Consider the following 57035-nt stretch of genomic DNA (forward strand, 5'->3'; position numbering starts at 1 on the left):
GCACCGAACCGCACCAACAGGCCCCTACAGGGCACCGTCAGCCAGCTAGATGCCCCCGTGGGCCAATCTATCGCCCCGCCTCACCCACCACCCTGCGCCAGTAAATACAGCCGCCGCATCGCTGGGGTGCCCCCTTTCCGGGGAGACCAGCACCCGTTCATTACGATGAGATCGGCCAGCTGTTGCCGGTCGAGCCAAAGCAGAACTTGCGTTCCGAACGGCTCAGGGATGCGCCGGTAACCGTGAACCCGCTTTGGGACGCCATCAATCAGGACCACTGGCTTTCCGGGCCAGAATGCTTTCGCGAGGTAGGTGAACTGGCGGATACGATTGCGGACCGGCGAGCGACGGACCGGGCAAGCCCCGGTGGCCGTTTTCGTGTAGCCCTTCACAAACTTCGGCAGACGCAGCAGAGCCGCGGCCTTCGATTTGGTCGTAATGATGTGGAAGTGCAGCTGGAAGACACCGCTGGATGCCTCAAACTCACCATGGAGCATCGCGAACAGCGGCCCCGGCATCTTCGTTACCCCGGCTCGGTTCAGGTGCTGGATAAACTGCGCCTTGATCTGGGATGCCGTAACCCCGTCGAGGGTCGCGGGCGTGTAGGCCCAACCCGAGTAGATCACGGTCACAGTCCGAAGATCGTTATCGTGGTACTCGGCAAAGGCATCGAGCTTGGCACGGCCCAGTGCCATTCGGATCGTTCGCATCCGAAGTGCCGACGCAAGGGTCAGGGCCGGCTGGCCGGTTTCAACCCCGGCTTCCAACTTGGTGATCAGGGCCTCGATGGCGCCGCCATTCAGCTCAGTCGCGAGCACCCCTTGGGATTGCTGCTTCGCCAGCCACAGCCGGTCATTGAGGTTCACCCAGTTCGTCGGCCCCGGGTGATTCATGACGCGACGCGCTTGTCGAGCACGCAGCCGATCCTCTTGGACCATTGCCGCTTCCGTTTCGAAGCTGTCCGGCAGGGCAGCGTCAGAGCCCTTTGCCGGGTCGCCGGTGGCGCACCCCAGTGGTTGCGGCTGAGCAGGCTCCGCAGCCACCCGTGAGGGGGCGTGAGGGGCTGCCATGATCTTCGCCGCCAGTACCGCCGGCGAAATGTTGATCGTTGCCATGTGAGGCCTCCTTCCTGTCCTGTGACGACTTCAGCAGCGGCTCGCGTTGCGGGCAGCCACCAGCAGCGCGGTACCGTTCGGGACACAGCTGAATCGGAGCTCGGCCTGCTGGCCGTTCGCCATGAAGTTTACGGTGGCGCTTTCGCAGTGGAGCGGCACTTCGAGGTTGAGGTGGAGCCCCGCTCCGGCTGCCTGAGGGTCGGCGTCGGCATAGGCCTCATGACCCGAGACCTGAACGCGGTCAGGCTTCACGGCGAGCGGCTCGGCCCGTGCGCGGGATCGCTGAACCGGCCGCTTCTCCCGGTCCTCCTCGTCGGGCGCCTGCGTGCCCGTTGCCTCCGCCCACCACGCGTCCGTTGCCACCGCCACGGCATCGGGAAGGTCGAACCGCCAGCCTCGTTGGATCAGCCGCTGCAGGCCGGTAACCGCCCGGTACAGGACCCCCGGCATCTCTGTCGCCCTGATGCGCGGGAACAGGCCATAATCGACCTCGTCCTTGCCGAACTGCCGGTCGAACGGGAGAACCACAAGGCGACGCCGAAAGCCGGCCGAACGGTCGCGGAGGATCGGAACGTTGTTGCCGAGCAGCAGCGGGACTGCGGTCATTGCGAACGTCACCGGGTCGCGGAACTTCCGCTCAGCCGTCACCGTCGTGCCTTCGCTCATCTTCTTGAGCATGCCGTCGGGCAAGCGCGCGCTTGACGCCATGTCGTCGTCAACGAACAAGTGCTTGCCGGCGAGGTCGCCCATAACGAACCGGCTGCCCTGAAGGTCTTCGACCGGCATCGACGCGCTACGGCCGGCACCAAGCAGATGCACAAGAGTTTCCGCCAGGGCACTTTTGCCGTCACGGCCTTTACCCCGGCCGACAACGATCAGCGGCTCACGTCGCTGCGGCTGAAGGATGTACCCGCTGAACTCGTCCCAAAAGGCGATGAGCAGGTCGGCATCGTCCGAGGCCGAGAAGATGTTGGCGATGGCCGCATCGAACTGTGGGCACGTTGCCTGGGGATCATAGGCGACGTCGAGGCAGTGACGGTGACCTGAACCCGGATCATGAGGGCGCAGGCAGACGGCACCATCCGCTTCGAACCAGAGCTCGCCGTTCGCAACGTTGATGATGGGGGCTGCCGCTTCAGCACACCTGTGGCCGCAAGGAGCGGCCGTTGCATGGCGCAAGCCGGTGATCACGTCGCGGATCAAGCTCGGGGTGCGCTGACGACCAGTGGCTTCGGCTACTGCCCCGTGCGACCAGACAATGCGGCCGAGTTCGTCCTCCGAGAGTTCGGCCCAATGCGTCCCGGTGAAGCGATGGAACGCACCGTCGGAGTAGCTGAGATGGGCGCCATGGTGGAAGCTATCTTCAAGGATCGCATGCACAACCTTACGAAGGTCGGAGCTGTGTGAGCCGGGGATGATGTCCGTGGTCATCACGCCGCCTCCGACTCGTTCTGGGGCGTGCCGGCCGGCGCTTCATCCGTGACAGCGACCTCGGTCGAAGCGGCGGCGGGCGCACCGTTCATCTGTGCGTGCTCCTTCAACCCCTTAAGGGCCTGATACGCGAACAGTTCAGCGGAACCGGCCTCATCGGCAAGCTCAATCAGCTTGTGAAGATTGGTTCCCATGCAAGCCACGAGGAGATCCAGCGCGGCACCCCGAGCCTTCTCCCGCTGCTCTCGTTCAACGCACTGCTGTTCATCTTCGCGCGCATCGCGCCTCGCCTTAGCTGCTTCGCGCTTCTCCAGCTTGGCAGTTGCCTCGGGACCGCGCTTGGCCAGCGCCTTGGCCCGCTTCACCGTCTCGCGGTGCTTCTTAATGACCGCCTGGAGTTCGCGCCGAACGTTTTCGCCTGCGACCACGCGGTGGGCGAAGGTTTTGAAGATCTCCGCCGGCACCGACTTTGCCGAGAGAAGGTACACCAGGCTCAGGCACGGCAAATGCGAACCGGGTTCGTTTTTGATCAACGGACCGAACAACTCAGCTGCCCGCATGTACTTCTCGGCCGTACGCTTGCTGTAGCCGAGTTCCTTCTCGCACCACGGACCAAACTCGCCGTGCTCCAAAAGCTTCTTCGCTTTCAGCAAGTCGCGGCCGTTTTCAAGCCACTGGTTCCGGGTGCACACGGAGAGAGCCTTGGCGCTTTCCGTCAACAGCCGATCTCGCGCCTTGATGCGGCCAGCGATGCCTTGCAGTTCATCAGGTGCAAATGGTGCGCTAGGCAACAATACACTACGATTTTGGTGAACTATCATCTTTTGATACTCCTCAACTGAGCACTGGCCCCGGCAAATGATTGCTGAGCAGCCGGAGCGGACGAGGAGCGGTAGCGGGTTATGGGTCCTATATCCGGGGCCGAAATGTACGTTTCCATCTGTCGTTATTCCGGCCGAAGCCGCTCGCGCGTTGGCCCCGGCAGGTGCAGAGTACATGTCGCAGACAACGAAGAATGGGGCGGACTAATGAAGCGCAGGTCATCGGAACTACCAGCGGTTATCCCTGCGATGACCGAGTGGACGGTCAAACCCGGCGACGCACTCCGAGTATTCAGCCCCAAAGGCGACCCCCGCGATCCTAAGACAGACCTTTCCCAAGCTTACATTGTTCCTGATCCATTCACACTACAGCCGTCATATCTCTCCGATTTTATCGCAACGCCCCCATTTTCTGTTACAGAAAGGACAAAACTTGTATCCGTATTAGGCAAGGAGATATCTGATACATTGTATGAGCAGGCTGATCGAGCAATCAATGAGCTTGTATGCACAATAGCTTTAGATAACAGATTAGCCACATGGAAAAGCATTGAAAGTCAATTGCAATTGATCCTGGACACCTGCGCAACTATTCGCAAAAGCGCTCAAGACCTAATTAGTCTGACAAGCCCGAATATCATTGATGCTTCGGTGACGAGAGGTGCCCTATCGGCAGATCAGCTAGTTAAGAAAATGCTGCTGGATCAAGTGGACCCTCAAGAGTACGCTTTAAAGGTGCACCTGAAGGGCATTACTGGCCCCTGCACTAAAGCATTGGCGGACATCAAAAACAAGATAAAAAAAGGACGTAAGCCCGACACAACATTCCGACTCTTTTTATTGCGCCTGATAAATGCTATGAATGCTGAAGGCTTAGAGATTAAAGTACCATCAAATGAAAACGTCTTCGACAATGTGCACCCAACATTTTCATTCATAATTGCGCTTCTGGATATTGGCGTTGAAAAAGGCAAGGCCGCAATAGAGGCATCAGCTCTCGAAGCGAAAGAAAAGCAAAAAGCTATCAAGGCGCTATCCCAATACCGGAAATCAACGCGATCAATAGTTCATTACTTGCGTGACAGCCCTCTCAAATAGCGACCATGAGACCTTGACAAGAGCCTTTGATTCTGAACTCGGAACCACGCCTGCTCGGCGATCAATAAGCCAAAACTTCTGCGTTATTTCGGCCCCGGAAGTGCGTCCGCATTTGCTGCAGCTTAGCCGCCTGTTAGCGAGCGGGCAGGCACGTGAAGGACGATCCTCTAGCCGTAGCACTGGTGCCTCTGAAGGTTGGTCGCGAAAGCGGCCGACCAACTTTGCGCATCAGAGCGTTTCTGTTGCCGTATTGTCCGACGTCACCGTTGAACTTCACGCTGCGGCATCTGTCTTACGCCTTTGGACTTCGGCTGTGAGCCGGCGAGTGCCTCGGCGAGAGGACGTCGCCGATGACACCCCGCTACGCCTCGACGTAGCGGCAGAACTGTCATTCCCAGACGGCTCAATCGGACAGTCCAGTTTGCGCCGGGAGGCTTCCCGCGGACGTCTGCGGGTTTGGCGTATCGCAGGCAAGGACATGACCACGCTTGCCGAGATTAGGAGAATGATCGATCAATGCCTCGTAAGCGACTGCCCGCCCGGCTTTGGCTCAGGCCAGCCGATCACGACCGTGAACAAACCTGGATCATCCTCGACGGAGGCAAGCAGTACCGCACTGGCTGCGGCCCAGATGCGCGTGAGGAAGCTGAAAGACGGCTCGTCGAACACATCGCTGCAAAGCACGAACCCGCGGCACAGCGGGCCCGCCACCCCTCGCAAGTCCTGATAGCAGACGTCCTGTCCGTCTACCTCGACGAGGTTGCACCCAGGCAAGCTTGCCCTGCCAAGGCCGCCTCTCGAATTGGCCGGCTATTAGATTGGTGGGGTACGAAGCTGCTATCCGATGTTACTCCCGGTTCCTGTAGAGATTACACAGCAAGCAGGAAGCGCGGTGGATCACGACGTGACCTCGAAGACCTTCGTGCGGCCATCAACCATCACGCCAAGCGCGACTTGCACAAGGGCTATGTGGGAGTAGAGTTGCCTGCGAAAGGGCAGGCTCGTGCTCACTGGCTGACTCGAGATGAAGTCGCTCGACTCATTTGGGCCTGCTGGCGTCACGGCCGTGCAGTTCGTCTCCCGAAAGGGCGTTCGTCAGGGACTATCATTGAGTCCGAATGGCACGACCTGCGTCACATCGCTCGGTTTATCCTGATGGGGGTGTACACTGGGTCGAGATCTGGAACGATCTTTACGGCCTCCATCCACGCAGGCCCGAACCGTAGCTTCCTCGACCTCGATCACGGCATCTTCTACCGGCTCGCAGAAGGTACGACAGCAACAAATAAGCGTCAGCCCCCAGCCCCGATACCTCCAAGGCTCCTAGCGCATCTACGACGGTGGCGCGACAAGGGCATTATCGCTCAGCACGCGGTAGAGTGGCAGGGGCTTCCGGTGAAGTCGATCAAGGTTGGCTGGAAGCATGCGGTTGAGCTTTCCGGAATCCAAAAGAAAATCGTGCCTCATACCCTACGCCATACGGCGGCTACGTGGTTGATGCAGCAGGGCGTTGGGCTCTGGGAAGCATCGGGGTACCTTGGGATGTCCGAGCAGGTCCTCAAAGACACCTATGGGCATCATCACCCTGACTTTATGCGAAACGCGGCGATCCGAATCGGCCAGAACCGGAACGCTAAGAGAACGCTTTCATTGCCGTAAGCGTTGCCGCTAGCCCATGGGCTTACCATGATTGGCGGCTAAGCCGTTGGGAAAATTGGTGGGCCCGGCAGGACTCGAACCTGCAACCAGACCGTTATGAGCGGTCGGCTCTAACCATTGAGCTACAGGCCCTGCGCCTATTCCCGTAGAAGAAAAGGGGGGCCTTCGTCCAGCGGTTGCGCATTCGAACCTCGCGGATTGTCGCTGATTTCTCCCGCTCCGGTCTCGCGCATGCGAGGCGTCCGGAGTTCGTTCCAGGCGATCCTGCGCCAGGCGATCCTGCGTAGGACGGACGGCTCAGCCAGGGGCGGATAGTGGCGCGGAGCCGGGCCGGTTGTCGTCGACCAGTTACTGAGGCTCCCTGAACCCGCCGTCCCTCGTCCAAGTCCATCCCCCGGCGACGGGCAGGCCGTCCGGCACTTCGACCGCGATGAGGGTCGGGCTGTAAGTTGGGGGGTGAAACGTCTCGTCCTCGAAGACCTCGATGACATCGATAACCAGATTCTGCTCGCCGGACGTCTTGATGACCGCGTGAAATGTGCTTGCCATGGGATCCGGCCTCCTACGGCCGTCGCGCTGCTCCTCGGGACGTACGTGTCTCGCACCGTCACCTGAACCACCCGCGGGGATATCCGAGAAATCGAGGTCGAGGCAGGGTACCCAAGCGTTCTTCGTCCGCTCCGTTCCAATGATGGCACCGGATTGCAGGCCGCACTCGGCGATGCATCGTTGCTCGCAGGCTGGCCGGTCTGCGCGGATCCACGTGCCGTCAGCGGGCGTCACCCGGTTCGTCGGGCGAGCCGCGCACCTTGTCGTTGGGCGAAGGCATTCCTGTGCGGCACGCGGACGCGATGGCGAGACGGATCGGCGGCGCCCAAAAGGCAAGGTCGTCTTCCCGTTAAGGTCATGTTAACCCTGCGCCGACGATCGTTCCGCCGAGGGACCAGGGGTCTGCCGACCCGATTGAGGAGCCGATGGGCCGCACGATCGTCGCTTGCCGGCTCGCCGCATCCTCTCTCGCCTGCGCCCTTGCGGGATCGCCGGTTCTGGCCCAGGAACCGCTCCTGCTGCGAATCAGGCCTGCGGACGCCGCTCCGGCCGAGATCGGCGCGGGCGGCGGAATGCCGTCGGCCGAGGAGGTGGCACGGGCCCGGGCCGCGCGCGAAGCGGTGTGGGAGCGGGCGGACCGCCGCGCCCGCATCGCGATCGCCTCCGTCTGCACCGGCTGTCTGCAGCCGGAGCGTCCGGCGGTGCGGCTCACTTCTCAACCGCGCCCGGAGGACGCCATCGTCCGGGTGCAGACGACACCGTCCGAGCCGCCCGCCGCCGGCGACACGGCTCCGGCCAATATCCTCGCCCAGACCTCAACCCGTCAGACAGGTACTCCATGACCCAGTCGCACCCCACCAGCGGCGCCGAGCCGGATCCGGCCTGCCCGGTCTCCCTCGATCTCCTCGGGGCGGTCTATCGCGCCGAGCCCGAAGACTTGCCCGAGATCCTCGCCGAGATCCCTCCCACCACCCGCGCCAAGCTCGCCGTCTACCTCTACGGCAAGAGCCACATGCATCAGCTCGGCCTTTCGGTGGCGCGTGCCTGCGAGCGGGACGATCTCGTCCGCGTCGCCGGCGAGATCGGCTCCGTAGTCCACGGCCAGGCGCAGATGAAATCCGCGCGGCCCGCCGCCCCGAATCCTGCCGCCGCCCCGCCCCCGCGCAAAATCAGCCTCGGCGGTGGCTCGGCCCCGAAGAAGATTAGCCTCGGCGGATCGTCGGCGAAGTCGCGCTCCTTCGACTGAGCACCCACGGCTGAGCACTCGTTCGCGAGATCGTGAGGCGGCGGCGGCCTTTCGGCCAAGGTTGCCCTTACCGCGAAGACGGGCCGCGTGGCATAAGCGCGGCCGGTGCGCCCGGCGGCGCAGAGAGGACGGACATGTTCGGTGCGTGGTGGAAGCTCGGCATGGATGCGACCCTGCTCGCAATGGAATCGCAGCAGGTGATCGGCCTTCGCCTCGCCAAGCTGTCCCTCGGCGGACCGGCCGCGCAGGTCGAGGCTCAACGCATGGTGAGCGAGAAGATCATGGCTGCCGGCGAGGCGGCCATGCTGATGGCGACCGGAGGCTCGACCCAGAGCATGGTCACCGGATACCGCCGGAAGGTCCGCGCCAATGCGAGGCGGCTCTCGCAGGGCTGACATGGTCTCGCTGCGGCGCAGCATTAACCGAGGATTAACCAACTTCCGCTTCCATCGGGGCGACCACCCACGAGGAGAGCGCGGATGATCCCTTTCGAACAGCAGGTGCGTGAGCGCGCCTATTACATTTGGGAAGGCGAGGGCCGGGTGTTCGGCCGCGCCGATGAGCATTGGCTGATGGCCGAGGCCGAGCTGGTCTCGATGCGTGGTCCGGCACCGGTCTACGTCCAGCCGGCGACCGCAGATCTGAGCTTGTCGCCGAGTCCGGCCAAGGTTCTAAAGCCTCGTGCCTCGCGCAGCGCCGCCGCCAAGGCCGTCTCTGAAAAGGCCGTCGCCGAGAAGACCGAGGCCGCTCCGCGTAAGCCCAGGACAGCGGCGGCGAAGTCGGCAACGACCCAGCCGACTTTCGCCAAGGTGGCCGCCCCCAAGGCGCCTGCCGCGAAGGCGCCCGCGACCAAGACGACAGCGACCAAGCCGGCAGCCAAGGCGACCCCGGCCGCGAAGTCCCGTGCCGTTTCCAAGCCGCGCGCCGCCGCTTCGATGGAATCCGGCGCCACCGTCCACTGACGCAGAACGGCTCCATTCAAGCCCGCTGCCTGTCATGGGCGGCGGGCTTCTTCATGCGCGAGACCCGGTTCCCGGGCGCCGCCCCGCGATCCGCCACAGGCGCATTGCACGACCATGCGTGAGTGAGCAGGACGGCATTGAACCCCGCCACGGCCGGCCAGACCCCCGCCGTCCAGAACCATCCGCCGGCCGAGCCGAGGCAGCTCGAACCGAGGTGGTAAGCAAGGAGGCACAGGGACGCCGCATGGCCCTTGGACCCCGCCGCCATCCGGCCGGCCAAGCCGTTCGCCACCGGATGCGCCACGAGGAACCCGATCGTGACCGCCGCCACTCCGGCGATCATGCCGGGAAGCGAGGGCAGCAGCGTGAGGGCGATGCCCGCCGCCATGCAGAGGATCCCGGCGGCGAGGACAGGGCCGCGGCCGAACCGGTCCGCCATCAAACCCGCCGTCGAGGAAGACATCACCCAGAACAGGAACACGGCGAAGACCAGACTGATCTGGTCTTGGCCGAGGCCGCAGGACGGGGCGCTCAGGCGGAACGTCAGGTCGTTGAAGGTCGCGACGAAGACTCCGAGGTCGAGGAACCCGGTGGCGGAGAGCAGCAGCAGGCCGGGATTGCGCAGGTGCGCGGCCCAGGCTCCCCCATGATGGGCCGCGTCGATGCCCGAACGCCGGATGAAGTTGCGCCAGGGCGGCAGCAGCAGGGTGAAGCCGAAAGCCGCCGGGAGGTCGACGGCTCCGAGGGTGAACAAGGCCGTCCGAGCAGGTTTAGCAAAAGTGGTCGCCGGTTCTGCATCCTAAAACCTGCGACACTACAAAGGCCTAAGCGAGGTGAAGCGTTGGCTAGCCGACGCGAACCTGCTCAAGAGGCGAATTGGGTGAGGGCACCCATGCCGAGCCGGCCCATCATGCCGCCGAAGACCGTGCCGCCGACATAGAAGCCCATCGTCGGCCCGAGGACACGCGGGTCGATCTCCTCGGCGAGGTAGAGCCATGGCCACCGCCGACACGCCGCCCAGCAAGAAGCCCTCGGCGGCCCGCAGCGCCAGGATGGCGTACCAACCCAGCACCAGGGCGCCGGCCATGTGGCGGAGGGCGCCCCCGGCCATGGACGCGAACGCCAGGCCGCGACGGCCCAGAGCCTCGGAGGCCGGGCCGGCACAGAAAATTGAAAAGGCGAGGAAGCCGATGGTGAGCGAGAGCGCCAGGGACGCCTCCGAGGCGGTGATCCCGCATTCCGAAGTGAAATTCGGTAGGAGCGGCTGCACCGCGTCGCGCGGCGAGGGCGGGGAGAAGCCCGCCAAGGCCCATGGCGAGACTGGTGCGCCGGTAGGCGGCGGTCCCACGCGCCACGACAGTGCCGGCGAGGCGATCATGACCGATCGCGTGGAACGCGGAATCTGGGTCGGGGAGATGTTGAGAGGGTAGGGGGAGGCAGCCCACGGGGAACGCCGCGACAACCTTTGCCGTTATACGGTGACAGCACCGATACGGGCCGATTCCCGGCCCGTCCTTCCGAGGCCCGTCATGAAGACCGCCCTGTCCGCCTTGCTCGCCCTGACGATGGTGGCGGCTCCCGTTGCCGCCGAGGCCGGTCCCGGCCCCTATCGGGAGCGTCCGGTGGTGCGGGACATCGATTCCACCGGCGGCATCAGCGTGGGCGGCCGGGCACCGTGGAACCAGGCATGGGAATACGATTCGGGCAGCGACAACGACCGCCGCCCGGAATTGCCCTATTACCAGCAGGGGCGCGGACAGCAGACCGGTGGGCCGGCGCGCAACCTGCTCCCCGATGACGGGCTCCGGATCTTCCCTCGCTGAGGCGTCTGTCTGGAACCGCTCTGCAAGCCACACATGACACAAATGCGTCAGATCCGGTCGTCGGCTATGAATAGTCGACGAAAGGGACTGGCGGAGGCGAACGTCTTCGCGTAGCCAACCGCCCGGGGAAAATGATCCCGAGCGACGGAACGCAGACCATGGCGCAGCAAGCCCAGTCGAGCTTCGATTCTCAGCGTCCTTACGAGCGGATGGCGCTCCAGGACCAGGTCGAGGCCGCCGTCGAGGACGGCACGACCCCGATCAGCCGGCTGCTCCGGCTGATGTTCGCCGTCGATGCGGATTCCACGGCCAACGAGAATCTGCGCCTGCGTCTGCGGGCACGCATTGGTGCCCCGCGCAGCGTCTGATCCCCGCCTAAGCAGGATTTCGCAGAAGTAGCACCCGGTTCTGCGTTGAAAATTTGCGACACAGCAAAGTGGTGAGCAGGATGAAGCGTTGGCTTGCCAACGCGAACCTGCTTAGCGCCGCCGCCGAGCGGTGCGTGGCTGCGAGCGCGCCATACACGCCATGTAGATCTGACGGCCGATGGCGTAGAGCCCGCTCCCACTCGGGTCGGGCGTGACGAACACCTTGGCGCGGGCCTCGTTACGACAGACTGCGTCCTGAGGGCTCTTGATCGGGGCCTCGGCATGGGTCGGCAACGCGATTCCCAATAATCCCACAGCGGCCATGCCGGCGATCCAGCCCCGTCGGCGCGCCGCCGCATTCCCCCTGCACGATCCGGCCGTTCCGCCCATGGTTTCCGCCCCCAGTCGTTACGGCTTAGGTAGAGCGGATCGGCGGAAAAGCGCATCGGTATTATCCACTGAATAGCCGTTCCGGCAGGAAGCACCGCCTACGGCATGATCCAGAGGCAGGAGGCCTCCCCCGTCACCGCCAGACATTCGAACGGGGCTCCGCCGATCATGGCGCGGTGCTCGGGTGAGCCGACGCGATCACGGGCGATTCTGCGGCAACCGGGGTGACCGGTGAGATCGGTGGACGCCGCGGCGGGATCGGATGGTATCCGTGCCATCAGGACACGCAGATGAACCAACGTATCGCAGGCGACGACGTCGCGCGGCGCGGCACCGCCGGCGCCGGCCGTCTTCGTCGCCGCCATGATGAGCAGGATGGCGAGTCCCCAGCGGTTCTGCGGCATCATGGGGTGGCCTCCTTCGGCTTTGCTCGACCGGCGGGGATATAGGGCACCCCCGGGTCCGGCTGCCGCGACCAATGAACCGTCTGCGGCCCGTGGCCGCCGGGATCCGCCGTCAGCGCTTGGCTTTGGCGGGAGGCGCCTTCTTGGCCGCGCGTGCAGGATCGGCCGGGACCACCGTTCCCGCGATGGTCCAGGAACAGATGCTGGTCCCGGTGACGCCGACGCAATCGTACTCGTTGCCGTTGAGCGCCGCGTGGTCGGTGATGGCATTGACCGTGTCGCGGCCGAGGAGGTTGCAGCTCAGATGATCGGCCTTGGGATCGGCCAGGGTCGCCGCCGCAATCTTCGCGTCGCCACCCGATTGCCGCAGGAGAAGGCGCAGATTGGCGAGCGACGGACAGCCGATCGCGGGCGCCGAGGCCGATGCGGAGGCTGGGGGCGCGGAAGTCTTGGCCGGCTGCGCTTCGACGCGCGGGCATCCTGTCGCGACGGCGAGGATCACGGCTGCCGGTAGGTGGCGACGATACCCGTTGCTCATGCCGCCCGCCTCGCTTTGGCATAGCGCTTCACGGCCCGCTCCCGCCGAAGCCGCGACAGGCGCTCGATCCAGAAGATGCCGTCGAGTTGGTCGATCTCGTGCTGGAGGCAGGCTGCCTCGAACCCCTCCGCCTCGATCTCGTGCCCGGCCCCGCCGAGGTCGTCGTAGCACAGCCGCACCGTCACCGCCCGCTCCACGACGTCCGTGACGCCGGGCATGGAGACGCTGCCCTCGGTCTGGGGAGCGGTTTCGTCCGACGTGAACGTGATCTGCGGATTGACGTAGATCGAAGCTGGCGTGCCCGGCTCCAGGCGCAGGGCCACCACGCGGGCGAGCCAGCCCACATGCGGCCCGGCCAGTCCGATGGCGGAGACGCGGGAGAGAGCCTCCACCAGCTCCGCAGCATCCCGCCGCAGCGCGTCGTCGAACACGGTGACCGGCTCGGCCCGCAAGCGCAGCCTTGGATCGGGATAGAGGATCAGCGACTGGACCGGCACGGGGCAGGGCACCTCAGGGAATCGGCCGGGGCGTGGATACGCGATCGACCGGGCGGTGTCCAAGGCAGGGCAGGGGGAGGCCGGCTTGCGGATCGGTCACGACCGGAGTGCCCCCCGATGGTCAGGGCTCGGCAAAGACCTCGCGCGCGACAGCGACGGCGTTGAGAGCCGAGGGAAATCCGGCATAGGGAATCATCTGCAGGATCGTCTCGATCAATTCCGTCTGGCTCACCCCCACACGCATGGCGGCCTTCATATGGACTTTGAGCTGGGGGCGGGCATTGCCCATCGCGGTTAGCGCCGCCACCGTGGCGATCTCGCGGGTCTTCAGATCGAGCCCCGGCCGCGTGAAGACGTCGCCATAGGCGAACTCGACGATGTATCGCCCGAGATCGGGGGCGATGTCGTTCAGGCTTTGAATGACGGCCTCGCCATGCGGGCCGCTGACCTTTTCGAGCTGGGCCAGACCGCGGGCATAGCGATCCTCAGGCGCCCGTGCCGGTCCCTCGGTCGCGAGCGGCAGTACCGCCGCACCCGCCATGATCGTGCGTCGATCCAGGGTCATCGACCATTCCTTCCATGTCGCGATAGTGAGTGATCTTGGCGTCGAGCGTCGTGATCAGCCCGACGATGTCGGCCTGCTTCTTGAGGAGGGTGGCCCGGTGCTCTTCGAGCATCTGTCGGCGCTCGCCCAATGTCACAGCGCCCATGGACCTCAGGCGGCCGTATTCGAGCCTCTTGCGCATCGGCATGTCCATGGCCTGAAGCTTCTGAAGAAACGAAGCCCAGACGAGGTCATCGAAACCGTAGCGTCTTCGCCCACCCCGGTCCCGCAATACTCGCGGCATGAGGCCGATACGCTCGTAATAGCGGATCGTATCGATGCTTAATCCGCTCTCTCTGGCAAAGTCGCTGATCCGCACGGCGCAACCCCCTCGACGACCGGTTCTAGTTGTTGGAGCGCGCTCCAGGTCAACAGGGAATCGCCAACCATTGTCCACGAAGTTTATGGTGGCGGTGCGTACCACCGCGAGATCGGGAACGGCGGCGCGAGGCGGGCCGGCGCCACCCCCGTACCTGCCTCGCCTTCCGCTTCCGCGCTCCATGCCGTAAGGCCGCGGGACACATCTCAGGACACCGACGCGCGCATGATCCGCCTCGAGAAAATCGGCAAGCAGAACGGACGGCAGATCGTCTTCATCGAGGCGTCCGCCGCGCTCCAGAAGGGCGAGAAGGTCGGCCTCGTGGGGCCGAACGGCGCCGGCAAGACCACCCTGTTCCGGATGATCACCGGCGAGGAGGAGCCCGACGAGGGCCAGGTCGCCACCGACCGGGGCATCACCATCGGCTATTTCAGCCAGGATGTCGGCGAGATGGCCGGCTGTTCCGTCGTCTCCGCCGTGATGGACGGGGCCGGCCCGGTGAGCGTGGTCGCCACCGAGCTGAAGCAGATCGAAGCCGGCCTCGCCGATCCCGACCGGATGGACGAGATGGATGCGCTCGTGGAGCGCTACGGCGAGGTCCAGGCCCGGTTCGAGGAACTCGACGGTTACGCCCTCGAAGGCCGGGCCTACGAGGTGCTGGCGGGCCTGAGCTTTTCCCAGGAGATGATGGACGGCGACGTCGGCAAGCTCTCGGGCGGCTGGAAGATGCGCGTGGCACTCGCCCGCATCCTTCTGATGAACCCGGACGTGATGCTCCTCGACGAGCCCTCCAACCATCTCGACCTCGAGAGCCTGATCTGGCTCGAGGCCTTCCTCAAGAATTACGAGGGCGCCCTGCTGATGACCTCGCACGACCGCGAGTTCATGAACCGCATTGTCTCCAAGGTCATCGAGATCGATGGCGGCACCCTCACCACCTATTCGGGTGACTACGGCTTCTACGAGCAGCAGCGGGCCCTCAACGAGACGCACCAGCAGGCGCAGTTCGAGCGCCAGCAGGCGATGCTTGCCAAGGAGATCAAGTTCATCGAGCGGTTCAAGGCGCGCGCCTCCCACGCCGCCCAGGTGCAGAGCCGGGTGAAGAAGCTCGACAAGATCGAGCGAGTGGAGCCCCCGAAGCGCCGGCAATCGGTGGCGTTCGAGTTCCAGCCGGCACCGCGCTCCGGCGACGACGTCGTGATCATCAAGAACGTCCATAAGCGCTACGGCAGCCGCACCATCTACGAGGGACTCGACTTCTCCATCCGCCGCCGGGAGCGCTGGTGCGTGATGGGCATCAACGGAGCCGGCAAGTCGACCCTGCTCAAGCTCGTGACCGGCTCGACCCCGCCCGACGACGGCAGCATCGCGGTGGGGGGAAGCGTCAAGCTCGGCTACTTCGCCCAGCACGCCATGGATCTCCTCGACGGCGACCTCACCGTGTTTCAGGATCTGGAGCGCTCGTTCCCGCAGGCGGGGCAGGGCAGCTTGCGGGCGCTGGCCGGCTGCTTCGGCTTCTCGGGCGACGACGTGGAGAAACGCTGCCGCGTCCTCTCGGGCGGCGAGAAAGCCCGGCTGGTGATGGCGAAGATGCTGTTCGACCCGCCGAACTTCCTCGTCCTCGACGAGCCCACCAACCACCTCGACATGGGCACCAAGGAGATGCTCATCACCGCGCTCGCCAATTACGAAGGCACGATGCTGTTCGTGAGCCACGACCGGCACTTCCTCGCCGCCCTGTCGAACCGCGTCCTCGAACTCACCGCCGGCGGCATCCATCAATATGGTGGCGGCTACACCGAATACGTCGCGCGCACCGGCCAGGAAGCGCCGGGACTGCGGAGCTGAGCGGGGAGAGGCCCCGCATCGTGCCCGATTCTGCGAGTTGCGCCACCGGGGCGCTTTCCCGGCGGCCTGGAGCTCGGACGCTTCGCAACGTGTTGTGCTAGCCCCCCGGATCGGATCCCGCTTCGCTCCACCCGTCCGGGGAAGGAGAGCGCGTAGAGACAGCCCCAGGAGATCGACCATGGATGCCAAGCTCGCGGAGATCGTCAGGGCGGCGGCGGCGCAGGCCCGGCGCCGGGCTCGCGCGTTCGACGCGTCGTCGTCGAAGGACGCGCTGCCCTGGGCGGTGATCGAGGCCTTCGACGACGACGTGCGCGGGCATGTGGAGCGCGACCGCCGCATCGAGGAGGAGCGTGACCGGGTTCTCATCGCCGCGGTCAATGTCGCCGAGACACCGCCCGAGGACGGTGAAGAGGCGGTCGGAGCCGTGCGGGATGCGCTCATCGATGCGATCGACTACCTCGAACAGGCCGTCCTGCGCTTCGGAAGCGTCAACCGTCAGGGAGCCAAGCTCGGCTACGGCGAGGTGGGACAAAGGGTGACTGGCGGCAAAGGGTGACGGCCGGACGGTGAGGGCTTCATCCTCCGGGGGTGAACCCGGACGGTCGACATGAAAACGGGCCAGGCTCCCGCGAGCCTGACCCGTCCCATGGACCGCGTACGGTGGAGGCCGGTCAGGCGGCCCGCACCGTGGCGAGGAAGCGGTGCACTTCTCCGGTGAGATGTTCGGATTGCTGGGAGAGTTCGCCGGCCGCACCGAGCACCTGGCTCGCGGCAGCTCCGGTCTCTTCGGCCGCGCTCGCCACGCCGGCGATGTTGCTCGTCACCTCGTTGGTGCCGGCCGAGGCCTGCGAGACGTTGCGCACGATCTCCTGCGTCGCCGCGCTCTGCTGCTCAACCGCCGCCGCGATCGCAGTCGCCACCGCATTGATGTCCCGAATGCGCGACGTGATCGAACCGATCGCCGTGACCGCCTGGCCAGTGGCACCCTGGATATGGCCGATCTGCTGGGAGATCTCCTCCGTGGCGCGGGCCGTCTGGTTGGCCAACTCTTTCACCTCGGCGGCGACCACCGCGAAGCCCCGGCCCGCTTCACCGGCGCGCGCGGCCTCGATGGTGGCGTTGAGGGCGAGCAGGTTGGTCTGGCTGGCGATGGTCGAGATCAGGCTCACCACGTCGCCGATCCGGCTCACGGCGCCGCTGAGTTCCTGCACGAGCACCGCCGTGGTGTCGGCCTCCGAGACGGCGGATTGCGCGAGCGTGGCGGAACTCGAAACCTGCCGGCCGATCTCCTGCACCGACGTGCCGAGTTCCTCGGCGGCGGCGGCCACCGTGTTCACGTTGACGGCGGCTTCCTCGGCGGCGGCGGCCACGGTGGTGGATTGCGACGCGGTCTGCGTCGCCGTCGCCGTCATGGTCTGCGCCGTGGCCTGAAGTTCGGTGGCCGAGGAGGAGACCATGCCGATGATGCCGCCAACTGCCTGCTCGAAATCATCGGCCATCTTGCGCATGCCGAACTTGCGCTGCTCTTCCGCGCTCGCCCGGGCTAGAACCGTTTCCTCTTCGAGTTCGCGGGTACGGATCAGGTTGGTCCGGAACACCTCCACCGCAGCGGCCATCTCGCCGATCTCGTCGCGACGGCCGATGGAGGGAACGATCGTCGCCGTGTCACCGCCGGAAATGCTCCCCATAGCCCGGGTCATGCGCTCGATCGGGCGGGCGACGCCGACGAAGGAGAAGATCATGGCTGCGATTGCCGTGACGAGACCGATGCCAAGCATGATGACGGAGATCCGGGTCGCCTCGGCCTGCTGACTGCGCGCCGCCTCACCGGCGGCGTTGGCGGCCATCACGTTGATGTCCACGAGACGGGTGGCCGCCTCGGTGACCGCCCGGTAATTCGCATGGTTGCCTTCGCGGAAGAAGTTCAGCGCCTGTTCCTTGTTGATCTCGCTCATGGAACGGAGCTTTCCCCAATCGGCCTTCAGGATCTCCATCTTGGCGGTCAGATCGCCGTAAGCAGCCTTTTCCTCCGCTCCGGTAATCAGGGATTTGTAGTCTTCGACGGATTTGTTGCGCTCCTGCACCAGCTCATTCGCAAGCTTGAGATCAGCCTGTTCGACGGTGCTGTTGGGAGCGGTCAGGTAACGCAGTTGGGTCGTGCGGACCCGGAGCACCAGACGGTTGATCTTGTCGGCCTGGGTCACCGACGGCACGGCATTGTCGAGCAGCACGGAAATCTTCGTCCCGATATCCTGAAGCTTGAGGAGGGCCACCAGCCCCTGCGCAGCCGAAATCGACACCACGATGCTGAACAGACCGATCAGTACGGTCTTTATCGACAAATGCATGACTCACCCCCACAGATACAATGAAACCAATCCAATGAACGATTCTCCTTAATATTCCATGACTACTTGCAAGAAGTATAATTCTTCCTTCTATGATGAATGTTCGTGCCTCCTACAGCCTCGCCATCTCGTTACTAAAAGTAACAATCACAAAGATTATTGACATCTAAACTGATAAACGGCAAATCATATGCAATTTCGCGATTTCACGAAAAAGTTACCGGGACACTTTGTCAAATAATCATGAGCACTGAAACTTGATGTCGACCTCGGCATGGCATCATCCGTGTGAGATGCGCCTGGCCACGCCCTTCGGCGGGCGGCGAGATCGTGCATGGGGGTTCACAGGTCCCGGCAGACCGGGGGAGGTCGCTCGGGCGAGCCAGCCTGTCAGGACGTAGCAGCACGCGGCCATGAGGCGGCGGCGGGCAGGGTCAGCACTCAGGCGACGACGATGGCGTCGGGAATGGTATGCGTAATCGAGACCGGGCCCCGAGCCAGGTAAAGAGTGATGGCGCTCCGGTCTCGGCGCAGCAGCCCTGCAGCGGGTTCAGGCGGGTGATCGTCGAGCCCATCGTGTGGACGATGCGCCAACCGCCGAAGACGGTATCGAGCACCATCGCCGAGTGGCAGGCCAGCACAGCCTGAAGAGGAACATGGAAGCCGCTCCCGCGATGCCCCTGAGGGTAGAGCGGCACCGCGACGATGCCCATGGTCTACCGGGCGTCGTTGCCGCCATGGCCGTGAAAGACCCACCAGCCGACAACGTCCGCGTGGCCGCTCCGTCGCTCCGGCCCGGTCAATACTCCCACTCGGCGCCCACCCCCACGGCAGTACGGCCGTCGCTGCCGGCCTCGCCCTGAATCTTGATGCGGCGGGTCACGTCATAATCCACGGTGGCGGCGGTATCCTGGGGCTTGGCGCCCGCCTTCACGCCGACGCTGAGACGGTCGCTGAGGTAGCGCGAGGCACCCAGCGCCGGGCCGCCGCTGGCGCCGGTGGAAACGTCGAGGCTGTCGAGTCCGAGCCCCTTGCGGGCCTGCTCGAACACGTCGGGGCCGCCGGCCCCGCCGGAGAGCTGCGACACCGCCTGGGCGAGTTGCAGCGCCTGGAACGGCGAGAGGCCGCCGGCCGCCTTCTTGAACAGCAGCCGCGACAGCACCTCGTCCTGCGGCAGGGACGGGTCGGAGGTGAGGACGAAGTCGGGCTGGTTGGCCGGACCGGTCACGGCGACGCGGGCGGTGACCTCGGCGGCCTTGGTCTCGGCCTGAAAGTCGAGATCGGGGATCGCGAGTTCACCGTTGAAGGCGAGGCGGCCACGGGTGAAGTCGAGGCGCTGGCCGATGATGCTGAGGCGGCCACGGCGCATGGCGAAGTCACCCACCGCCACCGGGTCGCGCGAGGTACCGGTCAGGCGCAGGTCGCCGCCCAGTTCCGCGTCGATGCCACGCCCACGCACGAAAATGCGATTCGGCGCATGGACAGCCACATCCAGCGTCGCGTCGAAGGGCGGGGGCGCCTTCTTGCGCTTGCCCAAAGCCGCGACCTTCGCCTTGCGGTCGGCCTTCGCATCGAGACGCCCCCGCACGTCCGCGGGTGTATTAACCCGGCGGACGCCGGGCAGAGGCTGCACCGTGGCGGGCAGGCGATCGGGGACCGTCACATCGACGGAGACGAGGTCGACCCGCCCCGACACTTTCGGCGTCCGCGCCAAAGGCCCGCTCAAGGCGAGATTGAGGCTTGCGGTGGCGGTGACGATGGGGCTGGAAACGAGTTCGGCCCGCTCGGCGGTGATCTTGAACGCGCCGGGGAACCCGCCATTCGGGTCCAGGGCCACGCGGCCGCTGGCCTGGAGGCCGCCGCCGTTCCGGGTCTGCGCGGTGAGGCGCTCCACAACGAGGGTATCGCCGCGCCCGGTAACGCGGCCCTCGATCTGCTTCAGGGCGATGCCCTGGAGCGGATCGGTGAAGCTGCCGCCGGAAAGAGTAGCGGCGCCCTCGGCACGGGGCGCGTCGAGGGTTCCCGACACGCCGCCATCCAGGGCGATCCGGCCGGCGACCCGCTGGCCGCCGACGCTGAGAAGGCTGTTGGCCATGGCCGCGTCGAGGGTGCCGCGCAGTTTCAGGGCGATGGGTCCGCCCGCCGACACGGGCAGGAAGCCGGCAAGCGTCAGCTCGGCACCGCGACCGGCCGAGACCCGGCCCTCGATCCCGGCGCGGCCGTCGCTCAGGGTGCCGCTCGCCTTGGCGTCGATGGGCGGGAGGCCGGCCTTGCGCGTCTCCGGCGTCACGACCTTCGCCGCCGACAGGGCATAGCGCCCTTCCGGCCGTGCGGCCGTCCCGCGGATATCAGCGTCGCCGTCGAGGGTGCCGGTGAGGGCGAGGCTCGGCGAGGCGATGCGGGCGAGGGCCAGGGGCAGTGCCCGGATGCCGAGCTTCAGGTCGAGATTCGATCCGGCCCGTCCGGCGAGGCTGACCCGCCCGGTACCGGCGGCGATGACAAGGTTTTCGATGAGGGCCGAGCCCTTGTCGAGGGTGATCGTGGCGGGACCGGCCAGGGCCAGCCGGTCCTTGCCGCGGGCGGCGGAGAAGCGCGACAGCTCGATCCGTGTGGCCTCGGCCGGAACCAGCCGGGCGGCACCGTCGAGATCGAAGCCGCGCGCCTTGGCGGTGAGGGTGATGTCGCTGGCACTGGGCGACCCCACGGCCAGGAGGCGCACGGTATCGATGGACTCGCCGACGGCGATGACCCGGTCGGCATTGACCCGGCCATCCACGACGGGATGGGCGAGGAGATCGCGGCCGGTGAGGTCGGCATCGAGTTGCGCGAGGCCGATCTCGCCCAAGCGCAAGGAGGCGCCCTTGGCCTTCACCGACGCGTCCTGGCGCCCTCCCTCACGCGAGAGGGCGACGGTCGCGTCGAGGCTGCCGGCGAGCGGCGTGAGGGCGAGCGGCGACAGGTCGTCGAGATTGGCGGCCGAGAGCGTGACGCTGCCCTGCGTCAGGAGGGTCGCCGCATCGACGATTGCCTTGCCGTCGAGGGTGGCGGAGCCGAGATTCACGGCGAGCCGATCGAGGGACCAATCCGCGCCCGTGCGGGCGAAATGCACGTCCCCGCGCAGGGTCTTGCCGCCGATCTCGCCGCCGAGTGCCAACGTTCCGTCGAGCGCCCCGGTGAGATCTTTCAGCGCGGCGGCCACGCGGACGTCCCGGATCGGGCGGCCGAGCGCCCGTCCGTCGGCGGCGGTGAGGGTGGCGGTGAGGTCCGGCTTCTCCAGGGTTCCGGAGAGCCGCCCGTCGAGGAGGGCACGGCCGGCAAGGCGCGGATCGACGGCGGAGAGGCTCTTCACGTCCACCAGGAGCTTGGCGTCGGCCAGACGTGCCGTGGCCTTGCCTTCCAGCCGGGCCACCATCTCGGCGCCGTCGAGCTTGACGCCGTCGAAGCTGTAGCCGTCGAAGACCTGCGAGAGCCTGCCCGAGAAATGCGGCTCGCGGCCGAGGAGCCGGTCGAGGGCCGGCAGGCCGAGGACGAGCCCCTTAGTCGTCGCATCCACATCGGCGGTCACCGCCTTGCGGGCGGGGTCGCCGCTCAGGGCGGCCTTCAGGGCGACGCTGCCGGCAAGGGTCCGGTCGGCGACATCGGAGAAGGCGGAGAGGTCGGCGAGACCCGCCTTCAGCGTACCGGTGAGCGTGTTCTGGCCGACGCGGCCGGCATAGGACAGCGTGGCGGTGGGCGCGTCGAGATCGAACGCCGCCACATCGACCACGCCATCGGGCTGCAGCGTGCCGCGGAAGGTGAAGGTACCGCGCGATCCGACCGCGCGGCGCAGGGCCGGGTCGGCGAGCTTCAAGCCCTCCACGGCGGCATCGGCACGGAGCGCGAAGCGGGTGGCGTTGGGGTCGCCACCCGTGGGTTCCATGGCGAGGTTGGCGGCGATCCGCTCGAGGACGTTGCCATCGGCGCGCAGGCCCGTCGCCTTGAGGTCGCCGTTCACCCGTGGCCGCGCGATCGGCCCCTTCACGGTCCCGTCGAAGACGAGGGTGTCCAGTTCGGCATTGGCAGCCTTGGTGACGCTGCCATCGGTGGGGACGGCGCGGGCGGAAATCGTGAAGTCGGCGACCCGCTCGGGCGTGAGGCCGCCCGAGGCATCGAGGCGGGCGGTGCGGGAGGCGAGGGCGAGGCGATCGATGCCGAAGGCGCCGTTATCGGCAAAGCGCAGGGCGCCGTCGAGCTTGGTGGTGCCGGAGAAGATCGCCGCCGCCGGGCCGGGCAGGAGCCCCTCGATCCGCGAGGAGAGGTCGAGAGTCAGCGACCGGTCGGCACCGGCGCGGGCGATGCGGGCCGTACCCTTGGCGCCGAGATCGGGGCCGGCATCGAAGTCGAGCCGGGCGTTCCAGGCATCGAGGGTGCCGCGTCCGTCGAGATCGAGGTTGATCGGCGGCTCGCCGGGGAGGTTGGCGAACTTGGAGAGGAGACCGCCCGCGGCCTCCACCAGGGTGGTCTTCACCTCGAGCTTCTCGCCCTTGGGCACGAAGAGCAGGCGGGCGACGAACTGCCCGGTGGCGTCGAGGCGGCGCACGGACAGGTCGAGGTCGAGCCCTTCGGAGGGGGCGCCGAGCTTGGCCTTCCCCTCGGCGGACAGGCGCGCCGGCTGCCCGGCGACGGTCTCGCCGAGGACGAGTTCGGCGAGCTTGAAGGCGGTGATCTCCACCTTCACGGGCAATTCGGGCAGCAGCGAGCCATCGGGCTCCGGCGTCGCCGAGACCGGTGCGGGGAGGGGACGGCGCAGCACTTCGAGGCGGCCGACCTCCAGGCTGTCCACCTGCAGCCGGCCGGAGAGGAGGGCGAGGCGGCTCCAGACGAGGCGCGCCTTGTCGAGCTTCAGCCAGGCCCCGTTGCGATCGCTGATCACCACGTCGCGGATCGTGGCGTTGGACGAGAGCGCCCCGTCGACGGCGCCGATGGAGACCTGCGATCCGGGGGTGGACAAAGCCTTCGACAGCAGCCCGCCGAGGACGGTCTTTTCGCCGTCGTCGGCGCGGGCGTAGGTGGCGGGAACGGCGACCAGAACGGCAAGACCGAAGACCGCAGCGATGGCGCACGCTTTCCCTCCCCCCTTTGCGGGGGAGGGTGGCCCGCGAAGCGGGTCGGGAGAGGGGAGCGCCGCATTCGGAGAGGTCGTCCCCTCTCCCGCTTGCTTCGCAGGCACCCTCCCCCGCAGAGGGGGGAGGGTCGATGCGCAGCGACCGGAAACCCGTCCGAAAAACTCCATCAGAACGACTGCCCCAGGCTGATGTACAGGGCCACGGGACGTTCGCGGTTCCCTTTGATGCGGTCGAGGGGGAACGCCACGTCGACGCGGATCGGGCCGATGCCGGTATAGTAGCGGAGGCCCAAGCCCGCCGCGTAGCGGATGCGCTCCTCGAAATCCGGAAGGCTACCCTCGAAGGCGGTGCCGGCATCGAAGAACGGCACGATCCCGATCGTGTCGGTGATCTTGACCCGCGCCTCCACCGAGGCTTCGAGCAGGCTGCGCCCGCCCACCGGCAGGTTGAACGGTCCGCGCGGCCCCAGAGTCCGGTACGGGAAGCCGCGCACCGAGCCGCCGCCGCCGGCGAAGAAGCGGATATTGGCCGGGATGTCCTCCAGGCTCGCGCCGGAGATCGAGCCGAAGCCGACGCGACCGGCGAGGATGTAGCGGGCCTCGTCGTCGATGGCGTAATAGGTCGAGCCCTGCGCCTTGGCGACGAAGATCGACGGGTCCGAGCCAAGGAACCCGGCATAGGGGGTCACCGAGGCGGTAGCCCGGAACCCCTGCGTCGGATCGAGCAGGTTGTCGGTGGAATCGTAGGCCACCGACAGCGGCACGCCGACGAGGCGATAATCGACCTTACCGAGCGCGTCCTGCGAGCGGCCGGCCTGACCGTCGACGCCGATCTGCGCGTAGAACGTGTCGGAGAATCGGTGCCGGATGCCGATCGTGCCCCCGGCCGCATCCGAGACGTAGGATTGCTGGGCCTCGCGGCCCGCGAAAATGTTGGCCACGAGATCGTTGCGCGTGCCCCACAAAGCCGGCTTGACGAAGGTCGCCGAGACCCGGCCGCCCAGGCCGTTCGAATCGATCCCGGCGGCTTTGCGCTGCGCAGCGTAGAGGTCGTTGCCGAGATAGTAGATGTCGGCATCGAGCCGCAGGGTCTCGCCGCCGCCGAAGAGGTTGCGGTTGGCATAGTAGGCACGGATGCCTGGGCCATCGACCGTGGAGAAGCGGGCCGCGACCCCGATCAGGTTGCGGTCGCGCTCGGTCACGTCGACGAAGATCGGCAGGTTGCCCTGCGCGTCGAGCACTTCGCCCTCGCGCACCCGGACGGAGCCCAGGGCTTCGACTTTGGCGACGGACCGGCGAATGTCGGCCACGGCCTTGGGCGAGTAGGGATCGCCTGGCTCGCTGTAGATGAAGGAGCGCACCACAGCGGGGTCGATGCCGGTGGTGCCACGCACGGCGACCTCGCCGAGCCCAGCGATGGGTCCCGGATCGATGGTGAAGCGCACGTCCATGACATGGGCCGCGTCATCCACCACGGGGTCGCGGGAGACCGCCTTGGCGAAGGGATGGCCCAGCGCCCGGAAGCGGTCGACGATCTTCGCCTCGCGGGCGAGCACGGCGGCCGAACGGGCGGGGACGTCGTCGCCCACGCGGGTGAACCGCTCGGGCAGCACTTCGGAGGGAAAATTGTTGCCGCGCGGATCGGTGGCCGCCACCGTGCGGAGCTTGTAGAGCGGGCCGGCATCGACGACGATCTTGACGGGTACCAAGGCCCGATTCCGGCCGCCCTCGGCGGCCCGCGCCGCCGCCGCAACCGAGGCCTCGCCCGATAATTCGACCTCGTCGATGCGGATGGCGACCTTGCCCTGGTAGTAACCGTAGCCGGAGAGCACATCGGACAGGCGGCGAAGGTCCGCCTCTGCCCGTCGCACGATGCCCTCGCCATCGGGCGGCGCGTCCTGGCGCAGGCGATAGAGCGTCGACGTGTCCTGCAGGGCCTGCAGGACGTCGTCGTCTTCGAGCCCCTGGAACTTGACCGAATAGGGCACCGCCTCGCGGCTCGGCGCCGGGGGCTCCTCCTCGGAGCCGAACAGGCCGAACAGGTCGAAGGCGACGGCCGGAGAGCAGGCGAGGGCGGTCATCGACACGCCGCCGAGGACGGCCAGGGCCACGCCCGCGCAGCCGTCCCTCAAGCCTCTGGCCTTGGACAAGCCTCTGGCACTGGAATTGTGAACACCCGACGTCACGAAGCGCGACCCGCCCGCGATCCCGCCCTCGTTATCCACGACGACGCAACCCCGAAGGTTCGTCCGCCCATCTTCGATTCCGTCATCCCGCCCCCGCTTCGATGCCGGTCAACCTTCCGTGACGACCCCTCACCGGGTCGTTAAGGTCGTTCCTCGCCCCATGTCGCAGAGTGGCAAGCCTAGCCGTCGCCCCCGGCGAGGGCAACCACGGGCAGTGCCGCAGCCCGTCCCGTCGGGTCCGCCCCGCTGGAACCGCCCGTCATTCAGTCGGCTCGCTTTGCCGACGGAAATCGCAGGCTAAGTCGGGAACCCGGAACGGCCGGGAGCCTTGTCTGAGAATCGCAGGCACCCTAACTTTCACCCATCGGACCTTGTCTTCAACGATCCCCCGCCGGTTCATTCCGGGTCGCACGCCCAGCAGTCGCTGCAGAACTGCCGCGGACCGTCGCTTCGATCCCATCGCATCTCCGAGACCCTGCGCCCTGTCGGCCGCGCGTAGCGTTACCGCGGCCCGAGAGGCCCCCTACCCCCTATTCGAGACGAGGGCGCGCCCCCTGCAATCGCGTTCCTCCCGACGGCGAGAAGGACATATCCATGAGCACGGGCACCGTGAAATGGTTCAACGAGACCAAGGGCTACGGCTTCATTCAACCGGATGACGGCGGCAAGGACGTGTTCGTCCATATCTCGGCCGTGGAACGCGCCGGCATGCGCAATCTCATCGAGGGGCAGAAGCTCTCCTACGAGATCGAGAATGATCGCCGCACCGGCAAACAATCCGCCGGCAACCTCCAAGCGGCCTGAGGCCGGGACGAGCGAGGGCCGTCCGTGTGAGGCCTTCGTTCAACACATGTATAAGAAGCCGCCCTGTCATGGGCGGCTTCTGTTGATTCCGGCCGAATCGTGAGGCATTGGGCTTTGCGATTCGATCCCGTCCATCGATGATTCACAGCAAGGCTCAGCGCCGCGCGCTTCCGCTCGCGGAACGGGCCGAGACGCACCACCCGAGAAAGGTCAGATGAGCGCCTTCGACTACAGGAATTTCGACGACCGCCGTAAGAACTCCGCCAGCGCCAAGCAGATGCTGCTGGAAAAATTCAAGGCCCGTCCTCCGGCGGATGACCCGGACATGGTGGCCAAGGCCCAGGCCCGCGCCGCGATCGCCCGGGCCCGCGATGAGAGGACTCGCGAACGCGAGGCCGCCCGCATCGCCGCCGAGAAGAAGGCCGCCGAGGAGAAGCGCGCTCGCGAAGAGGCGGAACTCGCCGCCCAGATCGCCCGCGAAGAGGAAGAGACGCGTCTCGCCGCCGAACGCAAGGCAATCGACCTCGCCGAGAAGAAGGCCCAGCGCGATGCGCGCTACGCCGCCCGCAAGGCCAAGGCCCGTCGCTGAGGGCCTGAACGGGCCATCCCTCGTGAGGGAGGCCTCGTCGTCACAATGACTGCAAGGGCTCGGATCGTTGGACCGGATTTCGTATCCGGTGTTTCTATCCGGGCCCTTCTGCGTCGTCGCCTCGGCTCACGCCGATGCCGAACGACAGCGCCGGCTTCAGGCCTCGTTCTCGGCTTCGCCCTCGTCCTTCTCGGACGTCGTCTCGACCTCGCCCTTCGGCTCGGTATCCGCCTCGGGGCGGGGGCCGGCCTTGAACGAACGACGGGGAGCGTTGCCGCGCTTCATCTGCGCCGGCTTCTCGATGGCGCCAAGGCGCTCGGAGAGCTGCTTGGCCCGTTCGTTGAAATCGTTGGTGGTGCGCGACTGAGACGCACCACTCTTGAACGCATTCGCCACTTGGGCCTCATGGAGTTGCCCAGGGCACGGGTTCGTGCGGGGTTGGCCGTGTTCTAGCACGGTTTGCCGCCGAGCGGGCAGTTAACTGTCCGACACGGCGAGCAACGGTCCAGGGCCGGACCGTCGCGGTCTCTTGAGGGGACCGGGTCCGGCTTCAGAACCGGGCCGTCAGGAACAGTCGGACGTTGCGGCCGGGCAGCAGGATCTCATCCTTCTTGAACGAGGCCGAGTTGCGGATGTCGTCGTCGAGAAGGTTGCGCCCCTGGAGCCCCACCGTCACCTCGCTGGCACCGTAGATCACCGGATCGAGGGACCGCGTATACGCCAGCTCGGCGCGCAGATCGTTCCAACCCCGAGTCAGTGTCTCGAACGGCGCGATCTCGGTATGGTCGAAGGCATGGAGCAGGTTCACCCGGCCGAACCAGCCATTCGCCCGCAGGAAGGCGCCGCCGCCCAGGCGATGGGGGGGAATGCGCGGAACGTAGGAACCGTCGTCGAACTGCGCCCGCACGAAATCGTATTGCGCCTCGATCCCGGCCCAGCCGTCGCCGACGGGAAGGATGTCGAGTTGCGCGCCGATCTCGGCGCCGTAGAAGGTCGTGTTGGCCTGCGAATAGACGATCTGGCGCAACTCGTCGCCGCTGCCGCAAGACGCGAAATCGTCATCGCAGCGGTTGCCGGTATCCCGGCGGTAGATGAAGCCGGTATAGCGCGTAACGTATCCGGTGGCGTCGAGGCGCAGGGGACCTTCGGCCCGGCGCAGGCTGAGCTCCACCGTGCGGGCACGCTCCAGTTTCAGGGTGGGATCGCCGATCTCGAAGGTCGAGGAGGCATGGTGCGGCCCCTGCGAGAACAGCTCGTAGCTCGTCGGCGCGCGCTCGACATAAGAGCCGTTGACGCTCGCCACGAACCCGTAGGGCAGGTCCTGCAGGGCTCCGAAACTCAAGCTCTTAGGAGCGAAGCGGCGGGTCAACGCGAAGCTCGTCGGATCGATGCCGCCGGGCAGGTAGTCGGCGGGAAACAGCGTGGCGGTGCTGTTGAGCCGGTCGTTCCCGATCCGGCCCGCCGCCTGGAAGCGCAGGCCGCCGCCCACCGCCAGTTCCTCGAACAGATAACCGGCCAGGGAGCGCGATTCGGTAGGCGGCAGGAAACTTTCCAGCTGTGAATTGAGGACGCGCCGGCTGGTCTGCAGGCCGACCGCGCCGGTGAGGGTGCCGAGCGCGGTGACGACCGGCACGTGCTGCGCCTCGAACCGGGCCTCGACCTCGCGGTTCTTGAAGATCGCCTGCACGCCCTCGGGGCCGGCCACCTCAGCATGGTCGTGGTCATGCTCATGGTCATGGTCGTGGTGCGCCAGACCGATCTCCTCATGGCGGTAGACCGAGCCGCCGGCCCAGAACCGCAGCACCTCGAACGGCCCCTGAAGCGGCCGGTACTCGCCACGGGCGAGCACGCGGTCCTGGTTCGGGTTCAGGCGCGAGCGGGTCTCCTCCGACTCGCCTCCGGGGATCTGGTACATCGCCTCGTAATGGCTGAACGACACGCCGAGGAAGCCGCGATCGCCGATCGCCGAGATCCCGATCGAGCCGCCCTGCGTCTCGGTGGCCGAATTGCGCTGGATGCCGCCCGGAATGGCGTAGGAATCGGTGGCCGTCTTGAAGCCGTCGGCATGGACCGCGATTCCGTTGGCCCCGTCATCGACGCTCGCCGCGCCGAGCCGACCATTATCGACGCTGGAATAGCCGGTGGTGACCTGGCCGGAGACGCCCCGGGCCGGGATGAAGGTGGGCACCTGGTTGTTCTCGGACGAGACCACACCGCCGATGGCGCCGGAGCCGTAGCGCAGGGTCGCGGGGCCGCGGATCACCTCGATCCGGTCGGCGGTGAGCGGGTTGACCGGTACCGCATGGTCCTCGCCGAGATCGGACACGCCGCCATTGACGATGCCGTTCTCCTGGATCCGCACCCTGGCATTGTCGAGTCCGCGAATGATCGGCCGCGAAGCCGCTCCGGGCGCATAGGTCGAGGACGAGATGCCGGGGCGGTCGGAGAGGGCGTCGCCGAGGGTGCGGGGCTGGTTGCGCTGGATCTCGGAGCGGGTGACCACCGTGACGGGGGAGAGGCTGTCGCCGACGACCGGCAGCACACCGGTGGGAAAGCCCCCCACGGCGGAAGGGCCGGGGGCGGGGAGGATCGGGCTCGCGGAGGTCACGCTCAGCTCGGAGAGCGTCGCCTCGGCCTGCTGGGCCGCCGCGGGGGCGATCATCGCGCCGGATGTGAGGCCCGCTCCGGACAGCATCGTCCCGGCCAGCCAGATCCTCGATCGTCTCATCCGTGTCACGCCCCAAAATTACTATGTTATAATGTTTCATTACCGGGGGCGTTTCATGCGGCAAGAGGGGGATGTGAGCCGCGTCGCGGTTGATCTCCGACTGTGGCCGATGCGCATCATTGCCGAAACGGCCGGCAGCGGGCGATGAGCGTGGCTGCGACGAAGGCGGCGCTTGCGCAAGGCTTGGCGCGGGCAAAGATCCCTGTGGTGATCTCCCTCTCCCTCCTCGGCGCAAGCCTTCCCTTCCTGGGCGCAAGCCTTCGCGTACTCGGCCTCCTCCTGCTCGGTCTGTTTCTTCTGCCGCTCGGCAGCCATGCCCTGTGGTGGATGGCGCGGGGCGGTGGCGCGGCGGACTGGGCGGTGGCCGACTGGTCGAGTGCCGGGCTGTTGCGTCCGCCCAAAGCGTCGGACCCGGCCCTCGTCCGGGTCTATGCGGCGCGGGTCGGGCGCTGGCGCGGGATCTTCGCCCATCACAGCTGGATCGTGGTGAAGCCGGAAGGCGCCGCCCGCTACACCCGCTACGACGTGGTCGGCTGGGGGATGCCGGTCCGCACGGACGGCTGGGCCGCGGACGGGCGCTGGTTCGGCAACGATCCGCAGACCGTCCTCGCCCTCGACGGGGACGAGGCTGCCCGCGCCATCCCGGCGATCCGCGCGGCGGTGGCCGATTATCCCTACCGGGCGCTCGGCACCTACCAGGCCTGGCCTGGGCCGAACTCGAACAGCTTCACCGCCCATGTCCTCGCCCGCCTTCCGGAGCCACGGGTGACCCTGCCGCCGACGGCCCTGGGCAAGGATTGGGCGCCGCCGGGTCGCATCGTCGAGCGTACGCCGAGCGGCACCGGCATCCGGTTGACCCTGGGCGGCTATGCCGGGCTTACCATCGGCTGGGTCGAGGGGGTCGAGATCAACCTGCTCGGTCTCGTCGCAGGGCTCGACCTGCGCCGCCCGGCGATCAAGCTTCCGGGCTGGGGCAGGATCGGAACGGCATGACGACACCCCTCTTCATCCGCCCGGCGGAACCCGGCGATGCCGATGCGATCTGGTTCATTCTCGAGCCGGTGATCCGGGCGGGCGAGACCTACGCGCTGCCCCGCGACGGCTCGCGCGAGGCCATGCTGGCCTATTGGTTCGCCCCGGCAAACCAGGTCTTCGTCGCTTTGGACGAGGGCAGGGTGCTCGGCACCTACATGCTGAAGGCGAACCAGCAGGGCGGCGGCGCCCATGTGGCCAATGCCGGGTTCATGACCCATCCCGATGCGGTCGGACGCGGCATCGCCCGCGCCATGGGACGGCACGCCCTCGACGGCGCCACCCGCCAGGGCTTCCTCGCCATGCAGTTCAACTTCGTCGTCGCCAGCAACACCCGCGCGGTGGCCCTGTGGGAAAGCCTCGGCTTCTCGCGGATCGCCCGCCTGCCCGAGGCGTTCCGGCACCCGAGCCTCGGGCTGGTCGATGCCCTGGTGATGCATCGGAAGCTCGGGGCGCACCGGGATTCGTAGAGGTCGGACGTCACGTCACGGTGCGCCGGACGGAACATCGGCAGCCCGAACGCCTTGTCGCGCAACGTCTTCAGCGAGCCCCATGCCCGATCCCTCCCCAACGCCGAACGGCTCGCCCCTGCGCGTCACCGTCGATCTCAACCGATGCCAGGCCTACGCCCAGTGCTGCTACGCGGCGCCGGAGCATTTCGTGCTGCACGGGCGCGAGGCGTTGTTCTACGACCCCGCGCCCTCGACGTCCGACCGTCTCGCCATCGAGCGGGCGCGGGTGTCCTGTCCGGTCCAGGCGATCCGCGTCGAGGATCCGGAGCGGCAAGGCCGATGAAGGGCATGGATGCCGAAGGGCATGCGGTGGTGGTCGGCGCGTCTCTCGCGGGCCTGCGCGGCGCCGAGGCCCTGCGCCGCGCGGGCTTTGTCGGCCGCCTCACCCTCGTCGGCGACGAGCCGCATCGCCCCTACGACCGGCCGCCGCTTTCGAAAGCCGTCTTGACCGGTGACATCGCGCCGGAGGCGACAGCGCTGCCGAACCTCCATGCCTTGGATGCCGAATGGCGGCTCGGTGTCGCCGCCATCGGCCTCGACCGGGAGACCCGCGAGATCCGCCTCGCCGATGGCGCCACCGTGTCTTACGACCGGCTCCTCATCGCCACCGGATCGCGCGCGCGATCCTGGCCGAATCCGACTGAGGCGGGCCTCTCCGGGGTCCATACCCTGCGCGGGCGCGACGATGCCGCGGCTCTCCGCCGGGCGCTCGAGGCCGGCCCGAAACGAGTCCTCATCATCGGCGCAGGCTTCATCGGCTGTGAGGTCGCGGCCTCCTGCCGGGCCCTCGACCGCGCCGTCACCCTGATCGATCCGGGACCGGCACCCCTCGCCCGGATCCTCGGGCAACCGGTGGGCGAGATCGTCGCCGCCCTGCACCGGGCCCTTGGGGTCGACCTGCGCAGCCGGACCAAGGTCGCGCGGCTGGAAGGCGATGCGTCGGGCCGGGTGGTTCGCGCCATCCTCGAGGACGGCGCCACCGTGGAGACCGACCTCGTGGTGGTGGCCCTGGGCGCGGTGCGCAACACCGAATGGCTGAGCGGCTCCGGGCTCGATGCCGGCCCCGGCGGCGTCCTCTGCGACCGGGCCGGTCATGTCCTCGACACGGAGGGACGCCCCGACGAGTTCATTGCCGCCGCTGGCGACGTAGCGCGCTTTCCCCATCCGCTCTACGACGGGCGTCCCGTCGCCCTCGAACATTGGGGCAACGCCGTGGCGCAGGGCGAGCATGCCGGGCACCTGCTGGCTGGAGCGGCCACGGGCGCGGCCTATGCCGAGATGCCCGCCTTCTGGTCCTCGCAGGGCGGCGTCACCATCAAGTCGGTGGGCCTCACCGAAGGGGCGGATGCCATGGTCTTCGCGCAAGGGAGTCCGAAGGAGGGGCGCTTCGTCGTCGTCTATGGCGCCAAGGGTCGCTGCATCGCCGCATTGTCGTTCGATTCCGCGCGCTGGCTCCCCGCCTATGCCGAGCAGATCGCAGCCCGCGCCCCGTTTCCGCCGATCCGCGTTGGGGTCGACCTGCACGGTCTCGCGGTGCTGAAGCCGGGCTTTCCCGAGGAACGGACATCGTCATGAAGACCAGATGCCTGTTCGAGGCGGTCAAGGACGAGGCCAACCGGGCCGATCCCTATCCGCTCTATGCCCGCCTGCGCGAGACGCCGGTCTCGCGCCAGGACGACGGCACCTATGTGGTCTCGACCCATGCGGCGATCACGAGCCTCCTGCACGATCCGCGGATCAGTTCGGAGACCCTTCCGCCGAGCGAGCGCCCACGGACCGGCAACCCGCTCTCGGACTGGATCGTCAACCCGGTCAAGGACCACCTTACAAATACCCATCGCCCCTTCATCTTCCGCGATCCGCCGGACCATGACCGGCTGCGGATGGCCGTGATGGGGCAGTTCACCCATCAGCGGGTCCACGCCATGCGGAGTCGCTCGCATAACCTCGTGGCCGATCTGCTGGACAAGCAGAGCGATGCGACGCGCCTCGACCTCGTCTGCGACCTCGCCTACCCGCTCCCCGTCACGGTGATCTGCGAGATGCTCGGCGTGCCGCCGGAGGACGAACCGCAATTCCACGGCTGGGCGACACAGCTCGCCTCGGCCCTCGAGCCGGACAATCTCGGCAACGCGGAGGCCCGCGCCAAGAACATCACCACCTTCGACGAGATCTCCACCTACATGCGCGGCCTCATTAAGGAGAAGCGCCGGCACCCACAGGACGACATGCTGTCCGGCATGAGCGGCGAATCGGGCAAGGACGGCGGAGCGGGGATGGGCGAGGTCGACCTCATCGCCACCGCCATTCTGCTGCTGGTGGCCGGGCACGAGACCACGGTGAATCTCATCGCTAACAGCATGCTGGCACTGGTGCGGCACCCCGACATCCTCGCGCGACTCGCCAACGAGCCGGACCTCGCCCCGCGTCTCATCGAGGAAATGCTGCGCTACGACCCGCCGGTGCATTTCCGGACGCGGCGGGCGTTGAGCGCCATCGACATCGCCGGCACCACCATCCCGGAGGGCGCCGACATCGTGCTCCTCCTCGCCTCCGGCAATCGCGACCCGGCGGTGTTCCGCGACCCGGACCGGTTCGACCCGGACCGCCCCGACATCCGTCATTTCGGCTTCGGCGGCGGCCTCCATTATTGCGCAGGCGCGCCGCTCGCGCGCTTCGAAGCCGAAGCGGCCCTGGTGGCGCTGGCGCAACGCCTCGTCCATCCACGTCTCATCGACGATCCGCCGCCCTATCGCTCGGGCGCGGCCCTGCGCGGCCCCATGCATCTCCGGCTCGCCATTGAGGGAGTGGCACCCCGCCGCTGAGCTCGCTCGGGCACGATTGCGGCCTTGCCGCCACACCGTGTCCGAAAAGCCGGAGCGACGCGCCTTTCCCCTCTCCGGCCTGCGGCATTGCCTTGCCGTCAGCGCAATTGGCGGTGACGCACCAGTCCATTGCCGAAGTCCCCGCCGGGAAGAGAGATCGATGCCGCGTCAGTTCCTGTCGACCGTTGCCCTCGTCGTCCTCGCCGCAGGCCTTGGGGCCTGCAGCTCGTCGCGCCTCGAAGGGCCGAGCCGCGCCGGCCTCGGTGCCCAGGCCGCCCTCGAGCCGGTCGCTCCGGCCATGCCCGCCGGCCCGGTGACTTCCGCTCCCCTCGCGCCCCCGCCCGGCGCCAGCGCGGCCCCCGTCGATGCGCCGCCCCCGGTAGGGTCCGACGTGGCCCTGGCGCCCGCCCCGGTCGTCGCCGAACCGGTCTACGTGCCGCCGCCGGCTCCGCCGATCGTATCGAGCGGACGCTCCTCGGTGGTGGGAAGTTGGAACGCCAAAGACGCCACGGGCGCGACCTGCAAGGTCTCTCTGTCAAGCGCCCCCGCCCTCGACCTCTACAAGGCGAACGCCTCCGGTTGCGCTAACAAGGATCTGGCGAAGGTCACCGCCTGGGATTACCGCGACGGCGAGGTCTATCTCTACCAGCCCGGCGGCACCGTGACGGCCCGCCTGCGCCAGGGCGGCGGTGCGTTGGACGGAGCCCTTTCCAAGTCCGGCGCCTCGCTGGCCCTGGCTCGGTAGCAACTTACGGCGTCACATCACGAAACCGGTACAAAGCCTTGCCGTTGCTGAGTTTCAGGGAACGATCGTAGACTCTCACCCGCCCCTTCAGGGCGTGACCCGAAGCCCCAGCAACCAGGTATTGGCGCTGAAGCTCGACCCGGCGGAGGTGCTGTCGATCTGCTGGTAGATGTAGCTGCCGCGCATGGAGAGCCAGCGGTTGAAGCGGTAATCGAGCCGGGCGGTGGCCGAGAAGCCGCGCTCGGTGATGTTCACCCGGTCGTAGTCGCTGGCGAGGTAGCCGCCGCCCAGCGTGATCGACAGGTTGCGCAGGAGGTCGTGCTGCACCTCCAGGGTCACCGCCTTGGTCAGCACGCCGCTCGATCCCGGGACGGCGGTCTCGATGATACCGGTGGCCGCGTTGAGCCGCACGGTGGTGAGCGGGCTCGCCGTCCAGATCAGCGCTGCGTTGACGATCGGGGCGGTGAGGTCCTTCAGGCCTGGATCGACATAGGTCCGGTGCTGGAGACCCGCCGAGACCTCGCCGTTGACGAAACGGGTGAGCGCCACGCGGGCGCCGCCCGTCACGGTGATGCCATCGGAATTCCGGCGGATCCCATTGGAATCGGTGCGCAGGTCGTAGACGCGGGTATCGGCCAGGACATCGACGAAAGGCGAGATGACGGGCGAAATCTCGTAGGAGGCGCGCAGCCTCAGGCCGTATTGGTTCAGGTTGCGGTCGCTCTGGTTCAGGATCGCCCCGTTGGAGAGCGTCGCGCTCTCGAACTCCGACCGGTCGATGAGGCCGCGCAGGGACACCTGCAGCCGATTGAACGTCTCGGTGACGCCGATCGTCGTGCCGTAGCTCGCCACGATCGGGCGGTTCGAAAGCGTGGCGTTGATGTCCGGCGAGCCCGGCCGCTGCGTCTCGACCAGGAAGCGGGTCTCCACGTCGAGGGTGGTGCTGCGGTTGGCGTCGAGGCGCAGGCGAACGGTGCCCGCGCCATTGGGCCGGCTGGCGGCCTGGTTGTCGGGAAAGTCGAGATAGCCGCCGCGAAGTTCACCCGCGAGTTCATGCGAAGACCAGTCGCTGCGGAAGGCGAGCTCGCCCTCTGTCCGCAGGGCGAGCGACCCCTTGGCGCGGTCAGCGGTGATCTGGTCCGGATTGGTGTCGTAACCGACGCTCTGCTGGAACACCGGCAGGAAGGTGAAGGTCCCGAGTTTGATGCCGAGGGGGGCATAGGCTTCGTCCACCGCGAGCGGCCTGCGCAGGGCGGCGCCGAGGAAGGCGCCCGGCGTGCCGATTCCGGCGAGCGGCAGCAGAGTCAGGGATGGGGCCGAGGGCGGGACGGGCGACGGGGTCGGCAGTGGCGCACCGACGACGGCATTGCGGATCACAGGTGTGAGGCGCAGGTCCGGCGGCGGCGTCTGCACGATGGACCGGACCGGCCGCGCCGTCGACACGCCGAAACGGCGCGGCGGGATCGCGCGCAAGCGCAGGAGATCGGTGGGATTGCGGTTGTTGCCGGCGCTCGTGGCCGGACGCGCGACGGGCGCGAGGGAGCGCCGTCGGGCAGGGTTTCCGGCCGAACCGTCGTCGGTCTGCGAGAAAGCGCCGTCGCTCGGGGAGGCGGCGCCGGTGGATGCGTCGCCGGAGGCCCCGCTGCCCCGCAGGGTCGGGCCGCCTGCGGTACCAGCACCCGTGGCCGAGGATGGATTCGTGCTGCCGAAGGTCGGTGCGGCGGGCCGCGGCGCCTGGCTCGACTGAGCCTCGGCCTGGCTTCCGGGCAGGGCGACGGCGGCCGTCAGGATCAGGCCGTGAAGCCCCCTCCTGCGCCATCCTGCGATCGGCCCTGCACGCATCACGGACGAGTGTCTCTCCGCGGGTCCCCGCCTCGAGCGGTGCGCGCGACAGGACCGCTGCCCAGGATGTTTCGCGGACGTCCCTTCGCGCATCCCGGACCGGCGCGACGGACGCGGCGGCCAAAAAATCGTCCCGGGGGATCGCGCACGTTCAAGACGCACGGCCAACACATCGGGACGGCTCTTCGCCGACCCCAACGTGGTAAAAGAACAGGGTTAGCGTTGTCTTAAGACCGCGTCATCGAGAGGGTGGATCGAGGCCGGGCCCGACAGGACCGGCACGGTGGGACGGGCAATCATACGGGGGCGAGGAGCGGCCTGCTCAAACGGTCCGACCACGTCACCGACGATCCCGGTGCCGCACGTTCCATGGCGTTCAAGGCGTCGACGAGTGCGTCGGCTTCCGCGAAGGCAAGCCCGACCTGCCGCAGACCCTTCACCCATGCCGGCCGACCGGTCTTGGTGTCGAAGACGGTCCACCTGTCGAGGCTCCGGTCATCGGAGCGGAGATCGTAGGTGATACGGCAATCGATGAACATCACTGTTCCACATGGTGCTGGGCACGATCGCGGCCCCGGGGTCACGGAAACACTACCATCCCGCATAGTCCTGCCATCCTCCATTTGGGGGATGGCGACTGTCCCGCCAGCGGATCGGCACCTCGGGCGGAAGCGGGCCGCGTCAGCCGAGCCGGTGATAGGCCTTGAACCAGCGCACGAAGGCCGGGATGCCGACTTCGATCGGCGTCGTCGGGGCGTAGCCGAGGTCGCGGGCGATGGCGCCGAGATCGGCGTAGGTCTCCCTCACGTCGCCGGGCTGCATCGGCTCGGACCGGCGGATCGCCGGGCGCCCGCAGGCCTCCTCCAGCACGTCGATCATGTGCAGGAGCGGCACGGATGTGTTGTTGCCGATGTTGTAGAGGCGGTGCGGCGCATGGCTGCCGCCCGCCTTCTCTGCGCCGTCATCGGGGGGCGGATTGTCGAGGCAGGCGAGGATGCCGGCGACGATGTCGTCGATATAAGTGAAGTCGCGCCGCATCGCGCCGTCGTTGAACACGCGAATCGGCTCTCCGGCGAAGATCGCCTTGGCGAACAGCCACAGGGCCATGTCGGGCCGTCCCCAGGGCCCATAGACGGTGAAGAAGCGCAGGCCCGTCTGGGGCAGGCGATAGAGATGGGCGTAGGTCTCGCTCATCAGCTCGTCCGCTTTTTTGGTGGCGGCATAGAGCGAGACCGGATGGTCGACGCGGTCTTCGACCCGGAAGGGCAGGGAGGTATTCCCGCCATAGACCGAGGAGGACGAGGCATAGGCGAGATGCGCCACGCCCCGGTAGCGCGCGAATTCCAGGATATTGAGGTGACCGACCACGTTGGCCTGGATGTAGGCGCGCGGGTTCTCGATGGAGTAGCGCACCCCGGCCTGAGCACCGAGATGGACGATCCTGTCGATCCCATCCCCCTCCAGGCCCCTGTCCAGGGCCTCGTGATCGGAGAAGTCGATGGGCAGGAAGCGGAACGCGTCGCCCCGGCGCGTCGCGATATCGGCGATCCGGTCCCGCTTGAGCGCAACGGAATAATAAGCGTTGAGATTGTCGATGCCGATGACCGTCTCGCCACGCGCGAGCAGGCGATCGGCCACATGGTAGCCGATGAAGCCCGCGGCTCCGGTCACGAGAATCGCCATCTTCGGGTCGAGGCCTCATCGTCGCCCGGACCGCCTGCCGACGAGGCCGGCGGCGATCCGGAAAGGTCCGTTCAGAGTCGCTCGTAGAGTTCCTTGAGGCGCCCGCGATAGATCTCGGGGCTGTATTTCGCCGCCTGGACCTTGCCCATCTCGGAGAGCCGCCCGCGCAGGTCCGCATCCGAATCCACCGCGCGGATCGCGTCGGCGATGTCGCGGGCGTCGTAGGGATTGATCAGCAGCGCGGCGTCGCCGGCGACCTCCGGCGTCGAGCCCTCCTTGGAGGTGATGACCGGGGTGCCGAGCAGCATGCTCTCCAGTACGGGCAGGCCGAATCCCTCGTAGAGGGACGGGAACACCACGCCCTTGGCGCCACGGATGAGGCTGACGAGGAGCGAGAACGGCGCGTAGTCGAACCGCCGGATACGGTCGCGCTGGTAGGTCATGTTGTCGATCTGCTCGAGATACGAGTTCGTCGTCGGATTGATGAACTTGAACTCGATATCCGATTTCCAGGCCGCGCCGCCCACGATGACGAGAGGCGCCGAGACCTGGCTCGCAAGATAGGCCTCGACGAGGCGGCCGACGTTCTTCTTGGGCTCGATGGCGCCGAAGAACAGGAAGTAGCCCTTGTAGGGCAGGCCGAACGCACCCTCGATCTCGCGGCGGACCACGTCTTCGGGCTTATCGGCGAACTTCTTCGGGATTTCCACCGACTGGTAGGTGTTGGTGATCCGGTGCTCGGGGCAGCCGAGCAGGTTGATGATGTCGCGGCGCGAAGTCTCGGACACGGTGACGATGTGGTCGGCATCCTTCACGATGCGCCGCATCAGGCGCAGGTAGCGCCGCTTGATGTCGCCGGTGGTGAAGGGCAGGCGCAGGGGCACGAGGTCGTGCAGGGTGTAGATGTTCTTGGCGCCCGGAATCCGGATCGGCAGAGGATAGGTCCAATGCATGATGTCGGGCGTGCGCAGGCCGCTGACGCGCAGGGTGCGGTTGTAGGTCTTGAAATAGGCGAGCGCGACGTCGAACAGGTTCACGCTGTTCCAGATCTGGTCAAAATACGGCATCCGCGCTTCGAACGTCTTGCTGATGACGGTGCCGGTGATCGGCACCTTCACCGCACGCCGCCCGAGGGGCGAGGTGAGCTGGTCGCGGATATAGCGCAGGATCACCAGCCATTGGGGCGGGGTGCCCACCGCCGGATCGAAGAACGAGATCTCGCGCAGAAGCGCGTCGATGCCCGGCGAGGCGCGGGTCCCGTAGAGGACGTCGGTCCGGTAGCCGAGCTCGTGCAACTCGTAGCTCAGGTTACGGGCGTAGGTGGCGACGCCGGTCCCCTTCTCCAGGCCGAGATTGTACCCATCCAACATCACACTTTTAGGCATTCCGGACTTCCTCGGATGGTTCTGCGATGGGTCGGTGGCGACAGGAATGAAAGACTCGGACCACATGCGGTCTCACGCGCCGATGGCTCGGCCTCGTGCCGTCCGAACTCCGTTCCTCCTCGGACGCTGACGCCTGCGGGAGGACGGAGTTCGGCTCTTCTCGGATCGCCGCGTGGCCTCGGCGATCCGACGCGTCCCGTGGGGCCGGGCGCCTAGAACTTGAGCGCCTTCAGCACCTTCGGCTCCACCGGCCAGGGGGTCGCCTCGAACTCGACCGCCTTCGGCAAGGGGAAGGCCTCGAACAGGGCCTGGGGCGAGTAGGTCAGGGGCCGCCATGTGGCCTTGATCCAGTCGACGGCCTTGTCCCATTCGGGCTTGGCGCGCCGCTCCAGGCAGAAGGCGTTGAGGCGGGTCACGCCGGCGCCGAGATAGAAATCCCGCACCCGGTGATCGACCTTCTCCTCATCGTCGTCGAGCTTGAGCTCGCGGCCCTCGCCCTGGCCATAGGTGGCGAACCAGGCACTGGGAATACCGTAGCATTCCGCGATCACGAGGCCGTGGAGCGAGGTGGAGAGGATGTGCCGGCAGGACACGATCTCCTCGACCTTGGCGCGCAGGGACGGTGCGTCGCGTTCGGTGATCGTGTTGATGATTCGGATATCGCCCTTGCGCTCGGGCGGGATACCGTAGCGCGTCATCACGTCGAGGACGGTGGCCGCGGGATCCTGGGAGGCGAGCTCGGTCAGGTGGACGATGACGCCGATCTCATGGGTCTTCGCCACATGGCCCATGGGCCAGAACTTGGGCAGCAGGTAGACCGGATCGCCGTAGATTTCCGGCACCGCGATGCCCTGCGCCCTCAGCACGGCGCCGGTCTTGGGCCCGCGCACGGCATGGACGTGGAACTCGGTTCCCGCCGGGCGCTGGTAGGGCGCCGGGTTCGGGTTGCCCGGGCAGCGCTGGGCATCGAGACCGGTGCCCCACATGTGCACCGTGCCCTTGCTGATGGCGTGGCCGATGGTTCCGACCGCGACGAGGCGCTCGGAATTGCTGTCGAAGCCCGCATGCCGCACGACGCGACCGGAGATGGCGGCGACCATGACGGCGCTCAGTGCGTCACCGAAATTGGCATAGGGAAACTTCGGCGAACTGGCCGCCCAGGCCAGGGGCACCGAGCCGGGCGGCAAGGTCGATTTAATGCGCTTCAGGAGAGCGACGGAGCTCTTTTTTTTTTCTAGCTTCGCCTTTGCGACCAGGGCAGCATCTTCGCCAGCCGGCTCGGAGACAGTCTTTTCGGCCACAGCTCTTGCAGCGGCTTTGGGAGCGCCTTTGGGAGATTCGTCAGGAAATCGGGCAGCGGCCACCTTGGCACCTCCCGGAAATTCCTTGCGGTCGAGACGGTTCAGCTCGCCCACATCGTGGCGGAGTTTCAGGTCTGTGAGCGCCTTGTGCTCCCAGATCGTCTCGCCGGGCGCGGCGGAGATCGGGCTCAGATCGACCGGGAAGGCGTTGATCAGGGCATCGCCATCGAAGGTCTTCGGCGACCAGCTCTTGTCGATCGCCTTCATGATCGCGGGCCAGTCGCTCGGCTTGGGCCGCGGCTGGTTGAAGACGTCGATCTTCGGCAGGCCGAGGCCGGTATAGAGATCGACGATGCGCAGATCGACGTCGCCACCGGGGGTGAGTTCCACCGATTGCAACCCGTCCTTGCTCAGGCTCGGCGCGAAATACAGGCAGGGAATGCCGTAGGATTCCGCGATCACCATGCCGTGGAGGCTGGTGGAGACGATGCGCTCGCAGGACAGGATCTCGTCGATCTTCGACTGAAGCGCACCGACATGCAGCTCGGTGACGGTCGTGATGAGATGGATGTCGTCGGCGAGTTCGGCCGGAATCCGGAAGCGCGCGATCTCCTTGCGCGGCACCGCCTCCATCTCGCGGTTGGCGAGTTCCGAGAGGTGAAGGATGACGCCGAGTTTGTAGCGCTTCTTGACGGTCGGCTTGTAGAATCGGGGGAGCAGCCAGACCGGGTCGCCGTAGGGAACGGCGTGCGAGAGGGTCTTGGCCGAGAGGAGCGATTCCGAGACCGGGCCGCGGGTGGCGGTCACGGTGAAGTGCGACTCCGCGGACGGGACGAAGGGTTTCTTCTCGGCCGCCGGCGCGGAGGGGTTGGCCCAGTTCGAGCAGCCCGTGCCCCAGAACCAGACTTCGCCGTTGGCGAAACCGTGCCCGATCGTACCGACGCAGGACAGGCGTGGCGCGAACGACTTCATCGGCGCCCTGCGGATCGGCTTGCCCGAGAGCAGAGCGATCATCACCGGGCTCAGAGCGTCGCCGAAGTTGAGATAGTTCATGTCCAGGGTCGAACCGGCCCAGGCCAGCGGAATCTCGCCTTTCTCACGCACGTACCGGGTGATGGATGTCGCCATAGATCGCGTCCTCGGTTCTTGGATTTTCTAAAACAAAAACAATGATCGTATCGTGATGGTGCGATTCAAATCCGCCAGCATCGACACGCCCGACGCTCTTGGACTCGTCCCACCGCAACCGGAAACAAGGGCTGCGCAAAAAATTCCATCAACGCACGAGTGACTATATTCTTGGCAGCTCGACGCGATTGCCGAACTCGCCCTGTCGGCGGACACCGAGGTCATCCTGCATCTGATTGCCTGAATGCCAAGTCCGCCAATCCTCCCAAGTCATTGGTGCGCCTGATTAAGGCGGATTCTGCGGGGTGTCCAGGGCGGGATGTCGCGGCATCGGCAAAACCGTAGGGTGCCATCGGTCTCGCTCCGGCCAGCGACAAGCGGGGAGGGCTGGCCGTCATCACGACGTGGTCTGTGGAACGCGCTGCCTGGCTGCGCCCGACGGCGGGACGACGCGCCGGGGCGGGGCTGGGCGCTTGGCGACCCGCACGGTCTTCGCCCCCTCGTCTACACGCTTCAAAGCCGCGATGATCTGCCGGCCGGTCTCAGTCCAGGTGGTGGGCCGATAATTTCTGTCGATCTCGCGCTCCTTCTCCCGGAGCAGCTCGGGATCGGTGGCGTAGGTCTTGATCTTGGCGGCCCACTCGCTCGGCATGTGGGGAGGCGCATAATCGACGAAATGCTGGCCCACCTCGGGCAAGGAGGTGGTCTTCGAGACGATGCCGAACTTGCCGAAGCTCAGGGCCTCGGCCACCGGCAGGCCCCAGCCCTCGTAACGGGAGGGAAACACGAACATCTGGCAGTTCTTGTAGAGGGTCCGCAGCGCCAGATCGTCGACCTTGGCGAGAAAGTGGAGCTTCCGTGCCAGCGGCGTCCGCCTGACGATGGCGCGCAGCATCATGCGCTTCTTGCGCTTGCTGTGCCCGACGCAGACGAGGCTCGGAGCCGCCTGCTCGTTGCCCTTGAAGGCCAGCGACCAAGCCTTGATGGCGACGCGGTGGTTCTTCCGCGGGTGTACCGACGAGACGTAGAGGATGTACGGCCCCTTGACCTTCAGCGGCTTCGGCGGGGTGTTGTCGCCAATCTGAGACACACCGAAGTTGAGCGTCACGATCCGCCCGCAATCGAACCCCTGATAGGCGATGAGCGCGTCCGCGGTGGCGCGGGACGGCGTGAAGATCACATCCGCAGTCTCGAGCACGAGGTCGATCCAGCGCTTGAACGTCGCATGGGCCGACCGGAACGTGAGCTTCGGCCGCTCGATCGGCAGCATGTCGTGGACGAGGATCGCCTTGCGGCATGAGATGTCGGCGGATTTCAGCGCGCTGACGATGCCCGCATAGTTCGAGCGCGACCAGCTCGCCCCGAGCATGACCAGCCACGGAGCCGACCGGGGCATGGAACTGTCGGCGGCCGCCGCCGGCTGGTTCTTGAAGATGCGGACGTAGCTCAGCTCCTCTACCGCCTTGGCGACGAGGGAGCGGCCCTGGACGGTGTTGGTTCGGCCATACGCCTCGATCAGCTCCAGCATCGGAGCGCTGATGGGTGCGAGCCGCCGCTTGAACGGCGTGATGCCGATGGGAGTGATGACGCAGTCGAGATCGTCCGCCTGGATCGCGCTGGTGATTTCGTAGACGACCCGCTGGATCCCCGTGATCGGCAGCCCTCTTTTGAAGAAGGAGACCAGATCCGTGTAGTCCATCAGAATGTTCGAAGCTGTCATGGAACCTGCATTTTGGTTCCGACGATGGACATGCATCGCCGCATGACATGCATCCTTCTCTGACCGCCCCCGGAGACAGCGATTCTGGCCATCGTTCGGAACGCCCCGCCTCTTCAAAAACGCAGCGGCCATGTGCGTGCACGACGCGTCGAAAATATGACCTTATCCCACTGCCGGACGAGGCTACTGCATCGCACCAACGGCGCATAGCCGGTCAGGTGAAATGAGACTCTTCATCGATCACGATGGCGGGCATTACGGGGGGAGCGGTAGCGCTTGAGACGAAGAGGTCCACGACCCTCATCCGACGTCTCGTCCGGCACAGCCAGGGACCGGAGAAGGTATTTGGCTCCCCGAGTAGGACTCGAACCTACGACAAAGCGATTAACAGTCGCTTGCTCTACCAACTGAGCTATCGGGGACCACGGCGGGGTCTCTACACACGGCTTTGGCGGGACGCAAGGCCTGTTCGCATATTTGTCGGCTTTGTTTACGGCCTCGCCCCGCTTTGGCCTCGTGGCGCGGAATCCCCGTTGCGGACGGGGCCCGGCCTCTGTAAGAGACCGGTCACCCCAGATCGACCGCCCGATCCGGGGGGGCGCCATTCCGTCCTCGATGGGATGTGGCAGAGGCCTCGTGGCGGAGTGGTTACGCAGAGGACTGCAAATCCTTGCACCCCGGTTCGATTCCGGGCGAGGCCTCCAATTTTTCTCGACCTCCGATTTGAAGATAGAGAGCGACCGGTCATGGCCGGGGCGCCTCATCCCGTTGGTTCGGTCCATCCGAACGAACGCGTCACGGCCTTACCCCAGGCGGTGTAGAGCCGGTTGCGCCGGTCCTCGTCCATGCGAGGGTGCCAGCGATGGTCGACGCCCCAATTGGCGACGAGGTCGCCGGTGCCGGCCCAGTATCCCGTGGCGAGGCCGGCCGCGTAGGCGGCGCCCAGCGCCGTGGTCTCCGTCACCTTCGGGCGCAGCACCGGCACGGCGAGGAGATCCGCCTGGAACTGCATCAGGAGGTCGTTGCCGACCATGCCGCCATCGGCCCGAAGCTCGGTGATCGGAATTCCCGAATCCGTCTCCATCGCTTCGATGACCTCGCGGGTCTGGTAGGCAGTGGCCTCCAGGGCGGCACGGGCGATATGGCCCTTGTTGGCATAGCGGGTGAGGCCGGCGATGATGCCGCGCGCGCTCTCCCGCCAGTGCGGCGCGTAGAGCCCCGAGAAGGCCGGCACGAAATACACGTCGCCATTGTCCTCCACCGTGCGGGCGAGGGGCTCGATCTCGGCGCTGTCCCGGATGAGGCCGAGATTGTCGCGCAACCACTGGACCAGGGCGCCGGTGATGGCGATGGAGCCTTCGAGGGCATAGACCGGCGCCTCGTCGCCGAGCCGGTAGGCGAGGGTGGTGACGAGGCCGCAGGTGGAGGGCACCGGAGCCGTCCCGGTATTCATCAGCACGAAGCAGCCGGTGCCGTAGGTGTTCTTGGCCTCGCCGGGCGAGAAGCAGGCCTGGCCGAACAGGGCAGCCTGCTGGTCCCCGAGGATGCCGGCGATCGGCACCCCGGGGAGGGCGCCCCGCGTCTCGCCATAGACCGCGCTCGACGAGACGATCCTCGGCAGCATCGCCCGTGGGATGCCGAAGGCCGAGACCATGCCGGCATCCCAGTCGAGGGTGTCGAGGGCCATGAGCTGGGTGCGGCTGGCATTGGTCGCGTCGGTGATGTGGAGGCCGCCCTGCGGGCCGCCGGTGAGGTTCCAGACGAGCCAGGTGTCGAGGGTGCCGAACAGGACATCCCCGGCCTCGGCCGCAGCACGGGCACCAGGCACCCGGTCGAGGAGCCAGACGAGCTTCAGACCGGAGAAGTAGCTCGCCAAGGGTAGCCCCGTGACCGCCCGGAAACGATCCTTGCCGCCGTCGCGCGCGAACTCGGCCACGAGCCCGTCCACCCGCGTATCCTGCCAGACCAGGGCGTTGTGGAGCGGGCGCCCGGTGGCGCGATCCCAGATCAGCGTGGTCTCGCGCTGGTTGGTGATGCCGATGGAGCCGAGGTCCGAAGGCCGCAGCCCCGCCGTCTCCAGGGCCTCGCGCATCACGGTCCGGGTGTTGCGCCAGATCTCGTTGGCGTCGTGCTCCACATGGCCGGGTCGGGGGTAGATCTGCTCGTGCTCGCGCTGGGCCACCGCGATGATCGCGCCGCCGCGATCGAAGACGATGAAGCGCGTGCTGGTCGTGCCCTGATCGATCGCCCCGACATAGCGCGACATGGCCGTCTCCCCCCTCGATGGTGCGCGGTGCCGGTCATGCCGCTTCGGGCTTGGCCTTCACCTCCATATAGGCTTCGAGCCGCGCCCGTCCCTCGGGCGGCAGATGCAGCCCGAGCTTCGAGCGGCGCCAAAGGATGTCTTGTGCGCTGCGTGCCCATTCCCGGTCGATCAGATACGCCACCTCGACCTCGGTGAGCCCTTCCCCGAAATCCGCCCCGAGATCGGCGAGAGTCCGGGCCGGGCCGAGCAGTTCGTCCGTGCAGGTGCCGTAGGCCCGGGCAAGGCGCCGTGCCATCGCCGGCGGAAGGAAGGGCCTGCGCGCCATGAGGTCGGCGAGGAACCGCTCGAAATCGGCACCCGGCATGTCGCCGCCCGGTAGGACCGCATCGCCGGTCCAGGCGGGCTTCATTCCGGACCGATAGGGAGCGAGCTTCCCCAACGCGTGTTCGGCCAGGCGCCGGTAGGTGGTGATCTTGCCGCCGAAGACCGAGAGCACGGGCAAGCGGCCATCCCGGTCGGAGACGTCGAGGACGTAGTCGCGGGTGACCGCGGAGGCATTCGCGGCGGCATCGTCGAAAAGCGGGCGCACGCCCGAGAAGCTCCAGACCACGTCGTCGAGGCCGATTCGAGCCCGAAACGACCGATTGATGCAGTCGCAGAGATAGCGGATCTCGTCCTCGGAAATGCGGACCGGGCCCGGTTCTCCGGCATGGGGCACGTCGGTGGTACCGATGAGGGTGAAGGCGCCCTCGTAGGGGATCGCGAAAACGATGCGTCCGTCGGGCTGCTGCAGGATGTAGGCGTGGGGGCCGTCGTAGAGCTTGCCGACCACGATGTGGCTGCCCTTGACGAGCCTGACCGCCGCCCGGCTGGCGAGGCCGAGGGTGTGCCCCAGGGTCTCGCTCACCCAGGGACCGGCCGCATTGACGATCATCCCCGCACGCACGGTCTCGCTTCGGCCGCTCCAGGTGTCGCGGATCGTGGCGGCCCAGAATGTCCCGTCGCGATGGGCTGATTCGACGGTGGTGCGCGTCCGGATCTCGGCCCCGCGCTCGCGGGCGTCCATGGCGTTGAGCACCACGAGGCGACTGTCCTCGACCCAGCAATCCGAATAGGCGAAGCCCCGCGTCAAACGCGGCTGCAGCGGCAGGCCGAAATCCGAGCGTCGCAGAGCCACCGACGCGGAGCCGGGGAGGGCGCGCAGGCGGGCGAGGTGGTCGTAGAGGAACAGTCCGAGCCGCAGCATCCAGGCGGGGCGCAGGCCCTCGTCATGCGGCAGGACGAAACGCAGCGGCCAAATGATATGGGGCGCCAGCCGCAGCAGGCGCCCGCGCTCGGCCAAAGCCTCCCGCACCAGCCGGAACTCGTGATGTTCGAGGTAGCGCAGGCCGCCATGGATGAGCTTGGTGGACGAAGACGAGGTGAATTCGGCCAGATCCCCGCGCTCGCAAAGCATGACCCGCAGGCCGCGCCCCGCCGCATCGCGCGCGATGCCCGCGCCGTTGATGCCGCCGCCGATGACGAGGAGATCGTAATCGCTTGCGTCCAACCCGTGACCTCTCTCACCCCATTCCCGAAATCCTCCCGACGAAAGGGAAGCCAGGCCGAGCCGGCACGGCCGTCTCCATCAGGACGCCCGCGCCGGAGTAACGCGGGATCGGAGATATCGGCGAGCGGCCCGGAGTGAAACGATACGAGAATCCATCGGGCCTCAAGAGGTTTTCGCTGCGGGCGGAACGGCATGCCTGTTTCCGTAGGCCGACGTTGCGGCACGATCCTCTCCCTTCGGCCAGCAGCCGATCGGCCGCCATGCGTCCGGCCCCTTCGTGCGCGCCGGATGCCTCACACCTCTGTCTCGGCCTCGATCTCGCGCACTTCGTCGGGCCGCTTTGCCGCTGCGTGCGGACGAATGGCCCGGACGCGCAGACCGCATGCGGCTCCAATGTGACAGTCCCTCCATGAGTCCTGCCAATCGCAACACGGGATCCATTTCCTTCGAGCGATCGCTCTGTTTGGCATCATCCGGGTGGTTGACCGGACAGGAACAGTGCCTTATGCGAACAACCTCGTTGGGAAGCGCTCACGAAGCTTCCGGCCCAGCTCGAAGAACGGCGGCAAAAACGCCGCGTCTTTCATGGGTTCGTTGGGGGATAGTTTAACGGTAGAACAGTGGACTCTGACTCCTCTAGTCGAGGTTCGAATCCTCGTCCCCCAGCCACTGTCACACCTAAGTCATTCAGATCATTGACCTCCTCGCGCAGTCGCCCTGCGGCGTGAGCCTGTTGCACCATTCCGCTGCTACACAAGGCACCCAGCCGAGCGTTGATGGAGCGGAGTGGCACCGATCGCGAATGTCGTCCTGCGTGGACGCACCTTTCATTTCCGCCGACGCGTACCGACCGGCCTGCGGCTGAGATTGCGCCTCACCGAGATGGTACGCGGCCTCGGGACATCGGACGCTCGCACTGCCAAGCTGCGGGCCTGTCAGCTATACGTCGCGTCAGAGACTATCTTCTCGACCCTCCACGCGACGCCGCTCCTCGACCAAGAGAACCAAGGGCGACCGACGCGCGGCGCAATTCTGAGCGACGTCCGTGAGTGCCGCGTCGTTCAGGACGAGACAATGGCGGCGCGAAATTGCGGGGCGCTTGCCTGCAACCGCTTAAAGGAGGCGGGCTTCGTCACGAGTCATAGCCTCACCAAACAGGGCATCGCAGCCGCCGACCTCTGTCCTGCGGAACTTGCCCAAGCGCAGCAGCCAATACGCCGCCGAGGCCTATCGCGAACAGCTCGCCGACATGAAGGCGATGCCCTCCATGAGCCGAACGGGCCGCTGTTACGATAACGCCCCTATGGCAAGCCCTCATTCCGCGTCTGTCGAAGGACTTCCACACCCTCACGATCGACACCATTCCACCAGCGACGATGGGCGTCCTCGTCCGATCCGGGCTCCGGCGGATCGGACGAGGACGTATCTATCGACCCCGCGCGGCGCTCAGGCGCTCAGGCTTCGCATCCAGCCGAGGAGCACCGGGGCGCTGTCCTGGCCACGATGCGCGAGCGACCGCTCCGCCACGGCCTCGCTCGGAAGAAATCCAAAGCGCCTGCGAAAGGCACGGCTGAAGGTCTTCTCGTCGGAGAAGCCCGTAGCGTAGGCAACCGATGAGATGCGCGGGCGCCCGCCCGCCGCGCCGAGGAGCTTCATCGCCCGCAGCAGGCGTCGCTCGCGAATGTGGCTGGCGACCCCATCCTCCTCCTCGAAGAGCCGGTAGAGGGTGGCCCGCGAGAGACCGAACCGAAGGATCAGCGCGTCGATCCCGAGGGATTCCGAGGCCAGTTCCTGCTCGATGAACTGGCAGATGGCGACCTTGTTGAGCCGGTCCAGCGCTGGCGCCTGGTTCGCGTCGGGCTGGAAGCAGGCGGCGCAGAGATCGGCCGCCGCGCTCGACAGGTAGCGCAGCTGGTGCGCCTCGGTGGAGGCGGCGCTGGCCACGAGACCGGACAGGTAGGTGTAGGACAGGTGCCGCACGGGGGCCGAGCGGTAATCGAGGGGTTGCCCGTGAAGGTTCTCGATGGTGGCGATCTGGTCGCCGAGGAGCTTGCGCGGCAGCATCACGTTGGTGGCCGAGACCGGCCCGGCCTCGCTGACGATCGGCTGCGTGAGGTCGAACACCACGAGCTGCGAGGCATTGATCTCCGTCGCGCGCCGGGCACCACCCATCCGGCTTTGGCCGGCGGTGTAGAACTGGATCAGGATGTGGTCGACGCCCTGCCGGGCGATGGTCCGGGCCGAACGCTTCAGGCGCTGGGCCGGCGCGGTCACGGAGCCGATCAGGGCTTCCCCGAAATGATACGTGGTCAGGGAGATCGGAGAGGCCAGGTCGGCATCCGGCGCGAGCTCCGCTTCGAAGATCGGCGCGAGATGACTGCACCACGACTGAGCCAGCAGTGCCGGGTCGGTGGGAGCGATGAAACGGTCGCAGAGAATGCCCGTCACGGATCAGCGGCCTTCAATGCAGCGAAGGCCCGTGGACGGTACCAAGAAGCACAGACCCCGAGACCTTCTGGAAGATCTATTCCAATGCGAACGTCTCATTGGGATCATCATCGACCAACATGACATTTACAATCAATCATGTCGATCAACTCCTCCAATAACGCTACGATTTCCAACTACTTAAGCGTTAATGGACAACCTAACTAGAATACGACAAACATTTAACAAATCTTTAATCGACGGACACTTGGATTTCAACGCCGTTTTTTAGACGATCACCAGTCTCACCGGGCGATGGAAATCCGGCCTGCCGCCAAGCTCATCTGAAATGGGCCGGCGGCCAAGGCAAGCCGCACGACCCGTCTGCGGGCTCGACTATGAGACAAAAACGACTATGTTTGAGATATAAAGTAACATAAAAGCATTTTGAGACAAAACATCACTCAGATGGGATGAAACGCCCCTCAATACAAACACAGTTGAGATGCGGATTAAGATCTCGATAAGTGGATCACCCCCTGTCTGGGGCGTCGCCAACAGGGCGATGTCTCGATCAACAGGATCCGCCCGATGTCCAGCGTCACCCTCACGGCCGCAACGCGCCAGAACCTGCTCTCGCTCCAGGATACGGCGAGCCTGCTCTCGACCACCCAGAGCCGGCTCTCCACCGGCAAGAAGGTGAACTCAGCGCTGGACAACCCGACGAACTTCTTCACGGCGCAGAGCCTGTCGGCGCGCTCCAGCGACATCAGCTCGCTGCTCGACGGCATCTCCAACGGCGTCCAGGCGATCCAGGCGGCGAGCCAGGGCATCACCTCGATCACCAAGCTCCTCGAGACCGCCAAGTCCACGGCCAGTCAGGCGCTGGCCGACAAGACCGGCGGTAGCAGCGGCATCACCGGCGGCGCGACGGCGCAGGCCGCCAAGGTGACGGCCACCTCGACCCTGGCCTCCCTCGGCACCACCGGCGCCACCGGCGAGACCACCTTCGACTTCTCCGGCCCGACCAAGGACGCCTCCCTCGAGATCACCCTGGGCGGCACCAAGTCGACCATCCGCATCGATTCGACCACCCTGGCCTCGTCCGGCACCGACCTCTCCAAGGTCACGTCGGACCAGCTCCTCACCGCCATCAACGGCCAGATCGCCAACAACAGCGCGCTGGCCGGCAAGGTCTCGGCCGGCACCAGCCCCGACGGCCGCATCACCTTCTCGACCACGACCACGGGCGCGGCCGCCAGCCTGAACGTCGCAGGTTCGGCCAATTCCACCATCGATATCGGCTACGGCAAATCCACCACCACGCCGACCTCCGCCACCGTCACCGCCAATGCCGCCCTGGCCGTCGCCACGGATTTCTCCACCGGCAGCGCCTCCCTGGTGGTGAGCGACGGCAACACCTCGGTCCAGGTCAAGCTCGACAAGAACTCGGCCACCGACGATCTCGGCGGCACACTGGGCACCTCGGCCTCGCGGGCCGATGTGGCGAAGGCCATCAACAAGCAACTCAAGGATAGCGGCTCGACCGCGACGGTCGAACTGTCCAACACCAACAGCCTCGTGTTCAAGTCGGCCGATGTCGGCCCCGACGCACAGATCTCCGTGATCGGCGGCATCGACACCACCGGCGGCAACGGCGCTGCGGGCATCGGCTTCAGCACCTTCACCGCGAGCACACCGGTCGCGGGCACTGCGGCCGTGAATTCCACGTCATCGACACCCAGTGGCGCGGTAGCGGCCCAGACGACGACCGTCGGCACGGCCTCGGTCAAGGGTGCCGTAGCTTCCACTACCACGGTCCCCGCCACATCCAACCTCGGTGCTGGTCAGAGCACGACTTTTTCGCTTACCGACGCAGTCGCCAACAAAACCGTCAATATCACAATCAACAAGGACTCACTCGACGCGAATGGGGTCGCTCTTGGAACAACGGGTGTCACGGACGATAAGATCCTCGAAGCAGTCAAGCGACAACTCACGGCCGCCGGATCGGGAATCGTCGCGACCTTGTCCGGAGGCACGGCCGGTTCACTGAAGTTCGAGAACGCGGCCGTCGGCGCTGGAAGCGACCCAGTTCTCACGACCCAGGGCAACAACCTCACCGATCAAATCGGCCTGTTCAGCGCGCCCTCGAAGACGGTAGCCGGGACGATCGCGGCCAATACCGACCTGACGGGTGGCAAATCCGCCACGTTCACCGTCACCGACGGCACGACGCCGAAGACTATCACCATCGATGCGGCCAAGCTCGACGCATCCGGCACCGCGATCGGTACCAACCCGAACCAGCAATCGCTGGTCGAGGCCATCAACAACCAGCTCAGCGGCTCGAAATACTCCGCCTTCATCGACAGCTCCAACAAGCTGACCTTCGTCGGGGCGAACGATACGACCGCCGCGCCGCAGATCACCGCCGCCTCCGACACGATCGGCCTCGGCCTCGGCACCGCCAACACGCTGACGGCCACCAACGCAGCGACGACGCCGGCCGCGAGCACGGGTGCCAAGATCACGGCGGCCGGAGCCAACGCAGCTGCGTCCATCACCCTGAGCGCGACCGCAAACACCTTCTCGGTCGGCGACGGCACGACGACTGCCAACATATCGATCAGTTCGACGAGCCTCGACAAGAGCGGTGCCATACTCGACACCACCGGCACATCGCAGGCGAGGGTGGCCGAGGCGATCCAGCGTCAGCTCGACGCGGCCGGCGTCAACGTCACCGCCGCCTACAACAACAACAAGCTGGAATTCACCTCGAAGGCCGTCGGCAGCAGCGGCACCGTCACCCTGACCCCCGGCACCGATGTGGCCGGCTTGAGTATCGGCGACGCCGGTGCCGCCAACCTGCCGCAGACGGCCAGTAACGGCCTCACGGCCGGCGCCATCGACCTCTCCGGCGGCAAGTCGAGCGCCTTCAGCATCCATGACGGCATCATCACCAACCCCGCCACCCCCGCCAAGGCCATCACGGTCTCGTCGACCAGCCTCGACAAGGATGGCAACGCCATCGGAGAATCGGCAACGCAGGCCAAGGTCGCCGAAGCCATCCAGGTCCAGCTCGACCAGGGCGGCATCAAGGCCACCGTCTCCTTCGTGGGCGACAAGCTTCAGGTGAAATCGAACGCCGTCGGGACCGGCGCCGCCGCCCCGACCCTGACCGCGACCAGCGACACCGCCGGCCTCGGCCTCGGCACCACCACCACCGCCAGCAGCACCCCCGCCGCGGGCGGAGGCACCGCCGCCGCCGGCGTCACCGCCTCCGGCACCGAGGCGACGGACGGCTCGTCCAAGGCCTCCATCGTCGGCACCGAGCAGACCGCGACCAAGGATTTCAGCGGCACGAAGGACGCGTCCTTCACCCTGAAGCTCGGCAGCGGCCCGCTCAAGCTGATCACCTTGAACAGCGCGAACCTCAACTCCTCGGCCGCCACCAACCAGACCGCCATCGCCAAGGCCATTAACGACCAGATCAACGCCGATACCGGTCTCGCGGGTAAGGTCGAGGCGAGCTACGTCAACAACAAGCTCGTCATCGCCACGAAGTCCTCCGGCTCCGACCAGAAGCTGACCATCCAGGCAGCCCAGGTCACGACCGGCGGTTCGACGGGCGTCGATATCGGCTTCGGCATCTCCGGATCCGGCGCGACCTCGCAGACGCAGTCGGGTACGGATGTGGGCGGCAGCAAGGGCACCAGCTCGGTGCGCTCGGCTCTCGCCACGCAGTACAACCAGATCCTGCAGCAGATCACCCAGCAGGCTCAGGATTCCGGCTATAACGGCGTCAACCTGCTGTTCCGCAACGGCAACAGCGCCGCCGACAACACCCTGCACATCTCCTTCAACGAGAAGAACACCTCGGCGCTGGACATCAAGGGCGTCAAGTTCGATGCCGCCGGCCTCGGCCTCGACGCCGTCGATGGCGGGTTCCAGTCGGACACCGATATCACCGCCGCCATCGAGAAGCTGACCGCCGCCACCACCCAGCTGCGGACCCAGTCCTCGACCTTCGGTGCCAACCTCTCAGTGGTGCAGAACCGTCAGGACTTCTCGAAGAACCTCATCAACATCCTCGACACCGGCTCGGCCAACCTCGTGAACGCGGACCTCAACGAGGAAGCCGCCAACTCTCAGGCGCTGTCGACCCGCAACTCCATCGCCACCTCGGCGCTCTCGCTGGCCAACCAGGCCCAGCAAGGCATTCTCCAGCTCCTCCGCTAAGGGCGCGCCACACGCGGGGACCGGCCATCAGGACCGGTCCCCGCGCTATCCGACTATCGATCCAGGCCCGTTTCCAGAAGGGATGCACCACCATGGCCCTGCGCCTCGACCTCAAGCCCTACGAGGGTCTCCTCATCAACGGCGCGCTCATCCGCAACGGTTCGCGGCGCAGCGACTTCCTCATCGAGACCCATTGCAAGTTCCTGCGCGAATCCGAAGTTATCAAGGAGAGCGAGGCCGACACTCCCGGGAAAGTCCTCTGCGTCACCCTGCAGATGCTCTACCTCGCCGACGACCCGGCCGAGGCCGAGGACCTCTTCGCCCGCCAGGCCACCGAGATCATGCGGGCGAGCCCGGCGCTCGCCCCCCACCTTCTCGCAATCCACGACGCGATCGCGGACCGCCGCTACCACGGAGCGATCAAGCTGGGCCGCGCCCTGGTGGCCGCAGAGCGAAGCTTCGCCGAGGCCGCGTGATCGACCAGGGCGCTCTTTCTCTTACGAGCGCGGCTTTGGAAGGCGTCGATGGGCCAGGATCGTCGGCTGACGCCTCGGTTCGATGAGACCGAGGGGGCCCGGCGGCCCGAGAAGCAGCCCGCGCGCCGTCGGTCCTGCTTCGCGGGGCGTCGCGACCTTCCACAATGCGATGTCGCCCCTGGCTGGCGAGGGGCGCCCATCGATTGACCTGCGCTCGGGAAGAACCCACAGGATGCCGAAGGCGACGAGGCACGCGATGCCGATCAGGGTCGCATTCCAGTTTGGGGATTCTTGGATCATCAGCACGACGAGGCCGCCTACAGCAACGGCCGCAGCGTACGCCCTATTCGTGTGCCGATCCCAGGTCATCCCTCATGTGCTCCGGCATACATCGCCATCGGGTGAAGGCATTCCATCAAATTTTTGCTGCCGCCGATTTGATCGATAACTTAGATGTATAATTCGAATACGTGATCTTATTTTCTGATAACGATAGAGCATTGGAACACAACACCCCGGCGTCTGATCTTCTTCACAGGCGTCCTCATCCAAACGAGGGCACGACCCTGACAGTTCCAGGCGTCATCGCCCTGTCGACCGGGCCGCGCGGTGGGACAACCCCGCGATGCCATAAGTCCGCCGCGCACCCGCCGGACCGAAGAAAGCGCGTGCGTTCGACGAAGGAAGTTTGCATACGACGCCGATGGGCAGGCTCGAGCGTTGCTGCTTTACGGCCCCTCGGCCGGACCGCTCCATGGAGTCCGTGATGGGCATCTTTCAGAACCTTCTCGAACACGTCACCGCCTATGTCGGTGACAAGACGCTCATGCAGGCGGCCGTGTCGGCGGCCTCGAACGTGATCGTGGCCGACAGCGAAGTGGACGAAGGGGAGGTCGAGGTCGCCCTCGCGGCCATGCGCGCCAATCCGATCATCGAAAAGGGCTACGACACGCTGATGCTGGAAGCAGAGCTGTTCGACGGGATCGCGCGGGCTCGGACCCGCGTCGGACGGGCGGACAACCTGAGCCGCGTGGCCGCCATCGCGGATCGATCCCTCGAACAGCGGAACGGGGTGTTTCTGATCGCCGCCGATGCCGCCGACCATGAGGGGATCAGCGACGTGGAGCATCAAGCCCTCGAAGAGATCGCCGGAGCACTTTCCGTCGACAAGGAGACGCTACTCCGGTTGGCTCCGGTGAGGCCGTCCGCCCCGTCGTGACCCGGCCAACGCGCCGCGTGCGTCGGTTGCTCCGGCTCGACGCGCCGGCTCCATTCGGCTCTGGCGTCGGTCGGGTGTGCTCCGGGGGCGACACCAAATGGTTAAAATCGCATTAACCATTCATGACGACTCCACGTTAGAGATCCTTCGACTATAGAGCCGGCATCGAACCCCTGCCGGTCATCGCCATGATCCTCGCTTCCCGCAACATCGTCAACGAACACCGTGAAATCGCGGCCATCGCGATCACGTATGGAATCTTTCTGAGTGGGATTATGATCCTCACTTGGACGATGGCCTGACGCAACAGCCCGAGGCTCTGTCCGGCCGCCTGTGCGGCGTTGACGGACGGTTTCGCGAACCGCGGCGGCTGAAGACAACAGGCTGAGCATCCCCCTGGTTTGGGGATGCTTCGAAGACGTCGAGCGAGATGGCAGGCCGAATACCTGTCTCCGACAAGGAACTGATGCGCCGTCACAGATGTTCGTTCATCCAAATCGGAGAACATGAATGTCTGACAGTGCTTTAGCTTCGGTCGTCGTCCCCTCTCTCCGGGCTGCCCGCTCGGCGAGGGAGCGGCTGGCTCGCGCCGGGTTCGCCCGCAACAGCGTCGACATCGAACGCCACGATGACGAATTCCAAGTGTCCATCAGCACGAAGGCGGAGAATCTGGATCGCGCCCAGAACATCCTTCTGGGCAATCCCGTTGTCGACGACCTTCGCGATGCCGGCTCGCGCGCGATCGGCGCCTTCCACGACAACCGACCCCTCGCGCTGGGCCTCGCGGCCCTGGCGGGCTTTGTCATCTTCCACTTTTCGAAGAAGCGGTGACACCGAGGCCGGCGAGCGCGCGAGAGGGCGAGCCCGCAGTCGCGGGTTGCAGAACGTGCGCTGTTTTGCACTGGGGCCGAGGTGCTGCTTAGACTGCCGCCCATGAGCCATGAAACAATCCGCCGGTTTGTCAACGGGCGCCACCTCGCCGTGGCGATGCTCGGCGGATTGTCCATGACGATGACGGCTCCTGTCTTCGCTCAGTCTCCGTCGCCGCCGGCCGCCGTGAACAACTGGGCGGACCTTCGCGCGATGCTCGCCTCCTGCTGGTCGGTCCCTCCGGATACCAGAGGATCACAGATCGCGTTTCTGTTCGGCATCAGCAAGACGGGTGAGCTGCGCGGCTCGCCTCTCATCACGGCACGCCGCCTCGAAGGCCATCAGGAAGCCCGGAAACACTATGAGGAGGCCGCGAGGGATG

Annotated in this window: 50 protein-coding genes, 4 tRNA genes and 1 pseudogene (1 of these 55 running past the window's edge); 27 read left to right on the forward strand and 28 right to left on the reverse strand. The window is 66.3% G+C overall.

Annotation, left to right across the window (positions count from 1 at the left end; translation table 11 throughout):
* Positions 1-80: 80 nt before the first annotated feature.
* The 3 genes from FPV16_RS14035 to FPV16_RS14045 are packed head-to-tail and all read right to left on the reverse strand — an operon-like array spanning position 81 to position 3367.
* On the reverse strand, positions 81-1115 hold the full coding sequence (locus FPV16_RS14035; RefSeq protein ID WP_227439026.1) for a hypothetical protein: 1035 nt from the start codon (positions 1113-1115) through the stop codon (positions 81-83).
* Between the two features lie 30 nt (positions 1116-1145).
* Positions 1146-2546, reverse strand: coding sequence for a phage/plasmid primase, P4 family (locus FPV16_RS14040; RefSeq protein ID WP_227439027.1), 1401 nt, complete (start codon positions 2544-2546; stop codon positions 1146-1148).
* Entirely contained in the window at positions 2546-3367 is an 822-nt protein-coding gene (locus FPV16_RS14045; protein ID WP_227439028.1) for a DUF3102 domain-containing protein, read from the reverse strand. Before FPV16_RS14045 ends, FPV16_RS14040 begins: the two co-directional genes overlap by 1 nt.
* Positions 3368-3616: 249 nt before the next feature.
* Between FPV16_RS14045 and FPV16_RS14050 the strand changes: the two genes are divergently transcribed.
* Positions 3617-4465: a hypothetical protein gene (locus FPV16_RS14050; protein ID WP_227439029.1), complete on the forward strand. Its 849-nt coding sequence runs from the start codon at positions 3617-3619 to the stop codon at positions 4463-4465.
* A 1395-nt stretch (positions 4466-5860) separates the two neighbouring features.
* Complete coding sequence (locus FPV16_RS26295) at positions 5861-6124, forward strand: tyrosine-type recombinase/integrase (RefSeq protein ID WP_227439030.1); 264 nt, start codon at positions 5861-5863, stop codon at positions 6122-6124.
* A 56-nt stretch (positions 6125-6180) separates the two neighbouring features.
* On the opposite strand, the gene FPV16_RS14060 is transcribed toward FPV16_RS26295, so the two are convergent.
* A tRNA-Ile gene (locus FPV16_RS14060) sits at positions 6181-6256 on the reverse strand.
* A 216-nt stretch (positions 6257-6472) separates the two neighbouring features.
* Positions 6473-6673, reverse strand: a complete 201-nt coding sequence (locus FPV16_RS14065; RefSeq protein ID WP_227439031.1) for a hypothetical protein — start codon at positions 6671-6673, stop codon at positions 6473-6475.
* Positions 6674-7098: 425 nt separating this feature from the next.
* On the opposite strand from FPV16_RS14065, the gene FPV16_RS14070 reads away from it, so the two are divergent.
* The 4 genes from FPV16_RS14070 to FPV16_RS14085 all read left to right on the forward strand — a co-directional run bounded on the left by FPV16_RS14070 (position 7099) and on the right by FPV16_RS14085 (position 8881).
* Positions 7099-7515 (forward strand): hypothetical protein, encoded by a 417-nt coding sequence (locus tag FPV16_RS14070; RefSeq protein WP_227439032.1) that lies wholly within the window; start codon positions 7099-7101, stop codon positions 7513-7515.
* Positions 7512-7919 (forward strand): hypothetical protein, encoded by a 408-nt coding sequence (locus FPV16_RS14075; RefSeq protein ID WP_227439033.1) that lies wholly within the window; start codon positions 7512-7514, stop codon positions 7917-7919. Before FPV16_RS14070 ends, FPV16_RS14075 begins: the two co-directional genes overlap by 4 nt.
* A gap of 134 nt (positions 7920-8053) precedes the next feature.
* Positions 8054-8314, forward strand: coding sequence for a hypothetical protein (locus FPV16_RS14080; protein WP_227439034.1), 261 nt, complete (start codon positions 8054-8056; stop codon positions 8312-8314).
* Between the two features lie 84 nt (positions 8315-8398).
* Positions 8399-8881, forward strand: coding sequence for a DUF2934 domain-containing protein (locus tag FPV16_RS14085; RefSeq protein WP_227439035.1), 483 nt, complete (start codon positions 8399-8401; stop codon positions 8879-8881).
* Between the two features lie 16 nt (positions 8882-8897).
* Here the strand turns inward: FPV16_RS14085 and FPV16_RS14090 are convergent, their stop codons facing one another.
* Positions 8898-9635, reverse strand: a complete 738-nt coding sequence (locus FPV16_RS14090; RefSeq protein WP_227439036.1) for an MFS transporter — start codon at positions 9633-9635, stop codon at positions 8898-8900.
* Between the two features lie 436 nt (positions 9636-10071).
* Between FPV16_RS14090 and FPV16_RS14095 the strand changes: the two genes are divergently transcribed.
* From FPV16_RS14095 to FPV16_RS14105, 3 genes are all read left to right on the forward strand, one after another.
* Positions 10072-10311 (forward strand): hypothetical protein, encoded by a 240-nt coding sequence (locus FPV16_RS14095; protein WP_227439037.1) that lies wholly within the window; start codon positions 10072-10074, stop codon positions 10309-10311.
* A 99-nt stretch (positions 10312-10410) separates the two neighbouring features.
* A complete protein-coding gene (locus FPV16_RS14100) occupies positions 10411-10704 on the forward strand; it encodes a hypothetical protein (RefSeq protein ID WP_227439038.1) in 294 nt (97 codons plus the stop codon).
* Between the two features lie 158 nt (positions 10705-10862).
* Complete coding sequence (locus tag FPV16_RS14105; protein WP_227439039.1) at positions 10863-11072, forward strand: hypothetical protein; 210 nt, start codon at positions 10863-10865, stop codon at positions 11070-11072.
* Positions 11073-11183: 111 nt separating this feature from the next.
* On the opposite strand, the gene FPV16_RS14110 is transcribed toward FPV16_RS14105, so the two are convergent.
* From FPV16_RS14110 to FPV16_RS14135, 6 genes are all read right to left on the reverse strand, one after another.
* Positions 11184-11396, reverse strand: coding sequence for a hypothetical protein (locus FPV16_RS14110; protein WP_227439040.1), 213 nt, complete (start codon positions 11394-11396; stop codon positions 11184-11186).
* Positions 11397-11560: 164 nt separating this feature from the next.
* Entirely contained in the window at positions 11561-11869 is a 309-nt protein-coding gene (locus FPV16_RS14115) for a hypothetical protein (RefSeq protein ID WP_227439041.1), read from the reverse strand.
* Positions 11870-11978: 109 nt separating this feature from the next.
* On the reverse strand, positions 11979-12404 hold the full coding sequence (locus FPV16_RS14120; RefSeq protein ID WP_227439042.1) for a hypothetical protein: 426 nt from the start codon (positions 12402-12404) through the stop codon (positions 11979-11981).
* Positions 12401-12901, reverse strand: coding sequence for a peptide deformylase (locus tag FPV16_RS14125; RefSeq protein ID WP_227439043.1), 501 nt, complete (start codon positions 12899-12901; stop codon positions 12401-12403). Before FPV16_RS14125 ends, FPV16_RS14120 begins: the two co-directional genes overlap by 4 nt.
* Positions 12902-13022: 121 nt before the next feature.
* Positions 13023-13466, reverse strand: coding sequence for a carboxymuconolactone decarboxylase family protein (locus FPV16_RS14130; RefSeq protein ID WP_227439044.1), 444 nt, complete (start codon positions 13464-13466; stop codon positions 13023-13025).
* Positions 13387-13824, reverse strand: a complete 438-nt coding sequence (locus FPV16_RS14135) for a MerR family DNA-binding transcriptional regulator (RefSeq protein ID WP_227439045.1) — start codon at positions 13822-13824, stop codon at positions 13387-13389. Before FPV16_RS14135 ends, FPV16_RS14130 begins: the two co-directional genes overlap by 80 nt.
* 225 nt (positions 13825-14049) lie before the next feature.
* Between FPV16_RS14135 and FPV16_RS14140 the strand changes: the two genes are divergently transcribed.
* A complete protein-coding gene (locus FPV16_RS14140) occupies positions 14050-15672 on the forward strand; it encodes an ABC-F family ATP-binding cassette domain-containing protein (protein WP_227439046.1) in 1623 nt (540 codons plus the stop codon).
* A gap of 178 nt (positions 15673-15850) precedes the next feature.
* Entirely contained in the window at positions 15851-16228 is a 378-nt protein-coding gene (locus tag FPV16_RS14145) for a hypothetical protein (protein ID WP_227439047.1), read from the forward strand.
* A 115-nt stretch (positions 16229-16343) separates the two neighbouring features.
* On the opposite strand, the gene FPV16_RS14150 is transcribed toward FPV16_RS14145, so the two are convergent.
* From FPV16_RS14150 to FPV16_RS14165, 4 genes and pseudogenes are all read right to left on the reverse strand, one after another.
* Positions 16344-18020 carry a methyl-accepting chemotaxis protein gene (locus FPV16_RS14150; protein WP_227439048.1) on the reverse strand — a complete coding sequence of 559 codons (1677 nt, stop codon included), beginning with the start codon at positions 18018-18020 and terminating at the stop codon, positions 16344-16346.
* A 450-nt stretch (positions 18021-18470) separates the two neighbouring features.
* A pseudogene (locus tag FPV16_RS14155) lies at positions 18471-18763 on the reverse strand (inorganic phosphate transporter); the annotation flags it as partial.
* Between the two features lie 56 nt (positions 18764-18819).
* A complete protein-coding gene (locus FPV16_RS14160) occupies positions 18820-23115 on the reverse strand; it encodes a translocation/assembly module TamB domain-containing protein (protein ID WP_227439087.1) in 4296 nt (1431 codons plus the stop codon).
* A gap of 176 nt (positions 23116-23291) precedes the next feature.
* Positions 23292-25205 (reverse strand): autotransporter assembly complex protein TamA, encoded by a 1914-nt coding sequence (locus FPV16_RS14165; RefSeq protein ID WP_227439088.1) that lies wholly within the window; start codon positions 25203-25205, stop codon positions 23292-23294.
* Between the two features lie 699 nt (positions 25206-25904).
* Here FPV16_RS14165 and FPV16_RS14170 point away from each other — a divergent pair.
* Together FPV16_RS14170 and FPV16_RS14175 are read left to right on the forward strand one after the other, a co-directional pair.
* Positions 25905-26114: a cold-shock protein gene (locus FPV16_RS14170; protein WP_018043862.1), complete on the forward strand. Its 210-nt coding sequence runs from the start codon at positions 25905-25907 to the stop codon at positions 26112-26114.
* A 214-nt stretch (positions 26115-26328) separates the two neighbouring features.
* The gene (locus FPV16_RS14175; RefSeq protein ID WP_227439049.1) at positions 26329-26703 is read left to right on the forward strand and encodes a DUF6481 family protein; all 375 of its coding nucleotides are present in this window, start codon (positions 26329-26331) and stop codon (positions 26701-26703) included.
* Between the two features lie 156 nt (positions 26704-26859).
* On the opposite strand, the gene FPV16_RS14180 is transcribed toward FPV16_RS14175, so the two are convergent.
* Positions 26860-27099: a hypothetical protein gene (locus tag FPV16_RS14180; RefSeq protein WP_018043860.1), complete on the reverse strand. Its 240-nt coding sequence runs from the start codon at positions 27097-27099 to the stop codon at positions 26860-26862.
* Between the two features lie 154 nt (positions 27100-27253).
* The gene (locus tag FPV16_RS14185; RefSeq protein ID WP_413629304.1) at positions 27254-29431 is read right to left on the reverse strand and encodes a TonB-dependent receptor; all 2178 of its coding nucleotides are present in this window, start codon (positions 29429-29431) and stop codon (positions 27254-27256) included.
* A gap of 144 nt (positions 29432-29575) precedes the next feature.
* On the opposite strand from FPV16_RS14185, the gene FPV16_RS14190 reads away from it, so the two are divergent.
* The 6 genes from FPV16_RS14190 (at position 29576) to FPV16_RS14215 (ending at position 34545) form a co-directional block, all read left to right on the forward strand.
* Positions 29576-30424, forward strand: a complete 849-nt coding sequence (locus FPV16_RS14190) for a DUF3750 domain-containing protein (RefSeq protein ID WP_227439050.1) — start codon at positions 29576-29578, stop codon at positions 30422-30424.
* The gene (locus FPV16_RS14195; protein ID WP_227439051.1) at positions 30421-30933 is read left to right on the forward strand and encodes a GNAT family N-acetyltransferase; all 513 of its coding nucleotides are present in this window, start codon (positions 30421-30423) and stop codon (positions 30931-30933) included. The genes FPV16_RS14190 and FPV16_RS14195 overlap by 4 nt, the downstream gene beginning before the upstream one ends.
* A gap of 82 nt (positions 30934-31015) precedes the next feature.
* Entirely contained in the window at positions 31016-31258 is a 243-nt protein-coding gene (locus tag FPV16_RS14200; RefSeq protein ID WP_227439052.1) for a ferredoxin, read from the forward strand.
* A gap of 5 nt (positions 31259-31263) precedes the next feature.
* A complete protein-coding gene (locus tag FPV16_RS14205) occupies positions 31264-32550 on the forward strand; it encodes an NAD(P)/FAD-dependent oxidoreductase (protein WP_227439090.1) in 1287 nt (428 codons plus the stop codon).
* Entirely contained in the window at positions 32547-33800 is a 1254-nt protein-coding gene (locus tag FPV16_RS14210) for a cytochrome P450 (protein WP_227439053.1), read from the forward strand. The genes FPV16_RS14205 and FPV16_RS14210 overlap by 4 nt, the downstream gene beginning before the upstream one ends.
* Positions 33801-33960: 160 nt before the next feature.
* The gene (locus FPV16_RS14215) at positions 33961-34545 is read left to right on the forward strand and encodes an AprI/Inh family metalloprotease inhibitor (RefSeq protein ID WP_227439054.1); all 585 of its coding nucleotides are present in this window, start codon (positions 33961-33963) and stop codon (positions 34543-34545) included.
* Positions 34546-34632: 87 nt separating this feature from the next.
* Here the strand turns inward: FPV16_RS14215 and FPV16_RS14220 are convergent, their stop codons facing one another.
* The 7 genes from FPV16_RS14220 to FPV16_RS14250 all read right to left on the reverse strand — a co-directional run bounded on the left by FPV16_RS14220 (position 34633) and on the right by FPV16_RS14250 (position 44026).
* Positions 34633-36387 (reverse strand): outer membrane beta-barrel protein, encoded by a 1755-nt coding sequence (locus tag FPV16_RS14220; RefSeq protein WP_227439055.1) that lies wholly within the window; start codon positions 36385-36387, stop codon positions 34633-34635.
* A gap of 296 nt (positions 36388-36683) precedes the next feature.
* Positions 36684-36926: a hypothetical protein gene (locus FPV16_RS14225; protein WP_227439056.1), complete on the reverse strand. Its 243-nt coding sequence runs from the start codon at positions 36924-36926 to the stop codon at positions 36684-36686.
* Positions 36927-37068: 142 nt separating this feature from the next.
* On the reverse strand, positions 37069-38070 hold the full coding sequence (locus FPV16_RS14230) for an NAD-dependent epimerase/dehydratase family protein (RefSeq protein WP_227439057.1): 1002 nt from the start codon (positions 38068-38070) through the stop codon (positions 37069-37071).
* A 71-nt stretch (positions 38071-38141) separates the two neighbouring features.
* On the reverse strand, positions 38142-39455 hold the full coding sequence (locus tag FPV16_RS14235; protein ID WP_227439058.1) for a glycosyltransferase: 1314 nt from the start codon (positions 39453-39455) through the stop codon (positions 38142-38144).
* 212 nt (positions 39456-39667) lie between these two features.
* Positions 39668-41884, reverse strand: coding sequence for a polysaccharide pyruvyl transferase family protein (locus tag FPV16_RS14240; protein ID WP_227439059.1), 2217 nt, complete (start codon positions 41882-41884; stop codon positions 39668-39670).
* Positions 41885-42281: 397 nt separating this feature from the next.
* Positions 42282-43583, reverse strand: coding sequence for a glycosyltransferase family 4 protein (locus tag FPV16_RS14245; protein WP_227439060.1), 1302 nt, complete (start codon positions 43581-43583; stop codon positions 42282-42284).
* 367 nt (positions 43584-43950) lie between these two features.
* A tRNA-Asn gene (locus FPV16_RS14250) sits at positions 43951-44026 on the reverse strand.
* A gap of 208 nt (positions 44027-44234) precedes the next feature.
* On the opposite strand from FPV16_RS14250, the gene FPV16_RS14255 reads away from it, so the two are divergent.
* Positions 44235-44308 (forward strand) — tRNA-Cys (locus FPV16_RS14255).
* Positions 44309-44364: 56 nt separating this feature from the next.
* Here the strand turns inward: FPV16_RS14255 and glpK are convergent.
* A complete protein-coding gene (gene glpK / locus FPV16_RS14260) occupies positions 44365-45870 on the reverse strand; it encodes a glycerol kinase GlpK (protein ID WP_227439061.1) in 1506 nt (501 codons plus the stop codon).
* Between the two features lie 34 nt (positions 45871-45904).
* Positions 45905-47419, reverse strand: a complete 1515-nt coding sequence (glpD, locus tag FPV16_RS14265; protein ID WP_227439062.1) for a glycerol-3-phosphate dehydrogenase — start codon at positions 47417-47419, stop codon at positions 45905-45907.
* A 595-nt stretch (positions 47420-48014) separates the two neighbouring features.
* Between glpD and FPV16_RS14270 the strand changes: the two genes are divergently transcribed.
* Positions 48015-48088: transfer RNA gene (locus FPV16_RS14270), tRNA-Gln, on the forward strand.
* Between the two features lie 117 nt (positions 48089-48205).
* The gene (locus tag FPV16_RS26420) at positions 48206-48715 is read left to right on the forward strand and encodes a DUF6538 domain-containing protein (RefSeq protein WP_413629305.1); all 510 of its coding nucleotides are present in this window, start codon (positions 48206-48208) and stop codon (positions 48713-48715) included.
* A 150-nt stretch (positions 48716-48865) separates the two neighbouring features.
* Here the strand turns inward: FPV16_RS26420 and FPV16_RS14280 are convergent, their stop codons facing one another.
* Positions 48866-49867, reverse strand: a complete 1002-nt coding sequence (locus tag FPV16_RS14280; protein ID WP_227439063.1) for a helix-turn-helix domain-containing protein — start codon at positions 49865-49867, stop codon at positions 48866-48868.
* Positions 49868-50437: 570 nt separating this feature from the next.
* On the opposite strand from FPV16_RS14280, the gene FPV16_RS26100 reads away from it, so the two are divergent.
* The 5 genes from FPV16_RS26100 to FPV16_RS14310 form a co-directional block, all read left to right on the forward strand.
* Positions 50438-54088 carry a flagellin gene (locus FPV16_RS26100; protein WP_264483854.1) on the forward strand — a complete coding sequence of 1217 codons (3651 nt, stop codon included), beginning with the start codon at positions 50438-50440 and terminating at the stop codon, positions 54086-54088.
* A 92-nt stretch (positions 54089-54180) separates the two neighbouring features.
* Positions 54181-54564, forward strand: coding sequence for a flagellar biosynthesis repressor FlbT (locus FPV16_RS14295; protein WP_227439064.1), 384 nt, complete (start codon positions 54181-54183; stop codon positions 54562-54564).
* 766 nt (positions 54565-55330) lie between these two features.
* Positions 55331-55783 (forward strand): tellurite resistance TerB family protein, encoded by a 453-nt coding sequence (locus FPV16_RS14300; protein WP_227439065.1) that lies wholly within the window; start codon positions 55331-55333, stop codon positions 55781-55783.
* 510 nt (positions 55784-56293) lie between these two features.
* On the forward strand, positions 56294-56614 hold the full coding sequence (locus tag FPV16_RS14305; RefSeq protein ID WP_227439066.1) for a hypothetical protein: 321 nt from the start codon (positions 56294-56296) through the stop codon (positions 56612-56614).
* 102 nt (positions 56615-56716) lie between these two features.
* On the forward strand, positions 56717-57035 hold the 5' portion of the coding sequence (locus tag FPV16_RS14310) for a hypothetical protein (protein ID WP_227439067.1). The gene runs 146 nt beyond the window's last position; only the first 319 of its 465 coding nucleotides appear in the window; it begins with the start codon at positions 56717-56719; its stop codon lies off the right edge, out of view.

Origin of the sequence: Methylobacterium sp. W2 (assembly GCF_020662345.1) — a bacterium.
In the GTDB taxonomy this organism is placed as follows: domain Bacteria; phylum Pseudomonadota; class Alphaproteobacteria; order Rhizobiales; family Beijerinckiaceae; genus Methylobacterium.

Bases quoted from the DNA above. Each gene is read 5' to 3' on its own strand.
- FPV16_RS26100 (WP_264483854.1), top strand. From the start codon at position 50,438: ATGTCCAGCGTCACCCTCACGGCCGCAACGCGCCAGAACCTGCTCTCG.
- FPV16_RS14215 (WP_227439054.1), top strand. From the start codon at position 33,961: ATGCCGCGTCAGTTCCTGTCGACCGTTGCCCTCGTCGTCCTCGCCGCA.
- FPV16_RS14240 (WP_227439059.1), bottom strand. From the start codon at position 41,884: ATGGCGACATCCATCACCCGGTACGTGCGTGAGAAAGGCGAGATTCCG.
- glpK (WP_227439061.1), bottom strand. From the start codon at position 45,870: ATGTCGCGCTATGTCGGGGCGATCGATCAGGGCACGACCAGCACGCGC.
- FPV16_RS14040 (WP_227439027.1), bottom strand. From the start codon at position 2,546: ATGACCACGGACATCATCCCCGGCTCACACAGCTCCGACCTTCGTAAG.
- FPV16_RS14205 (WP_227439090.1), top strand. From the start codon at position 31,264: ATGGATGCCGAAGGGCATGCGGTGGTGGTCGGCGCGTCTCTCGCGGGC.
- FPV16_RS14295 (WP_227439064.1), top strand. From the start codon at position 54,181: ATGGCCCTGCGCCTCGACCTCAAGCCCTACGAGGGTCTCCTCATCAAC.
- FPV16_RS14175 (WP_227439049.1), top strand. From the start codon at position 26,329: ATGAGCGCCTTCGACTACAGGAATTTCGACGACCGCCGTAAGAACTCC.
- FPV16_RS14195 (WP_227439051.1), top strand. From the start codon at position 30,421: ATGACGACACCCCTCTTCATCCGCCCGGCGGAACCCGGCGATGCCGAT.
- FPV16_RS14145 (WP_227439047.1), top strand. From the start codon at position 15,851: ATGGATGCCAAGCTCGCGGAGATCGTCAGGGCGGCGGCGGCGCAGGCC.
- FPV16_RS14075 (WP_227439033.1), top strand. From the start codon at position 7,512: ATGACCCAGTCGCACCCCACCAGCGGCGCCGAGCCGGATCCGGCCTGC.
- FPV16_RS14210 (WP_227439053.1), top strand. From the start codon at position 32,547: ATGAAGACCAGATGCCTGTTCGAGGCGGTCAAGGACGAGGCCAACCGG.
- FPV16_RS14165 (WP_227439088.1), bottom strand. From the start codon at position 25,205: ATGACCGCCCTCGCCTGCTCTCCGGCCGTCGCCTTCGACCTGTTCGGC.
- FPV16_RS14095 (WP_227439037.1), top strand. From the start codon at position 10,072: ATGGTGAGCGAGAGCGCCAGGGACGCCTCCGAGGCGGTGATCCCGCAT.
- FPV16_RS14225 (WP_227439056.1), bottom strand. From the start codon at position 36,926: ATGTTCATCGATTGCCGTATCACCTACGATCTCCGCTCCGATGACCGG.
- FPV16_RS14200 (WP_227439052.1), top strand. From the start codon at position 31,016: ATGCCCGATCCCTCCCCAACGCCGAACGGCTCGCCCCTGCGCGTCACC.
- FPV16_RS14045 (WP_227439028.1), bottom strand. From the start codon at position 3,367: ATGATAGTTCACCAAAATCGTAGTGTATTGTTGCCTAGCGCACCATTT.
- FPV16_RS14305 (WP_227439066.1), top strand. From the start codon at position 56,294: ATGTCTGACAGTGCTTTAGCTTCGGTCGTCGTCCCCTCTCTCCGGGCT.
- FPV16_RS14070 (WP_227439032.1), top strand. From the start codon at position 7,099: ATGGGCCGCACGATCGTCGCTTGCCGGCTCGCCGCATCCTCTCTCGCC.
- FPV16_RS14035 (WP_227439026.1), bottom strand. From the start codon at position 1,115: ATGGCAACGATCAACATTTCGCCGGCGGTACTGGCGGCGAAGATCATG.
- FPV16_RS14140 (WP_227439046.1), top strand. From the start codon at position 14,050: ATGATCCGCCTCGAGAAAATCGGCAAGCAGAACGGACGGCAGATCGTC.
- FPV16_RS14080 (WP_227439034.1), top strand. From the start codon at position 8,054: ATGTTCGGTGCGTGGTGGAAGCTCGGCATGGATGCGACCCTGCTCGCA.
- FPV16_RS14130 (WP_227439044.1), bottom strand. From the start codon at position 13,466: ATGACCCTGGATCGACGCACGATCATGGCGGGTGCGGCGGTACTGCCG.
- FPV16_RS14170 (WP_018043862.1), top strand. From the start codon at position 25,905: ATGAGCACGGGCACCGTGAAATGGTTCAACGAGACCAAGGGCTACGGC.
- FPV16_RS14050 (WP_227439029.1), top strand. From the start codon at position 3,617: ATGACCGAGTGGACGGTCAAACCCGGCGACGCACTCCGAGTATTCAGC.
- FPV16_RS14245 (WP_227439060.1), bottom strand. From the start codon at position 43,583: ATGGACTACACGGATCTGGTCTCCTTCTTCAAAAGAGGGCTGCCGATC.
- FPV16_RS14235 (WP_227439058.1), bottom strand. From the start codon at position 39,455: ATGCCTAAAAGTGTGATGTTGGATGGGTACAATCTCGGCCTGGAGAAG.
- FPV16_RS14085 (WP_227439035.1), top strand. From the start codon at position 8,399: ATGATCCCTTTCGAACAGCAGGTGCGTGAGCGCGCCTATTACATTTGG.
- FPV16_RS14065 (WP_227439031.1), bottom strand. From the start codon at position 6,673: ATGGCAAGCACATTTCACGCGGTCATCAAGACGTCCGGCGAGCAGAAT.
- FPV16_RS14220 (WP_227439055.1), bottom strand. From the start codon at position 36,387: ATGCGTGCAGGGCCGATCGCAGGATGGCGCAGGAGGGGGCTTCACGGC.
- FPV16_RS14110 (WP_227439040.1), bottom strand. From the start codon at position 11,396: ATGGCCGCTGTGGGATTATTGGGAATCGCGTTGCCGACCCATGCCGAG.
- FPV16_RS14300 (WP_227439065.1), top strand. From the start codon at position 55,331: ATGGGCATCTTTCAGAACCTTCTCGAACACGTCACCGCCTATGTCGGT.
- FPV16_RS14100 (WP_227439038.1), top strand. From the start codon at position 10,411: ATGAAGACCGCCCTGTCCGCCTTGCTCGCCCTGACGATGGTGGCGGCT.
- FPV16_RS14190 (WP_227439050.1), top strand. From the start codon at position 29,576: ATGAGCGTGGCTGCGACGAAGGCGGCGCTTGCGCAAGGCTTGGCGCGG.
- FPV16_RS14150 (WP_227439048.1), bottom strand. From the start codon at position 18,020: ATGCATTTGTCGATAAAGACCGTACTGATCGGTCTGTTCAGCATCGTG.
- FPV16_RS14120 (WP_227439042.1), bottom strand. From the start codon at position 12,404: ATGAGCAACGGGTATCGTCGCCACCTACCGGCAGCCGTGATCCTCGCC.
- FPV16_RS14185 (WP_413629304.1), bottom strand. From the start codon at position 29,431: ATGAGACGATCGAGGATCTGGCTGGCCGGGACGATGCTGTCCGGAGCG.
- FPV16_RS14105 (WP_227439039.1), top strand. From the start codon at position 10,863: ATGGCGCAGCAAGCCCAGTCGAGCTTCGATTCTCAGCGTCCTTACGAG.
- FPV16_RS14230 (WP_227439057.1), bottom strand. From the start codon at position 38,070: ATGGCGATTCTCGTGACCGGAGCCGCGGGCTTCATCGGCTACCATGTG.
- FPV16_RS14115 (WP_227439041.1), bottom strand. From the start codon at position 11,869: ATGATGCCGCAGAACCGCTGGGGACTCGCCATCCTGCTCATCATGGCG.